Source organism: Mesorhizobium sp. M00.F.Ca.ET.216.01.1.1, assembly GCF_004010325.2.
Classification (GTDB): domain Bacteria; phylum Pseudomonadota; class Alphaproteobacteria; order Rhizobiales; family Rhizobiaceae; genus Mesorhizobium.
Genome location: NZ_SADR02000005.1, coordinates 242,851 through 292,624, shown reverse-complemented (window position 1 = coordinate 292,624; position 49,774 = coordinate 242,851). Strand labels below are relative to the sequence as shown.

54 protein-coding genes, 1 other RNA gene and 3 pseudogenes are annotated in these 49,774 nt (G+C 62.7%); 25 read left to right on the top strand and 33 right to left on the bottom strand.

Annotated features, from left to right (window positions below; genetic code table 11):
* Window positions 1-177 (top strand): annotated as a pseudogene (locus EN859_RS09895) (ISAs1 family transposase); the annotation flags it as partial.
* Between the two features lie 219 nt (window positions 178-396).
* Here EN859_RS09895 and EN859_RS09890 read toward each other — a convergent pair.
* From EN859_RS09890 to glmM, 3 genes are all read right to left on the bottom strand, one after another.
* Window positions 397-1,146: an outer membrane protein gene (locus EN859_RS09890; protein ID WP_127853163.1), complete on the bottom strand. Its 750-nt coding sequence runs from the start codon at window positions 1,144-1,146 to the stop codon at window positions 397-399.
* A 221-nt stretch (window positions 1,147-1,367) separates the two neighbouring features.
* Window positions 1,368-2,213, bottom strand: a complete 846-nt coding sequence (locus tag EN859_RS09885) for an outer membrane protein (protein ID WP_127853162.1) — start codon at window positions 2,211-2,213, stop codon at window positions 1,368-1,370.
* A gap of 239 nt (window positions 2,214-2,452) precedes the next feature.
* Entirely contained in the window at window positions 2,453-3,805 is a 1,353-nt protein-coding gene (glmM, locus tag EN859_RS09880) for a phosphoglucosamine mutase (RefSeq protein ID WP_127853161.1), read from the bottom strand.
* A gap of 372 nt (window positions 3,806-4,177) precedes the next feature.
* Here glmM and EN859_RS09875 point away from each other — a divergent pair, with 372 nt between their 5' ends.
* Window positions 4,178-5,176 carry a hypothetical protein gene (locus tag EN859_RS09875; RefSeq protein ID WP_127853160.1) on the top strand — a complete coding sequence of 333 codons (999 nt, stop codon included), beginning with the start codon at window positions 4,178-4,180 and terminating at the stop codon, window positions 5,174-5,176.
* Between the two features lie 478 nt (window positions 5,177-5,654).
* On the opposite strand, the gene ftsH is transcribed toward EN859_RS09875, so the two are convergent.
* The 16 genes and pseudogenes from ftsH to EN859_RS09795 form a co-directional block, all read right to left on the bottom strand.
* Complete coding sequence (ftsH, locus tag EN859_RS09870) at window positions 5,655-7,583, bottom strand: ATP-dependent zinc metalloprotease FtsH (protein ID WP_127853159.1); 1,929 nt, start codon at window positions 7,581-7,583, stop codon at window positions 5,655-5,657.
* Between the two features lie 123 nt (window positions 7,584-7,706).
* On the bottom strand, window positions 7,707-9,065 hold the full coding sequence (tilS, locus tag EN859_RS09865) for a tRNA lysidine(34) synthetase TilS (RefSeq protein ID WP_127853158.1): 1,359 nt from the start codon (window positions 9,063-9,065) through the stop codon (window positions 7,707-7,709).
* Entirely contained in the window at window positions 9,059-10,111 is a 1,053-nt protein-coding gene (ybgF, locus tag EN859_RS09860; RefSeq protein ID WP_127853157.1) for a tol-pal system protein YbgF, read from the bottom strand. The genes tilS and ybgF overlap by 7 nt, the downstream gene beginning before the upstream one ends.
* Before the next feature lie 189 nt (window positions 10,112-10,300).
* A complete protein-coding gene (gene pal / locus EN859_RS09855) occupies window positions 10,301-10,807 on the bottom strand; it encodes a peptidoglycan-associated lipoprotein Pal (protein ID WP_127853156.1) in 507 nt (168 codons plus the stop codon).
* A 225-nt stretch (window positions 10,808-11,032) separates the two neighbouring features.
* Window positions 11,033-12,343, bottom strand: coding sequence for a Tol-Pal system beta propeller repeat protein TolB (tolB, locus tag EN859_RS09850; protein ID WP_127853155.1), 1,311 nt, complete (start codon window positions 12,341-12,343; stop codon window positions 11,033-11,035).
* Window positions 12,344-12,375: 32 nt separating this feature from the next.
* Complete coding sequence (locus EN859_RS09845; protein WP_127853154.1) at window positions 12,376-13,533, bottom strand: hypothetical protein; 1,158 nt, start codon at window positions 13,531-13,533, stop codon at window positions 12,376-12,378.
* A 2-nt stretch (window positions 13,534-13,535) separates the two neighbouring features.
* Window positions 13,536-13,988 (bottom strand): protein TolR, encoded by a 453-nt coding sequence (tolR, locus tag EN859_RS09840; protein WP_127853153.1) that lies wholly within the window; start codon window positions 13,986-13,988, stop codon window positions 13,536-13,538.
* A gap of 10 nt (window positions 13,989-13,998) precedes the next feature.
* A complete protein-coding gene (tolQ, locus tag EN859_RS09835; protein WP_127853152.1) occupies window positions 13,999-14,709 on the bottom strand; it encodes a protein TolQ in 711 nt (236 codons plus the stop codon).
* A gap of 316 nt (window positions 14,710-15,025) precedes the next feature.
* Complete coding sequence (gene ybgC / locus EN859_RS09830) at window positions 15,026-15,499, bottom strand: tol-pal system-associated acyl-CoA thioesterase (RefSeq protein ID WP_127853151.1); 474 nt, start codon at window positions 15,497-15,499, stop codon at window positions 15,026-15,028.
* Window positions 15,500-15,702: 203 nt separating this feature from the next.
* Window positions 15,703-16,612 (bottom strand): annotated as a pseudogene (locus EN859_RS09825) (metallophosphoesterase).
* Window positions 16,613-16,739: 127 nt separating this feature from the next.
* Window positions 16,740-17,777, bottom strand: coding sequence for a Holliday junction branch migration DNA helicase RuvB (gene ruvB / locus EN859_RS09820; protein WP_127853149.1), 1,038 nt, complete (start codon window positions 17,775-17,777; stop codon window positions 16,740-16,742).
* Window positions 17,778-17,820: 43 nt separating this feature from the next.
* A complete protein-coding gene (ruvA, locus tag EN859_RS09815; protein ID WP_127853148.1) occupies window positions 17,821-18,441 on the bottom strand; it encodes a Holliday junction branch migration protein RuvA in 621 nt (206 codons plus the stop codon).
* Between the two features lie 10 nt (window positions 18,442-18,451).
* The gene (locus EN859_RS09810; RefSeq protein ID WP_127853147.1) at window positions 18,452-18,871 is read right to left on the bottom strand and encodes a type II toxin-antitoxin system VapC family toxin; all 420 of its coding nucleotides are present in this window, start codon (window positions 18,869-18,871) and stop codon (window positions 18,452-18,454) included.
* On the bottom strand, window positions 18,849-19,118 hold the full coding sequence (locus EN859_RS09805) for an AbrB/MazE/SpoVT family DNA-binding domain-containing protein (protein WP_127853146.1): 270 nt from the start codon (window positions 19,116-19,118) through the stop codon (window positions 18,849-18,851). The genes EN859_RS09810 and EN859_RS09805 overlap by 23 nt, the downstream gene beginning before the upstream one ends.
* Window positions 19,119-19,174: 56 nt before the next feature.
* On the bottom strand, window positions 19,175-19,684 hold the full coding sequence (ruvC, locus tag EN859_RS09800; RefSeq protein WP_127853145.1) for a crossover junction endodeoxyribonuclease RuvC: 510 nt from the start codon (window positions 19,682-19,684) through the stop codon (window positions 19,175-19,177).
* A 74-nt stretch (window positions 19,685-19,758) separates the two neighbouring features.
* Window positions 19,759-20,289, bottom strand: coding sequence for a DUF1465 family protein (locus EN859_RS09795; RefSeq protein ID WP_127853144.1), 531 nt, complete (start codon window positions 20,287-20,289; stop codon window positions 19,759-19,761).
* A 601-nt stretch (window positions 20,290-20,890) separates the two neighbouring features.
* On the opposite strand from EN859_RS09795, the gene EN859_RS09790 reads away from it, so the two are divergent.
* A complete protein-coding gene (locus EN859_RS09790; RefSeq protein ID WP_127853143.1) occupies window positions 20,891-21,442 on the top strand; it encodes a DUF2269 family protein in 552 nt (183 codons plus the stop codon).
* Between the two features lie 53 nt (window positions 21,443-21,495).
* Here the strand turns inward: EN859_RS09790 and EN859_RS09785 are convergent, their stop codons facing one another.
* Window positions 21,496-22,266, bottom strand: coding sequence for a sulfite exporter TauE/SafE family protein (locus EN859_RS09785; RefSeq protein WP_127853142.1), 771 nt, complete (start codon window positions 22,264-22,266; stop codon window positions 21,496-21,498).
* A gap of 156 nt (window positions 22,267-22,422) precedes the next feature.
* On the opposite strand from EN859_RS09785, the gene EN859_RS09780 reads away from it, so the two are divergent.
* Complete coding sequence (locus EN859_RS09780; RefSeq protein WP_127853141.1) at window positions 22,423-22,881, top strand: GNAT family N-acetyltransferase; 459 nt, start codon at window positions 22,423-22,425, stop codon at window positions 22,879-22,881.
* A gap of 3 nt (window positions 22,882-22,884) precedes the next feature.
* Here the strand turns inward: EN859_RS09780 and EN859_RS09775 are convergent, their stop codons facing one another.
* Complete coding sequence (locus tag EN859_RS09775; RefSeq protein ID WP_127853140.1) at window positions 22,885-23,319, bottom strand: Lrp/AsnC family transcriptional regulator; 435 nt, start codon at window positions 23,317-23,319, stop codon at window positions 22,885-22,887.
* A 134-nt stretch (window positions 23,320-23,453) separates the two neighbouring features.
* Here EN859_RS09775 and EN859_RS09770 point away from each other — a divergent pair, with 134 nt between their 5' ends.
* The 3 genes from EN859_RS09770 to EN859_RS09760 all read left to right on the top strand — a co-directional run bounded on the left by EN859_RS09770 (window position 23,454) and on the right by EN859_RS09760 (window position 26,174).
* Window positions 23,454-24,359, top strand: coding sequence for a DMT family transporter (locus EN859_RS09770; protein WP_127853139.1), 906 nt, complete (start codon window positions 23,454-23,456; stop codon window positions 24,357-24,359).
* Between the two features lie 134 nt (window positions 24,360-24,493).
* The gene (locus tag EN859_RS09765) at window positions 24,494-25,138 is read left to right on the top strand and encodes a thiamine phosphate synthase (protein ID WP_127853138.1); all 645 of its coding nucleotides are present in this window, start codon (window positions 24,494-24,496) and stop codon (window positions 25,136-25,138) included.
* A 1-nt stretch (window position 25,139) separates the two neighbouring features.
* Window positions 25,140-26,174 carry a tetratricopeptide repeat protein gene (locus tag EN859_RS09760; RefSeq protein ID WP_245525513.1) on the top strand — a complete coding sequence of 345 codons (1,035 nt, stop codon included), beginning with the start codon at window positions 25,140-25,142 and terminating at the stop codon, window positions 26,172-26,174.
* An 11-nt stretch (window positions 26,175-26,185) separates the two neighbouring features.
* Here EN859_RS09760 and EN859_RS09755 read toward each other — a convergent pair whose 3' ends face one another.
* On the bottom strand, window positions 26,186-27,202 hold the full coding sequence (locus EN859_RS09755; RefSeq protein WP_127853136.1) for an NAD(P)-dependent alcohol dehydrogenase: 1,017 nt from the start codon (window positions 27,200-27,202) through the stop codon (window positions 26,186-26,188).
* 101 nt (window positions 27,203-27,303) lie between these two features.
* Between EN859_RS09755 and EN859_RS09750 the strand changes: the two genes are divergently transcribed.
* The 8 genes from EN859_RS09750 (at window position 27,304) to EN859_RS09715 (ending at window position 34,261) form a co-directional block, all read left to right on the top strand.
* Window positions 27,304-28,164 carry a LysR family transcriptional regulator gene (locus tag EN859_RS09750; RefSeq protein WP_127853135.1) on the top strand — a complete coding sequence of 287 codons (861 nt, stop codon included), beginning with the start codon at window positions 27,304-27,306 and terminating at the stop codon, window positions 28,162-28,164.
* 147 nt (window positions 28,165-28,311) lie between these two features.
* The gene (efp, locus tag EN859_RS09745; RefSeq protein ID WP_127853134.1) at window positions 28,312-28,878 is read left to right on the top strand and encodes an elongation factor P; all 567 of its coding nucleotides are present in this window, start codon (window positions 28,312-28,314) and stop codon (window positions 28,876-28,878) included.
* Between the two features lie 99 nt (window positions 28,879-28,977).
* Window positions 28,978-29,778, top strand: coding sequence for an inositol monophosphatase family protein (locus EN859_RS09740; RefSeq protein WP_127853133.1), 801 nt, complete (start codon window positions 28,978-28,980; stop codon window positions 29,776-29,778).
* A gap of 97 nt (window positions 29,779-29,875) precedes the next feature.
* Entirely contained in the window at window positions 29,876-30,568 is a 693-nt protein-coding gene (locus tag EN859_RS09735) for a hemolysin III family protein (protein ID WP_127853132.1), read from the top strand.
* A gap of 104 nt (window positions 30,569-30,672) precedes the next feature.
* Window positions 30,673-31,698 (top strand): MotA/TolQ/ExbB proton channel family protein, encoded by a 1,026-nt coding sequence (locus tag EN859_RS09730; protein WP_127853131.1) that lies wholly within the window; start codon window positions 30,673-30,675, stop codon window positions 31,696-31,698.
* 1 nt (window position 31,699) lies between these two features.
* Window positions 31,700-32,728: a peptidoglycan -binding protein gene (locus EN859_RS09725; RefSeq protein ID WP_127853130.1), complete on the top strand. Its 1,029-nt coding sequence runs from the start codon at window positions 31,700-31,702 to the stop codon at window positions 32,726-32,728.
* A 212-nt stretch (window positions 32,729-32,940) separates the two neighbouring features.
* The gene (locus EN859_RS09720; RefSeq protein WP_348632919.1) at window positions 32,941-33,408 is read left to right on the top strand and encodes a hypothetical protein; all 468 of its coding nucleotides are present in this window, start codon (window positions 32,941-32,943) and stop codon (window positions 33,406-33,408) included.
* Between the two features lie 292 nt (window positions 33,409-33,700).
* On the top strand, window positions 33,701-34,261 hold the full coding sequence (locus EN859_RS09715; protein WP_348632918.1) for a hypothetical protein: 561 nt from the start codon (window positions 33,701-33,703) through the stop codon (window positions 34,259-34,261).
* Window positions 34,262-34,278: 17 nt separating this feature from the next.
* Here EN859_RS09715 and EN859_RS09710 read toward each other — a convergent pair.
* Window positions 34,279-34,631 (bottom strand): annotated as a pseudogene (locus tag EN859_RS09710) (DUF1304 domain-containing protein).
* Window positions 34,632-34,837: 206 nt separating this feature from the next.
* On the opposite strand from EN859_RS09710, the gene EN859_RS09705 reads away from it, so the two are divergent.
* Window positions 34,838-36,325 carry a carboxypeptidase M32 gene (locus EN859_RS09705; RefSeq protein ID WP_127853129.1) on the top strand — a complete coding sequence of 496 codons (1,488 nt, stop codon included), beginning with the start codon at window positions 34,838-34,840 and terminating at the stop codon, window positions 36,323-36,325.
* Between the two features lie 33 nt (window positions 36,326-36,358).
* Here EN859_RS09705 and EN859_RS09700 read toward each other — a convergent pair whose 3' ends face one another.
* Window positions 36,359-38,161 carry an ABC transporter transmembrane domain-containing protein gene (locus EN859_RS09700; RefSeq protein WP_127853128.1) on the bottom strand — a complete coding sequence of 601 codons (1,803 nt, stop codon included), beginning with the start codon at window positions 38,159-38,161 and terminating at the stop codon, window positions 36,359-36,361.
* Between the two features lie 202 nt (window positions 38,162-38,363).
* Between EN859_RS09700 and rpmE the strand changes: the two genes are divergently transcribed.
* Window positions 38,364-38,585, top strand: a complete 222-nt coding sequence (gene rpmE, locus EN859_RS09695) for a 50S ribosomal protein L31 (protein ID WP_077380693.1) — start codon at window positions 38,364-38,366, stop codon at window positions 38,583-38,585.
* 102 nt (window positions 38,586-38,687) lie between these two features.
* Here rpmE and EN859_RS09690 read toward each other — a convergent pair whose 3' ends face one another.
* Entirely contained in the window at window positions 38,688-39,329 is a 642-nt protein-coding gene (locus EN859_RS09690; protein WP_127853127.1) for a TetR/AcrR family transcriptional regulator, read from the bottom strand.
* A 151-nt stretch (window positions 39,330-39,480) separates the two neighbouring features.
* On the opposite strand from EN859_RS09690, the gene EN859_RS09685 reads away from it, so the two are divergent.
* A complete protein-coding gene (locus tag EN859_RS09685) occupies window positions 39,481-39,960 on the top strand; it encodes a DUF1772 domain-containing protein (RefSeq protein ID WP_127853126.1) in 480 nt (159 codons plus the stop codon).
* 84 nt (window positions 39,961-40,044) lie between these two features.
* Entirely contained in the window at window positions 40,045-40,488 is a 444-nt protein-coding gene (locus tag EN859_RS09680; protein WP_127853125.1) for a GNAT family N-acetyltransferase, read from the top strand.
* Here the strand turns inward: EN859_RS09680 and EN859_RS09675 are convergent, their stop codons facing one another.
* The 3 genes from EN859_RS09675 to EN859_RS09665 all read right to left on the bottom strand — a co-directional run bounded on the left by EN859_RS09675 (window position 40,489) and on the right by EN859_RS09665 (window position 42,129).
* Entirely contained in the window at window positions 40,489-40,800 is a 312-nt protein-coding gene (locus EN859_RS09675) for a SelT/SelW/SelH family protein (RefSeq protein WP_127853176.1), read from the bottom strand.
* Between the two features lie 17 nt (window positions 40,801-40,817).
* Window positions 40,818-41,567: a YebC/PmpR family DNA-binding transcriptional regulator gene (locus EN859_RS09670; RefSeq protein ID WP_127853124.1), complete on the bottom strand. Its 750-nt coding sequence runs from the start codon at window positions 41,565-41,567 to the stop codon at window positions 40,818-40,820.
* Between the two features lie 238 nt (window positions 41,568-41,805).
* The gene (locus EN859_RS09665; RefSeq protein ID WP_127853123.1) at window positions 41,806-42,129 is read right to left on the bottom strand and encodes a helix-turn-helix domain-containing protein; all 324 of its coding nucleotides are present in this window, start codon (window positions 42,127-42,129) and stop codon (window positions 41,806-41,808) included.
* A 51-nt stretch (window positions 42,130-42,180) separates the two neighbouring features.
* Here EN859_RS09665 and EN859_RS09660 point away from each other — a divergent pair, with 51 nt between their 5' ends.
* The gene (locus EN859_RS09660; protein WP_127853122.1) at window positions 42,181-42,663 is read left to right on the top strand and encodes an SRPBCC domain-containing protein; all 483 of its coding nucleotides are present in this window, start codon (window positions 42,181-42,183) and stop codon (window positions 42,661-42,663) included.
* Window positions 42,664-42,681: 18 nt separating this feature from the next.
* Window positions 42,682-43,149 (top strand): SRPBCC family protein, encoded by a 468-nt coding sequence (locus tag EN859_RS09655; RefSeq protein ID WP_127853121.1) that lies wholly within the window; start codon window positions 42,682-42,684, stop codon window positions 43,147-43,149.
* 33 nt (window positions 43,150-43,182) lie between these two features.
* Here EN859_RS09655 and EN859_RS09650 read toward each other — a convergent pair whose 3' ends face one another.
* From EN859_RS09650 to ssrS, 4 genes are all read right to left on the bottom strand, one after another.
* Window positions 43,183-43,950 carry a TerC family protein gene (locus EN859_RS09650; protein WP_127853120.1) on the bottom strand — a complete coding sequence of 256 codons (768 nt, stop codon included), beginning with the start codon at window positions 43,948-43,950 and terminating at the stop codon, window positions 43,183-43,185.
* A gap of 179 nt (window positions 43,951-44,129) precedes the next feature.
* On the bottom strand, window positions 44,130-44,954 hold the full coding sequence (locus tag EN859_RS09645; protein WP_127853119.1) for a YmdB family metallophosphoesterase: 825 nt from the start codon (window positions 44,952-44,954) through the stop codon (window positions 44,130-44,132).
* An 81-nt stretch (window positions 44,955-45,035) separates the two neighbouring features.
* Window positions 45,036-45,623, bottom strand: coding sequence for a 5-formyltetrahydrofolate cyclo-ligase (locus EN859_RS09640; RefSeq protein ID WP_127853118.1), 588 nt, complete (start codon window positions 45,621-45,623; stop codon window positions 45,036-45,038).
* A gap of 153 nt (window positions 45,624-45,776) precedes the next feature.
* A non-coding RNA gene (gene ssrS, locus EN859_RS09635) (6S RNA) lies at window positions 45,777-45,933 on the bottom strand.
* 171 nt (window positions 45,934-46,104) lie between these two features.
* Between ssrS and EN859_RS09630 the strand changes: the two genes are divergently transcribed.
* The 4 genes from EN859_RS09630 to msrB all read left to right on the top strand — a co-directional run bounded on the left by EN859_RS09630 (window position 46,105) and on the right by msrB (window position 49,166).
* On the top strand, window positions 46,105-46,944 hold the full coding sequence (locus EN859_RS09630) for a MoxR family ATPase (RefSeq protein ID WP_127853117.1): 840 nt from the start codon (window positions 46,105-46,107) through the stop codon (window positions 46,942-46,944).
* A 78-nt stretch (window positions 46,945-47,022) separates the two neighbouring features.
* Window positions 47,023-47,469 (top strand): GNAT family N-acetyltransferase, encoded by a 447-nt coding sequence (locus EN859_RS09625; RefSeq protein ID WP_127853116.1) that lies wholly within the window; start codon window positions 47,023-47,025, stop codon window positions 47,467-47,469.
* A gap of 7 nt (window positions 47,470-47,476) precedes the next feature.
* The gene (locus EN859_RS09620) at window positions 47,477-48,667 is read left to right on the top strand and encodes a VWA domain-containing protein (RefSeq protein WP_127853115.1); all 1,191 of its coding nucleotides are present in this window, start codon (window positions 47,477-47,479) and stop codon (window positions 48,665-48,667) included.
* Between the two features lie 94 nt (window positions 48,668-48,761).
* The gene (gene msrB / locus EN859_RS09615) at window positions 48,762-49,166 is read left to right on the top strand and encodes a peptide-methionine (R)-S-oxide reductase MsrB (RefSeq protein WP_127853114.1); all 405 of its coding nucleotides are present in this window, start codon (window positions 48,762-48,764) and stop codon (window positions 49,164-49,166) included.
* 108 nt (window positions 49,167-49,274) lie between these two features.
* Here msrB and EN859_RS09610 read toward each other — a convergent pair whose 3' ends face one another.
* A complete protein-coding gene (locus EN859_RS09610; RefSeq protein WP_127853113.1) occupies window positions 49,275-49,619 on the bottom strand; it encodes a hypothetical protein in 345 nt (114 codons plus the stop codon).
* Window positions 49,620-49,774 lie beyond the last annotated feature (155 nt).

The window sequence follows — 49,774 nt, the reverse complement described above, 5'->3', positions numbered from 1 at the left end:
GACGACCAATCGCGGCTCAGAAAAGGCCACGGCGCCCTCAACATGGCCATCGTGCGCCATTTCGCCATCAACCTGGTCCGTACCGTCAGCGATAAGCACTCCATCAAACTCAGACGCAAAAAGGCCGGGTGGAGCGCCGACTACCTCGCCGCAATCCTCGGCGAGCTCCGCCGTTAACCTGGATTCGGAGCCCTGTTTTTGTCGCTGGCAGGATACTGCAGCGCCGCGCGTCCTCCTTGGATGCATAAAGGCACTGCGTGACTTTGATTTTGCGCATTCCGAACCGAAGGCTCAGGGCCATGCGCTAGCCGGCTGCGGCCAAAAGGCCAAGGGGCGCATAAAACGCAAACGGCGGATCCGGAATCCGCCGTTTCGATTCTTCTGCTTTCGCCCTGCCTACCAGAGGTCGTAGCGCAGCCCGAGCTTAACTTGATGATTGCTGATCCCTTTGCGGATCGGAAAGTCATCCAGGTCAGCGATGGTTTGATATTCGGCGTCCGGCGCAGACAGGTACTGGTAGCCGAGATCAACCAGAACGTTCTTGGACACCTGGTAAGCAAGGCCGGCATTCAGCGAATATGCAAAGGAGTATTGGGTCTTGTTGTCATGCAGGACAAAATCGTTTGTGTCGTCGCCGTCATCGCTGAAATAGCTGGCCGAAAGGCTGCGTTTGCTTCGAAAGAAGCCGACACCGGCGCCGACATAGGGCGTGAAGCCGACATAGGTTCCCAGGTCGACATATCCATTTACCATTCCGGTCCAGGCGTAGTTTTTCAAGCTTGAGGAAGCAGCGATAGTGCCATCGTCGAAGCCAACAGAAATCTTGTTGCCTGGCAGGTAACCGAGATTCACTTCGGCCCGAAGGTAATCGTTCAGATGATAGCCGAAGCCGATACTGGCAAAGACCGGGTCCTCGTTTTCATCATAACTCGCAGGATTGAAAGCGAAGTCCACATTCTTGAAGCTCTTTTCCGGCAAGTAAGCGACATCGCCGCGCAGGTACCATCCCGAGCCGACCTCGACCGGCACGTAATCCGGCGCCTGGTCGACGTAGATCGGCGGCTCGTAGTCAGCCGCCAGCGCCTGCGTTGCTGGCATCAGAACGATTGCGGCAAGTGCCAGCGCTGTACGCGATTTGAGTATCATGGTCCCCGGCTCCCGAACTTGGCGCCAGTCGCAAATCGCGAGCAGAGCTGCCGTTTCAGAGAGCATTGTTAACCATAGTGGTTAAGTGCCGGTTAAGGATAACAGAGCGTTAGCAAAATTGATTTCTAATAGGTTTCACCCAGCGCAATCCAAGGAAAATTCAAAAGAAAAACCGCCCGGCAAGGGCCGGGCGGTTCGCGCATTCTTGGATTTCGAAGCGGTTACTTCGTGTAGATCGGCTCCGGCTCCGGCACATAGGGCTCCGGCTCGACGCAGTCCGATTTGCCGAACTGGTAGCGCAGGCCGCCGCGCACTTCATGGATGTTGATGCCTCGATCGTAGCCCGGACCGACATTGCTGATAGAGTCGTAGTCGAACATCTTGCCACCGTTGATGTGGCTATAGCGGTAGCCGACATCGAGCTTGACCCGGTCGGTCAGGCAGTAGGAAGCGCCGACCATGGCGGCATAGGCGAAGCGCCAGCCCTTGCCGCCGCGGTGGAAGAAATCCCCGTCGGCGTCGCTGTTGTGCAGCGTGTCCCACTTGACCCAGGCGCCGCCTATGCCGGCGCCGACATAAGGCGTGACGCCGTGCCAGGTGCCGATGTCGACATAGGCGTTGGCCAGCAGCAGAAGTGCCGTGTAGGACGAGGTGTCGACCGAAACGCAAGGCGTCTGCGCGATGCCGCAGAAGCCGCTGGTCGAGCCGCGAAATTTGGACTTGCTCATCCAGTCCGCAGTGAGATCCGCGCGGAAATGCTGGTTGATCTGGTAGCCGACACCGGCGCCGGCCGAGAAGGCGCTCTTCAGCTTGCCGCTGTCGAACGAGCCTGGAAACTGGGGCGGTGTTGCACTGTAGGTGGTGTAGTCGGCGCCACGGAACTTCGACCAGTGATAGTCGATGTCGCCGCGAATGTACCAGCCGCCAAAGGCGGCCGGTTCCTCATAGACGGCCGGCGGCGGCGCCTGCTCGATGACGGGCGGCTCCACGAGATCGGCAGCGAAACCCGGCCCAGCCATTCCTGCAAGCAGCGCGGCAAAGAGAGCCTTTCTTGCTGTTTTGAACATGCTTGTCACCCCTGAGAACCCTCGGAACGTCCAATCCGCCCGAATGTGATTGACCTCAGTTGTGGATAATGAATTGCAAAGGTTAAAACGCGTTTAACCGTATTGATTAACCACGAATCTATAGAATTTTAGAATTGGGCCTGTCTGCCTGAAGCACCGGTTGCTTTGTGACCAGACAAAAAGCCCGCCTTCCGGCGGGCTTTGCAATTGTCGAAACGATAGGGTCGGAAGCCGAGGAGTCAGGCGGCGCTACGGGTTTCCGAAATGATCTCGACGATGTTGTTGACCACGGCCTCGACCAGTTGCGGGTCATCACCCTCGGCCATGACGCGGATCAGCGGCTCGGTGCCGGAGGGCCGGATAACCAGGCGTCCGGCCTTGCCGAGCCGATTGCGGGCATCTTCGATCGCCGCCTTGACCTGTGCCTCCTCGAGCGGCTTGCCACCGGCGATGTGGACATTCTTCAACAGCTGCGGCACCGGCTCGAACTTCTTCGACAGTTCGCTGACCGGCCGGTTCTGCCGCTTGATGCAGGCCAGCACCTGAAGCGCCGAGACCAGGCCGTCGCCTGTCGTCGAGAAATCGGACAGCACAATGTGTCCCGACTGCTCGCCGCCGACATTCAGCCCGTGCGCGCGCATATGCTCGACGACGTAGCGATCGCCGACCCTGGTGCGGTGCAACAGCAGGTTCATGTCGCCGAGGAAGCGTTCGAGGCCGAGATTGGACATCACGGTCGAGACGACGCCGCCACCGGCCAGCCGCCCGCTCTGGTGCCAGGATTCAGCGATCAGCGCCATGATCTGGTCGCCATCGACGATCGCACCGTTCTCGTCAACGATGACGACACGGTCGGCGTCGCCGTCGAGCGCGATGCCGATGTCGGCGCGCACCTCGTGCACCTTCTTCTGCAGGCCGGCCGGATGGGTAGAACCGCATTCCTTGTTGATGTTGAAGCCGTTGGGTTCGACGTTGATTGCCACAACCTCAGCACCGAGTTCCCACAGCGCCTCGGGCGCCACCTTGTAGGAGGCGCCGTTGGCGCAGTCGACGACGATCCTGAGGCCCGAAAGCGACATCGACCGCGGCAAGGTGCGCTTGGCGAATTCGATATAGCGGTCATGGACGCCATCGACGCGCTTGGCGCGGCCAAGCCCGTCCGAATCGGCGAGCGCCAGGTCGATATCCTTGTCGAGCATGCCCTCGATGCGCTCCTCGATCTCATCTGAGAGCTTGTAGCCGTCGGGGCCGAACAATTTGATGCCGTTGTCGTAATACGGATTGTGCGAGGCCGAGATCATCACGCCGATGTCGGCGCGCAGCGAGCGCACCAGCATGGCGACCGCCGGTGTCGGGATCGGGCCAAGCAGGAACACGTCCATGCCGGCGGCGCACAGGCCCGACACCATCGCGTTCTCGATCATGTAGCCGGAAAGTCTGGTATCCTTGCCAAGTACGACGCGGTGGCGATGGTTGCCGCGCTGGAACGACAGGCCCGCGGCCATGCCGACCCTCATGGCGATCTCCGCCGTCATCGGGAACTTGTTGGCGCGCCCGCGAATGCCGTCCGTGCCGAAATAATGCCCTGCCATGCTTGCCAGAATCCCCGTCGGTTTTTCAGCGGCCCGTAATGCCACAAATTCGGCTGCTTCCAATCATCACAATGTATGATCTTATGTTACCAATCCTTAGAAAATCATTGTTGCAGGCAACCCTGCTGATTCGACGGTCCGTCATCCCGTCCCGTCTTGTGGCAAACATGCCAGTTACGGCGGCCCGCCCGGCGCAGGTTGCTCCGGCAAATCTTGCTTCAGGGGCAGTAGACCGCAACGATTTCATCACCTTGTCAGCAGGAAAGCATTTTCCGACGGTATACACGTCAGTTAGTGTCTGGTGCAACCGCTCGTTGAGAGCTATTAATCTGCAAAAAGCCATCCTGTGGTCGGCAGCAACGGAGAAACGCCATGCTCATCAATCGAATAGCCACTTTGACGGGCCTTGCCGTCATGACCTTGTTTCTGGTAGCGCCAGCCAACGCACTGACCATGGCCGAATGTAGTACCAAATACAACGCGGCCAAAGATGCCGGGACGCTGGCGGGACAGACCTGGAACCAGTTCCGCAAGGCTGAATGCGGCACCGCTGCGGCCGCGACCACCACGGACGATACAAAGCCAGCCAAGAAGGCGGCAAAGGCGACCGACGCCGCCACGGCCGACACCACCAAGGCTGCTGCCGACGATACGGCGCCGGGTCTGACGGCGAAGGAATGCAGCACCAAATACCAGGCTGCCAAGGCCGCCGGCACCCTCAACGGCATGAAATGGAACGACTTCCGCAAGACCCAATGCGCCGCGGGCGCTGCGGCCGCGGCGCAACCCGCCGCGACGACCAACGCGGCAGCGGCCACCGCCGACGGCACGGGCCTGACGGCGAAAGAATGCAGCACCAAGTACCAGGCTGCCAAGGCCGCAGGCACCCTCAACGGCATGAAATGGAACGACTTCCGCAAGACCCAATGCGCCGCGGGCGCTGCGGCCGCGGCGCAACCCGCCACGGCGACGACCAAAGCACCCGATGCCGGCAAGGGCCTGAGCATGGCTGATTGCAGCGCCAAGTATCAGGCCGCCAAGACCGCTAACACGCTGAACGGCATGAAGTGGAACGACTTCCGCAAGAGCGAATGTGGCGCCGCCGCATCCGATGACGACACCGTGCCGGCTCCCGATGAGGCAAAATACACCGGCGATCCCGCAGCACCGACCGTTGCCGCGCCCAAGGGCGTGACATTCCCGACGGCGATCTCCAAGAAGTTTGCCACCGAGACCCCGGCCAAGGGCCGCATGCACACCTGCCTCGAACAATACTATGCCAACAAGGACGCCAACGCGCTGGGCGGCCTCAAGTGGATCCAGAAAGGCGGCGGCTTCTACAGCCTCTGCAATGCCAAGCTGAAGAGCTGATCGGCGCCAATATCAGAAAACGCCAATCGCTGGACAATATCTGAAGGCAGGAGGCCCGCGAGCCGCAAGGTTCGCGGGCTTTTTCGTCGCCGGCATCACGGCAGTCCTCGCCTTCTTCAACAGGGCTATCGAATATACAGTTCCCCCCTGGGCCGCTCCGAGGCTGGAGCCAGCGTCGCGGCCAGCCCTCTTCTCCCGGTGAAAAACGGTGTCACTATACGGGGAGGTGAGAAGCCCGCCGAGGGCGAGCCATAGACAATGATTTGTCGATTGAAGTGACGAACCCCCGAAGCCATAGCGCAGGCCTGCCCGGCAGGTCGATGAGAGGCGGCGCCGAGATCGGCGATTTGCTTCGCGCCATCGAGATGGGTCAGGCTACAACAAAAACGCCGCCGCTCAAACCGCGGCGTCTTCATGTTTCATCCTGTTCGGCCGGTTCCCGGACGGATGGGTACCCGGTGCTTCGCGGACCGCTCCTTCACCCCAGCGGCTGGGGCTCCATGCCGCCTTCGGGCTCCGGGCCCTTCTTGCGGCGGCCGCCGGACTTCGGCACGGCCGATCCACGGCTCGGCGGCGTGTCGTCGCCGAGGTCGCGGGCAGGTTTGTGGCCGGCGATCAGCTGCTTGATCTCTTCGCCAGACAACGTCTCGTATTCGAGCAACCCTTGCGCCAGCGCGATCCATTCCTTCTTCTTCTTGGTCAGGACGGACTTCGCCGTCGAATAGGCATCGTCGATCAGCCGGCGCACTTCGGCGTCGATGATCTGCGCCGTCTCTTCCGAGATGTTCTGCGTGCGCGCCACCGAATGGCCGAGGAACACTTCTTCCTGGTTGTCGCCATAGGCGACATGGCCGAGCTTGTCGGAGAAGCCCCAGCGCGTGACCATGGCGCGCGCCAGCTTGGTCGCCTGCTCGATGTCCGAGGAGGCGCCCGAAGTGATGTTCTCCTTGCCGAACTTGAACTCCTCGGCAACACGGCCGCCCATCATGATGGCGAGACGCGAAATCATGTGTTTGTAGCTCATCGAGTAGCGGTCGCCTTCCGGCAACTGCATGACCATGCCAAGCGCCCGGCCGCGCGGGATGATCGTCGCCTTGTGCAGCGGATCGGCCGCCGGCACGTTCAGCGCCAGGATGGCGTGGCCGGCCTCGTGATAGGCCGTCAGCTCCTTCTCGGCCTGCGTCATCGCCGACGAGCGGCGCTCGGCGCCCATCATGATCTTGTCCTTGGCGTCCTCGAATTCGGCCATGGTGACGAGGCGCTTGTTGCGCCGCGCCGCCATCAGGGCGGACTCGTTGACGAGGTTCATCAGGTCGGCGCCGGAGAAGCCCGGCGTGCCGCGCGCGATCACCCTGAGGTCGACATTGGGCGCCAGCGGCACGTTGCGCACGTGCACCTTCAGGATCTTCTCGCGGCCGACGATATCAGGGTTCGGCACCACCACCTGGCGGTCGAAACGGCCCGGCCTCAGCAACGCCGGATCGAGCACGTCGGGCCGGTTGGTAGCGGCGATCAGGATGATGCTCTCGTTGGACTCGAAACCGTCCATCTCGACCAGCAGCTGGTTCAGCGTCTGCTCGCGCTCGTCATTGCCGCCGCCGAGGCCGGCGCCGCGATGGCGGCCGACTGCGTCGATTTCGTCGATGAAGATGATACAGGGCGCATTCTTCTTGGCCTGGTCGAACATGTCGCGGACACGGCTCGCGCCGACGCCGACGAACATCTCGACGAAGTCCGAACCGGAGATGGTAAAGAACGGCACATTGGCCTCGCCGGCGACCGAGCGGGCGAGCAGCGTCTTGCCGGTTCCCGGAGGGCCGACGAGCAGCACGCCGCGCGGGATCTTGCCGCCCAGCCGCTGGAATTTCTGCGGATCGCGCAGGAATTCGACGATCTCTTCCAGGTCCTGCTTGGCCTCATCGACGCCAGCAACGTCCTGGAAGGTGACGCGGCCATGCGCCTCGGTCAAAAGCTTTGCCTTCGACTTGCCGAAGCCCATGGCGCGACCGGAGCCGGACTGCATCTGACGCATGAAGAATATCCAGACGCCGAGGATCAGGATCATCGGCAGCCAGGAGATGAGATAGCCGAACAACGAGTTGGAACCGTCGGATTCTGGACGGGCATTGATGGTGACGTTCTTGTCCTGCAGCCTCGAGACCAGCGATGGATCGCCTGGCGAATAGGTCTGGAAGCCGGTGGAACTGTCCGTGTAGGTGCCGGAAATGCGGGCACCGGCGATCGTTACCGTCTTGACCCGCCCCGCCGCGACATCCTGCAGGAACTGCGAATAGGCGACCTCGCTCGAGGCGCCGCGCGTCTGTGGCGTCTGGAACAGGTTGAAGAGGGCGATAAGCAGGACCGCTATGATCGCCCAGAGCGCGAGGTTGCGATAATTCGGATTCATCTGTTGTCCCGTTAGCGCCCGCACGCGGACACGCATGATGAGAAGAAGCTTAGGCCTAACATAGGGAGGGCGCCTCCCCTTGCCAAGCATAACAGCACGTCTCGGTTAAGCTTTCGACCACCATTAGCCAGCACTGTGGCCGCCGAAAGGCAGGGCTGGTGCAGGCAGTGCGCCGACCAGCCTGGCGACAGCATCGGCCGGCGCCAGGTCGAAGGACGGCAGGAAGCGGGCGAAGGGTGCAACGACCGGGCAGGCGGCGAGCGCCGCCGACGCCTGGGTCTCCTGCGGCAAACCGAGGCATTCGTCCCCGCGCCATAGCGCCGGTTCAGCCGCCAAAGCGGCACGGACAAGGCTTGGCGGCGTGCCGTCTTCGGCAATTGCTCGCTTGGCGGCCGCAGCCGAACCGAGTGGCGCGATCAACAATGCACGGGATTTGTCGCCCAATGTGATCCGCCGGCGGCCGTCCCAGAGGGCGGTGCCTGCCGCCGGCTGAGCGGGGGGCAGGTTGCGAAATTCGCGGCGCAGGAAGATGCCGGCGCGCCGCGCGTCGATTACCGTCCGCGACAATGTAGCGCAAAGTGGCCCACCCTTCAGACGGACGAACAGCGCTTCGCTGCACGCCTCGTCGGGCAAGAAGGAAATGCCGCCAGTGGCCGCCAGCAGGATGCGCAGTGCGTAGACCGCAGCCCGGTCGTCGCCCGATGTCGCAAACTCGCGATCGAGGCGAACGAGACCAGTGGCTGGCCTGCTGGCGAAGCTGCGCACCAATGCAGCCGCGCGGTGTCCCAGCAGTTCGCGCTCCTTAGCAGCCCGCCCGGCCAAGGTAATTGCCTCGGCAAAACGCGGCACGCCGCCTTCGCCGGCAAGCATCGCACGGATGCGCGGCCGCTCGAAATGCTCATCGACATTGGTCGGGTCCTCGGCCCAGCCGACGTTTTCGCGCTGCAGGAAATTGCGCAGCGCCGCACGCCGCATGCCGAGCAGCGGTCTGACGATCCAGGTCCGCCATTCGTAAAGGGTGGCCAGCGCCATGCCGGCAAGGCCTCGGCCCTCATCGCGGGCCTGCCGCATCAGCACCGTTTCCGCCTGATCGTCGGCAGTATGGCCGGTCAGGATCAGGCCAATGCCTTCGGCTCGCGCAGCCTTGGCCAGCAGCCCGTAGCGCGCCTCGCGTGCGGCGGCGGGCAGGCCGGTCGACGGCTTTGGGCCGGACCAGGCAAGGATGCGGTGCGTAATGCCGCGTCCCGCGCAAAGCCCGGCAACGGCTCGCGCTTCCGCAGCCGAGCTCGGTCGCAAACCGTGATCGACCGTCACCGCCAATAGCTTCGCAGCAGGTGCGGTACGATCGAGATGGTCTTTGAGGAGAAGGAGAAGGGCGGTCGAGTCGCTGCCGCCGGACACGGCTGCAACAGCGCCGTTGGTAAAGTCGATCTGCGAAAAAAGGCGTTCCGGAAGGTCAGGCTTGGTGTCGAGCGTCAGCACGCCGCGAGCGCCCTTTCCTGCTTGACGCGTTCCTTGAGCGCGCCGGAAATGTCGGGATAGCGCTTGCCGATCTCGCTGAAGGTGGCACAGGCTACATCGCGCTGCTTCAATCCGACCAGCGACACGCCGAGCTTCAGCAGCATGTCGGGGGCCTTCTTGGCCTTCGGGTAGTCCTTGCTGGCAGCGAGGAAGGTCTCGGCCGCGTCGCGGTATTTCTGCTGGCCAAGCAGCGACTCACCCAGCCAGTAATGCGCGTCCGCCGCCTTGGCATCCTTGGGGAAGCGGGCGATGTGGTCGCGAAAGCCCTGTTCGGCGGTGCTGTAGTCGCCCGACAGGATGAACTGGTAGGAATTGCGGTAAAGCTCTTCCGGATCGTTGGTGGCGGGCAGTGCCGCGACCACCGTGCCATCGGATTTGCTGGTCTTGGCGGTGGCCGGCGCCGTGTCTTGTGCCGGTGCCGTCGCCTGGGTGTTGCCGTCGGCCTCAACCACATTGCCGTTCTTATCTACGGTGATGGTGCCGAATGTCTTGGGCGGCGTGCCAGGCACCACCCTGCCGGGATCGCCCGTTGGCGATTCGACGATGACCTCCTGGCCGCTGGCCGGCGGCGTGCCCGCGTTGGCCGGCGCTTGCCTCGCCGGCACCTCGGCAACGCTGCTGTCGGTATTTGTGCTGGCGTCCGACTTCTTCTGTTCGGCCGGCTGCTGTCCGCCCTGCGAACCGCCTTCCAGTTGCTGGAAGCGGAACTCGTTATCTTCCTGCTGCTTGCGGATCTGCTCCTGCATCTGCAGAACCTGGAAGTTGAGCTCCTCGATCTTGCCGTTCATCTGCCGAAGCTGTTCCTCCAGCCCGGTGGCGGTGGTGCCGTCCGACTGCTGCGCGACCCGCACCTGCTCTGGCTTCTTCTTCTCGCCGAAAATGCCGAGCGTCGGCAGATGGAAGGAAAAGCCGCTTTCTGCTGGTTGCCCGGTACCGCCTGCCAGGACGGCGCCGCTTGATAGGAGCAGCAACGCAAGCGTGCCGCTCAAGACTGATCTGAAATGCATGTGCCTCTCGCCGTGAAATCGTTAGCCTGTTACGCCCTTCCTGCCGGAGTGGGATCAAGCGCCCTCGGCTTTTAGCAGGACGCGAGACTTCGGCCAAATTTTGTTTCGAAGGACAGCACTCAAAGGACAGCATATGAAAAAGGCGGCCATGAGGCCGCCTTTCGCGTCGAAGTGTTGTATTTCTGCCGATCAGGAACCGGCACCGCCGAGCGTGGTGACGGCGCGGCGATTCTGCGACCAGCAGGAGATATCGTCGCAGACCGCGACCGGACGCTCCTTGCCGTAGGAAATGGTCTTCAGGCGCTGGGCGGAAACACCTTTTGCGATAAGGAAGTCGCGGGTGGCGGCGGCGCGGCGGGCACCGAGCGCAAGATTGTATTCGCGCGTGCCGCGCTCGTCGGCATGGCCCTCGACGACGATCGCATATTGCTTGTACTGGTTAAGCCACTGCGCCTGGCGCGAAAGCGTCGTCTGCGCGTCGGCGCGGATCGCGGATGAGTCCGTGTCGAAGAAGATGCGGTCGCCGATGTTGACGGTGAAGTCCTGTGCCGACCCGGGCGTTGCCGCTCCGGCACCGCTAAGGCCGAGATCGGCGGCGCTGTTCGGGGTCTTTTTCGAAGCGCAACCGGCGATGGCGAGCGACGCCACCAGCGCGATCATCACCGGGTTTCTGGTAAGTGCTGCGATACGACCCATGCCGCCTCTCCTTCGCATTTCGAGTGATTTCGTTGATCACCCAGTAACCACGTTTGCGTTAACCGGCATTCAAGAAACATGGTTAAAATTTGGTTTCAGCTGCCGTCCGCAGCCGTTTACCCGAGGTTCACAATGTGTGCGGACCGTAGGCGAAAATGCGGCCAAAACGCGACCAAGGCGCGAAAAGCCGGCCGAAAAAGCGCATTTTCCGGCATCGTTGCCACGCTACTCGAGCAGCGGCGACCAGGCCGGGTCCGAAGCGAAGTTCGCCGTTGGAATCGGCTGTTCGTTGCGGCCGGTAAGATCGACCGATACGAGTTTAGGTCCGCCGTTGGAATCACGAAAGAACATCAGCACGCGGCCGTTCGGCGCCCAGGTCGGCCCCTCCTGCTGGAAGCCTGTCGAAAGGATGCGCTCGCCCGAACCGTCGGTGCGCATGACGCCGATCTGGAACTCGCCGCCGGTCTGCTTGGTGAAGGCGATGAGGTCGCCGCGCGGAGACCACACCGGCGTCGAATAGACGCCGTCGCCGAAGGAGATGCGGGTCTGGCCCGAGCCGTCGGCGCCCATCACATAGATCTGCGCACGGCCGCCGCGGTCGGAGGTGAACACCACCTTGCTGCCGTCCGGCGAATAGGACGGCGAGGTGTCGATTGCGGCCGAATTGGTCAGCCTGGTCGTTGCGCGGCTTCGCAGATGCATGGCGAAGATGTTGGAATTGCCGTCGTCGCGCAGCAGGCTCATGATCACCTTCTGGCCGTCGGGCGAAAAGCGCGGCGCAAAGGTCATGCCGGGAAAGTTGCCGACCAGTTCGCGCTGGCCGGTTTCGATCTGCAGGAGATAGACCTTCGGCTGGCCGCTCTCGTAGGACATGTAGGTGATTTCCTGGCGGTTCGGCGAGAAACGCGGCGTCAGCACGATCGCCCGGCCGTCCGAGAGGTAGCGGACGTTGGCGCCGTCCTGGTCCATGATGGCCAGGCGCTTCTTGCGCGCGTTCTTGGCGCCCGATTCGTCGATGAAGACGACGCGCGTGTCGAAATAGCCTTTCTCGCCGGTCAGCCGCTCATAGATGGCGTCGGCGATGATATGGGCGACGCGCCTTGTGTTGGCGTCATTGGCGAAGAACTGCTCGCCGGAAAGCTGCTGGCCGGCAAAAGTGTCCCACAGCCGGTATTGGGCACGAATGCGGCCGTCGGCTTCCTTGCCGACGCTGCCGGTCACCAATGCCTGCGCATTGATCACCTTCCAGTCGTCGAAGCGTGGTGAGGCGTCCGGATTGGAGATCTTTTCGATGAAGGCGCTCTTGTCGATTGGCGCGAACAGGCCCGAGCGTTTCAGGTCGGCACTGACGATGCCGGAGATCTCCGCGCCCAGCGCATCGCCGCCCTGGAAATCGGTGATGGCGATCGGCAGCGGCTCAATATTGCCCTTGTTCACGTCGATCTCGACCAGCGCCTTTGCCGGCAGCGTGGCGAGCCCGCTCAAGCCGATGGCAACCGTGCCGATCATCAGCAGCGTCGCGAAAAATCTCTTCATTAGGTATCCTCTTGGTCGTGCGCGACAGTTCCTCAGAACATCTCGCTCGGATCGAAATTGACGATGACGTCCGCCCAGGCGTCATACTTGTCGGCAGGAAGGGTGTAGGGCGAGCAGCGCGCAACGGCGCGACGAGCGGACTCGGCAGCAGCGCGCTGGACACCGTCTGAACCGCCGCCCGAAATGATGTCGACCGGGCCTACGAGAGCACCGGATTGGTCAAGCTTGAACTTGACCGAGACCTTGAGATTTCCTGCGTCTGCGGCGCCGGCTGGAATGTTCCAGCAACGCTGCACCTGGCCGCGTAGTGAGTCCGTTTCGCTCTGGCTGAGCTTGCTTCCGGTCGTTTTGTCACCGCCCAGCGACGCCTGCTGGGTCGAGCGCTTGGCGCCGCCGCCGGACGGCTTCTGCTTGTCGAGCAGGGCGGAAATCTCGTCGGCATTGAACTGCTTGTCTTCAGACTTCGGCCTCGACGAGGCTTCCTTGACCGGCTTGTCGGCGTCCTTGCGCTCCGGCGCCTTGGCGCTTTCGGCCTGGGCCGGCTGCGGCTTTGGCCGGGCTTCCGGCGTGGGCGCCGAATCCGGAAGCTGCGCCGCATCGGTGGGCTGCTCTTTTTCTATTGCTTCGGCGACCGCATCGGGCTTGATCTCGGGCTGCGGCTGGATAGCGGCGGTCTTGTCCTGCGGCGGCGCAGGCGTCGGCTCCTTGGCCGGCGTCGGCTTGGGGTTCGCCTGCTTGACCGGCTCGGGTTTCACCTCTTCCTTCGGCTGCGGCGTCGGCGCCACTTCCGTCGCCGGGATTGGTTTCGGCTCCTCCTTCGGCTTCGGCACGTCCTCGGTCTTCGGCTTCTCGATGGGCGTCGGTGCGGGCGGCGGCGCCGCGGCCAGATCGACCGGCTTCGGCTTGGCTTCCGGCGTCACCGGCTTGTCGGTATCGACGCTGTTCTCACCGATCTTCTGCGCATCGGGGACGATATCCGGGCGCTGGGTCGGAACCGGCGCCGGCTTCTCGTGGAGCACCGCCTTCTTGTCGCCTTGCTGGATCTGCGTCATGGCTTCCATCGGCACGATGGCGATCGGCAGCGCCTCGACATCGGATGCGGGCAGCGCGGCCGGCGATGACAGCGTGAACAGCCCGAAGGATATCACCGCCGCATGCAGAATCACCGATGTGGTGAGGCCGGTTCTCAACTCTATTGATCCTGTTCCTGCAGCGAGACGAGGCCGATATTCTTGTAACCGGCGGCCGAGATACGGGCCATCACCTTCATCGCCGTGCCATAGTCGGTGGCCTTGTCACCGCGTATGAAAATGCGCTCGTCGTAACCGGTCTTCGAAATTGCCTGCAGTTTCGCCACCAGCTCCTCGACCGGGATTTCGGTCTCCTGGAGATAGATCTGGCCGGCGGCGTTGATGGAGACGGTGATCGGCTGCGTGTCGGCGTTCATCGCCTTGGCCTGCGTATCCGGCAGGTCGATCGGCACGCCGACCGTCAACAGCGGCGCCGCGACCATGAAGATGATCAAAAGCACCAGCATCACGTCGACCATCGGCGTGACGTTGATCTCCGACATCAGGCCGTGATGGCGGCCGCGCCGCCTGTGGCCGCGCCCGCCGCGCCCCGCTATGCCTACGGACATACCCATGCGTTACTCCTCAGGCCTTCTGTGCGACTTTTTCATCGATTTGGCGCGAGAGTATGGCGGAGAACTCGTCGGCGAACCCCTCCATCCGCACGCCGATCTTGTTCGCATCGGATGACAGCTTGTTGTAGGCGATGACGGCGGGAATGGCGGCGAGCAGGCCGATGGCCGTCGCCAGTAGCGCCTCGGCGATGCCGGGTGCGACCACCGACAGGCTGGTGTTCTTCGAGGCGGCGATCGCCTGGAACGAGGTCATGATGCCGATCACGGTGCCGAACAGGCCGATGAACGGCGCCGCTGACCCGGTGGTGGCCAGAAAGCCGAGGCGCCCTTCCAGCCGCTCCATCTCGCGGGTCAGCGCCAGGTCCATCGCCTTGTCGATGCGGGTCTGCAGGCCGAGCGGCGATTTCGCGCCCTTCTCGAAGCTCTTCTTCCATTCGCGCATGGCGGCAACGAAGATCGCCCCCATGCCGGTGGTCTTGCGGTCGGCGAGCGTGCGGTAGAGCTCTTCCAGCGACTGTCCCGACCAGAACACCTGTTCGAAGCGGTTGAGCGCCAGCCGCATGCGGGCATAGGCGACGAGCTTGTCGACGATGATCGCCCATGTCCAGATCGAGGCGCAGAGCAGCCCGATCATGACCAGCTTGACCACCCAGCTGGCTTGTATGAACAGTGCCCAAATCGACAAGTGCGCGCCCGGTTCGGCGAGTGCGATATTTTCCATGGTAACGTCCTTAAGATTTTCCGGGCATGGCTGGCGGCTGGCCCATGGGCATCCCTCGTGGTCCGTTCGCTCAAAGCTTCCGGAATAACCCCAAAAATGCGCCGTTCGCGGCCTTTTCAGGGCAAATATTGGTGAAAGGAAGGCGCTGGATTCCTCCAATCTTCACCAATCTCTTCATGAACCGTTATGGTTAAGGATGGGTTAGGATAGATGGCGCGGCGCATTGCCGCGCCCCCACCCTGCCACCGGGCACACGTCATTTCGCCGGCATGGCAGAGCGAGCCACGGGGTCCGCGATCGCCGGCGTCAGGAAATTTCAGGCGCGCGCCTTGGGCATGAAGGCTGCCACCCACTCCTTCGGGAAGCGTCTTGGCCGGCCATTACCGCCGATGATAGCCGCCTCGACCCGCGCCTCGACCAGCACCTCGCTGCCGCGCTTCAACTGCTGCGCCATGAAGATGCGGGCGCCGGAGATATCCTCCGTGCGCGTGTCGATGGTCAGGATGTCATCCATGCGGGCGGGCGCGCGGAAGTCGATCTCCATGCGTCGCACCACCCAGACTATTCTTTCGCCATGCGCGCCGTCGGCAAGCTCAGTGTGGTGGACGCCGGCAAGTCGCAGGTAATCGGAACGGCCGCGCTCGAAGAATTCGAGATAGCGCGCGTGGTAGACGACGCCGGAGAAATCGGTGTCGGCATAGTAGACACGCGCCATCAGCCGGTGGCCGAAATCCGTCAGCGCGCCAGAAAGCCCTGCGGACAGCGTCGCCGATTCACCGTGATCGTCCATTGCGCTTTCCTTTTCGGGCCTGCCCGGGGACCTGTTTTTTCCTGAACCACCAGCGCATGAACCCGATGGCACTGTTGACGGCGATGATCAAGACCTTGATGGCAGCACTGCCTGTGCTGGCCGCTCTGGCGCTGACCGGCCAAGCCTTCGGCATCGTCGCGCTTTCGACGGCGACGAGGCCGAGCCTGATGTCAAGCACGGGATCAGGTCACTTCATTGAGGCCAAGATCGATCGACAGGATTTCCGGGCGAACGCCGAAGCGCACCGGCACGATGCTGAAACCGAGCCCGCCGGAAATGATCAGGTTGCGGTCGTGCTCGACGACGTGGCCATAAGCAAAACGGTTGCCGAACCGGGACGGCACGACCGGTGAATAGCCGAACAGCCGCGCCTGTCCGCCATGGGTGTGGCCGGACAGGGTCAGCGAAACCCGCCACGGTACCTCAGGGAATATGTCCGGCTCATGCGCGAGCAGGATGACAGGCGAATGGTCGCTCACCTTCGTCAGCGTGCCGTTGAGATCATCCAGTCCCCTGAACCCGGTGCGGCCCCAGGCTTTGCCAGGTCGCAATGCCAACTGGTCGGCAAGTCCGGCGAGCCAGAAGCCGTGCCCGTCTTTTTCCAGGCGCACGACATCATTCTCCCACACCGGGATGCCGACACTCTCGAGCGCTGTTCGCGCCACCGTCGGCCCGCCCTCGGCCTGCTGCGCGGCAAGATCCTCCCACCAGTCATGATTGCCGAGGATCGACCACACGCCGAGCGGCGCCTTCAGCCCGGACAGGGCTGACGCCCAGTCCGACGCATTCACCCAGTCTGACACCAGGCGTGTCCCGGCGGTATAATCGCCAAGCAGGACGGTCAGATCCGGCTGCAATGCGTTCGCCTGCTCGACAAGCGCACCGATCCGCTCCGGCGTCATCCATGGCCGGCAGGCATGGATGTCGGCAAGCGCGACAATGCGCAGCCGCAACCCGGCCGCCCAATGTGGCGGTGTCAATGAATAGTGCTTCACATGCGTCAACGCCATTGGCTCGACGCCAACCGCATAGGCGCTGAATGAGACGGCCGACAGCAATGAGCCGCCGATCAAGCGCACGTCTGGTTATCATCGGCCGGCCCCAGCAAGTTGGTGGGGATCGACCGCCCCACAGCGCAAAGCGTTAAAATCCGCAAATGCGCTGGCAAGTCGACCAGGATGAGGAGATTTTGCGCAGGAGCGGAGGCCTGCAGCGAAAACTACTCTTCCTGGAACAGGCTGATCTGCTGCTGCGCCAGGTCCTTCGGCGCGTCGAGGCCGAGATGGCGCCAGGCATTGGCGCTCAGCACGCGGCCGCGCGGTGTGCGCTGGATGAACCCCTGCTGGATCAGATACGGCTCGATGATGTCCTCGATGGCGTCGCGCGGCTCCGAAAGCCCGGCCGCGATGGTCTCGATGCCGACCGGCCCGCCGCCGAAATTCCGGGCGATCATCGACAGATAGCGGCGGTCGAGCGCATCGAGGCCGAGCGCGTCGACCTCGAGCCGTGTCAGCGCCTCGTCGGCGATCAGGCGATCGACATGCCCATTACCGGCCACGGATGCAAAATCGCGCACGCGGCGCAACAGCCGGCCGGCGATGCGTGGCGTGCCGCGGGCGCGGCGCGCGATCTCCAGCGCGCCGTCATCGCCGAGCGGCGTTGCAAGGATGCGGGCGCCGCGGCGCACGATCTGCTCCAGTTCCTCGACCGAGTAGAAATTGAGCCGTACCGGAATGCCGAAGCGGTCGCGCAGCGGGTTGGTCAAGAGGCCGAGCCGCGTGGTGGCGGCGACGAGGGTGAAGCGGGCAAGGTCGATCTTGACCGAACGCGCCGCCGGCCCTTCGCCGATGATCAGGTCGAGCTGGAAATCCTCCATCGCCGGATAGAGGATTTCCTCCACCGCCGGGTTGAGCCGATGGATCTCGTCGATGAACAGCACATCGCGGTCTTCGAGATTGGTGAGCAGCGCCGCAAGGTCGCCGGCCTTGGCGATCACCGGACCGGAGGTCGAACGGAAATTGACGCCAAGCTCGCGCGCCATGATCTGCGCCAGGGTCGTCTTGCCGAGGCCGGGCGGTCCGACAAACAGCACATGGTCGAGCGCCTCGCTGCGTCCCTTGGCGGCCTCGACGAAGACCTTGAGATTGGCCCGCACCGCCGCTTGGCCGACAAAGTCGTCGAGCGTTTGCGGCCGCAGCGTCTGCTCGGCGTCCTCGCCGCGCTTGTCGGGAGCAATCAGGCGGGGCGAAAGGCTCATGTCGCCTTCCTTGCACAGGGCGGCGAACGGGACAAGCGATGTCTCACCGCGCCAACTCCTTCAGCCCGAAGCGGATCAGCTTGGAGGCATCCGCGCCCTCGCCGGCCGTCTTCAGCGCCGCCGCCACCGCATTGGCGGCGATGTCGCGCGAATAGCCGAGATTGACCAGCGCCGAGACGGCATCAGTGATCGGCGCCGGCGCTACGCCTTCGCCGAGTTCCTGCTTCAGGCCGATGGTGCCGGAGGCAGCGCCCGCATAGGCTGGCGCCTTGTTCCTCAATTCGGTGACGATGCGCTCGGCCACCTTCTTGCCGACGCCGGGCGCACGCGAAACCATGGCGATGTCGCGCAGCGCGATGGCATTGGCGAGGTCGGCCGGCGCCAGCGTCGACAGGATCGCCAGCGCCACCTTGGCGCCGACGCCCTGCACATTGTTCATCAGCAGCCGGAACCACTCGCGCTCCAGCACCGACTGGAATCCGTAGAGCCGCAGCATGTCCTCGCGCACATAGGTCTCAATGAACAGCACCACCGCCTCGCCCGGCGCCGGCAACGCCGCCAGCGTGCGCGCCGAGCAATGGGCGACATAGCCGACGCCGTGCACGTCGACGAGACAGAAATCCTCGTCGATCTCGTCCAGCGTGCCCTTGAGTTTGCCGATCATGCCCGAGCCTTCAGGGATGGGTTTCAGGAGAAATGATATCGAGATCCGGAAAGTAGTTGCGGTAGCGCGCGGCATCGCGCGTCAGCAGACGATGTCCGGCAACGACTGCGTGGGCTCCAATGAAGAAATCGGGCAGGGTCCGTTCGCGAAGTCCCCCGGCGCGACGATATCGGGAATGGACAACACCGGCCAGGAATGCCGCTTCCCATGGCAGGAATTGGCGATCGATCTTGAGCGTATCAACCGCTCTGCGAAGTGCCGCCTCGGTCGTTATCAGCGGTGCCAGTTCGGACCAGACGATTGTATTGATGACCAACGCGCCATCGCGATGGCATGCGACGAGCGCTGATGCCGACCACTTCGTCTCCCGTCCGGCAGGACCCCAGACGTCGATCAGCACATTTGTGTCAATCAATGTCGAGATCTTCACGGGTGCCCCTCAGCCACTCGATATATTCGTCCGTGGTCATGCCTCCCAAATCCAGCGTGCCGGCCATGCGATCGAGCACTTGGCTGAACCTGCGCGAAGCCTCAGCTTCGGTAATGTTCTCGTTGACCGGGATGACGCGAGCGCCTTCATCGGTAGCGACAAATTCAACTTCGGAACCCGGGCCAATACCCAGATGGTCCCGTATTTCCTTCGGGATGGTCACCTGTCCTTTGGTTGTCACGCGCATGGTAATACCTCGTCGGTATTACTTATGCCCCAGGAGAGAACAAGTCAAGAACATATCTAACCGGCAACCGCCATCCTGTAGGCGACACTCTGCCGGTGATGCGCGTGGCAGATGGCGATGGCCAGCGCATCGGCGGCGTCGTCGGTGTCGAACGTCGCCTTCGGCATCAGTACCTTGACCATCATGTGGATCTGCTTCTTGTCGCCATGGCCGACGCCGATCACTGCCTTCTTGACGGCATTGGGCGCATATTCGGCAACGACCAGCCCGGCACGTGCCGGCACCAGCATGGCGATGCCGCGCGCCTGGCCGAGCTTCAGCGTTGCCGCCGCGTCCTTGTTGACGAAGGTCTGTTCGACCGCGGCCTCGCGCGGCATGGCGGCATGCAGGATTTCTGCAAGCCCGTCATGCAACTGGCACAGACGCACCGCCAACGCCGCCTCGTCGTCGGAACGCACGGTGCCGGAGGCAACGAAGCGCAGCGAATTTCCATGGCTCTCGACGATGCCCCAGCCGGTGCGCCTGAGTCCCGGATCAATGCCGATGATGCGAATCGTTTCCCCCATTCGCCAAGTCTACCCTTGGCGAATGGCGATGCCAGCGAAATGTGAACAAATCAGAAACGAGTTGCAGCACGGCCTCAGCCGCGGGCGAAAGCCGTGTTGAGCAGGCTGATCTGGTCGGAAACCGGATTGGCGCGACGGCCTGCGAGCGCCGTGTCGACCATGCCGCTGCCGTAGATTTCCTCGTCCATACGACGCACCAGCGCCTGCAGGCGCAACGAGCGGGTGACGAGGTCGATGAAATCCTTGGGCAGTTCGTTCCAGCCAGCCGCTTCGTCATGGGCGGACGCGGTGTCGAGACGCACCTTGGATTTTTCGGAAGCGACCTGGTCGCGCGTCATCTCGCCGGAATTCGCCGCCCGCTGCAAAAGCAGCCAGGACGCGACCTGCATCAGCCTTGTGGTCAGCCGCATCGACTCGGCCGCGTAAAGCGTCGCCGCCAATCTGGACAGTTTCTTGGCCTCGGCCCGGCCCTTGCCGTCGAGATATTCGGCTGCCTGCTCGACCAGCCCCATACCTTCCTGGTAAAGCGGCTTGAAGGACTGGGAGAAAACCCGGCGTTCCGCCAGCTTGATGGTTTTCGCGCTTCCCCTCGAAGGCTCGTTCATCGCTACGCCCCTGCACTGCCGCCGGCCGATTCGGCATATCGCCGTCACGCCCGGCACCCTAAACAACTGAAGCTTGAAAATGCGCTTCGTCGCTGGCGAAGGCAAGCACATGTTTAACGAACGGTTAACGTCGGCAGCGGTGCTGAACGAGCCCGCAGCGAACAAAAAAAGAGCCGCGGATAAGGCGGCTCTCAGGAGTTTAACAGGGAGGCGTCAAACAAAGTGGCTCCAACCACTCGGTAAGAATCCAGATCAACTGGATGCACATAGTAAACGCCCGTAAAGCTTAATGAAGCCTTAACGGCGCAGATATTTTTTGATCGAGCGCCGCCCCTCTGTGCCGTAACAGCACAGCTGATCCGGGCTTTCAGAGGAATAGGGCTCGATAAACAAGCCCATCCCACTGATCGTCGTCGGCCGGAAACGGCACGCTTGCACCGTCGCTGAACCGCCCTCCCGACAGCGATCGGGCAGTTCGAAACAAACCGGTTTCCACGCGACATCGTTCCGAAACAGGCGCCACGTTAAAGGCCCGCTCCTCGAAACGAGGCGAAGCATCCCGGCGCCGCCCGCAATCATCAAGATACCCAAGGAGAAAACCATGGACTGGTACTCGACCGTCAAGTTTCTGCACATCGTTTCGGCCACCGTCTGGGTTGGTGGCGGCTTCACGCTGATGTTGCTCGGCGTACTCGCAGACCGCGCCGACGACCGTGAAAACGTCATGTTCATCATGCGGACCGTGGCCCAGCTGGGCAACAAGCTGTTCGCGCCGATGTCGATCCTGACACTGCTTTTCGGCCTGGTGATGGCCTGGTTCTGGGTCGGCTTTTCCAACCTGTGGATCGTCATCGGCCTCTGCGGCTTTGCGGCGGCCTTTCTGACCGGCACATTCGTGTTCAAGCCAACCGCCGACAAGATGCTCGCTCTCATCGAGAAAGAGGGCGTCAGCCCGGCCGCCATGCATCTTGCGCGGCGCATGCTCGCCTTCGGCAAGATCGACTATGCGGTGATGCTGGTCGTGGTCGCGGACATGGCGCTGAAGCCGACGCTGAACGACACCGCCATTCTTGGCGGCATGGTGATGGTGCTGGCGGCCGGCGTCGCCATGGCGCTCGGCGGAGCGCGACGGCTGTCGCCGGCCCATGCATAAACGAGTAGATGAACGAGCATTGGCGGCGGCCGAAACAGAGCCGCCGCCACCGGCTACAGAAGGCCTGCGATGCCATCCCACAACAGCTTCACAGCGACAACCGCCACGGTCGCGTAGGTGAACGGGTAAAAGATCTCCGGCCGCATCCGCCGCACCAGCCAGGCGCCGGCGATCGTCGACAGCGGTGCCAGCGGTATTAGCACCGCCGACGCGACCAAATTGGTGGTGTCGAACTGCCCCAGGGCAAAATAGGGGATCAGCTTCAGCGCGTTGGTGGCGGCAAAGAAGATTGCTGCGGTGCCCGACAGCACCTTCGGATCGAGCCGGATCGGCAGCGCATAGACCTGGAAGGGCGGTCCGCCGACATGGGCGACGAAGCTGGTGAAGCCAGCGACCGTCCCCCAGATGGCGGCAGCCGCGCGGTTGGGTTCGGCCGAGTGGTTTGCCCCGTGCCGCATCTGCAGATAGACCCAGCGCAGCACGAAAATGATGGCGACGGCGCCGACGATCAGCCGCACCATCTCCTGCGTCACCAGCGCCGCCGTCAGCCAGCCGAGACCGATGCCGATCACCGCCCCCGGCATCATGTCGGCAAGCATCTTGCGGTCGTAGACGCCCCACCAGGTCCATACCGAGACGATGTCCATCAGGCACAGGATCGGTAGCAGGATGGCAGCGGCCTGCACCGGTGGCATGGTCAGCGCCATCAGCGGCACACCGACGAAGCCGACCGCACCGCCGAAGCCGCCCTTGGACAGACCGACCAGGATGACGGCTGGAATGGCGGCGGCATAGAACCACGGATCGAGGAGAAGGCCTGACATGGAAGGAAAGGAGGCTGGAGGGAAAGGCGTGGCGACTGGAATAGCCCAGAAATTTCTGCACCGCGATAAAAAAGAGCCAAAGCCGCCAGTCAATGTCCGCAAGCCAAATCTTTCCAGATTTGCAGTGGCGGAGCGGTCCATGCATAAGAGCCCCGGATGAGTGAAATCAAATTCCGACGCGCACAGGAAACCGATCTTCCGGCCATCATCGCGATGCTCGCGGACGATCCGTTAGGCCGCAACCGGGAGCACGCGAGGGCACCGATTGCCGAAAGCTATCGGGACGCATTCGCGGCTGTTGACGCCGATCCCAACCAGATTCTCGCGGTCATGACGGAGGACGGACGTGTCATAGGCACACTTCAGATCAGCTTTCTTGTCGGGCTCTCGAGACAGGGGGCCATGCGCGGCCAGATTGAAGCCGTTCGTGTCGCCGCAGATCGGCAAAGGGCGGGGTTTGGACAGCGCCTGCTGGCGTGGGCAATCGACGAGTGCCGCTTGCGCGGCTGCAAGGTCGTTCAGTTGACGACCGACAAGAGCCGTTTGGACGCGCATCGCTTCTATGACCGGCTCGGCTTCAAGGCCAGCCATATCGGCTATAAACTGGAGCTGTAAATTCTAGAGCGGCGGCGGGCGCCTTCGGATCGGCTGCGCCTTGATGATGGCGGTGCTCGTTTCCGCCTTGTCGGCGACGCGGTCGAGAATCTGGTCGAGCTCGCCGATCGAGCGCACGAACAGTCGGGCGACAAAGCAGTCATCGCCCGTCACCTTGTCGCATTCGCCAAACTCCGGGATCTCCTCGATCAGCTTCTGGACGATATGCAGCTTGCCCGGCAACGGCCGGATGCGAACGATGGCCTGCAGAGGGTAGCCGAGCGCCTGCGGGTCGATCTCGATGGTGAACGCCCGAATGACGCCACGATCCTCGAGACGCCGAAGCCGTTCCGAGACACTCGGCGACGACAGCCCGACCTGCTGAGCCAGGTCCTTCAATGAGGTACGCGAATCCCTGGTCAGGATTTCGAGAAGCCTTCGGTCCAAATCGTCCAGCATTTAACATTCCCAAGAGAAAAGCGGTGCAAGCCTCATTTAATTAGGCATTGACAGCATATCACCTTTAACAAATCATGGAAAGCGTTACTGCCGCATGTGATTATCCGCCCTCAGCGTTTCGAGAGGTAGAATCCATGGACAATACGGTACGCGGCACGATCGAAATGACGGCCGCAATGGCGATCCTGGGCACGATCGGCTGGTTCGTCGTCATGTCAGGACAGCCCGTCATGGACGTGGTGTTCTGGCGCTGCGCCTTCGGTGCGATAACGCTGCTAATCATCTGCGCGGCCATGGGGCTGCTGCGTGGCAGGCTATCGCTTCGCATCGTCGCGGTCGCTGCTCTTGGCGGCGCGGCCATCGTCATCAACTGGCTGTTGTTGTTCGGCGCATTTTCCCGTGCCTCGATCTCGATCGCCACAGCCGTCTACAACACGCAGCCATTCATGCTGGTCGGCTTCGGCGCACTCTTCTTCTCCGAGCGGCTGACCATGACCAAGCTGGCCTGGCTTGGCATCGCCTTCGCCGGCATGCTGCTGATCGTGCAGGCGGCGCCCGATGCAGGCACCATCGGCACCGACTATTTCACCGGCATCGCGATGGCGCTTGGCGCGGCTTTCTTCTGGGCCGTCGCGGCCATCATCACCAAGAAGCTCAAAGGCACGCCGCCGCACCTGATCGCCTTGATCCAGGTCTGCGTCGGGGTCGTCATGCTGGCGCCGTTCGCCAATCTTTCCCACCTTCCCACCGATGCGTGGAACTGGTGCATGCTGGCAACACTCGGCGTCGTCCACACCGGTCTGATGTACATCCTGATGTATGGTGCCATCCAGACGCTGCCGACGCATCTGCAGGGCTCTCTGTCCTTCATCTATCCCGTAGTCGCCATCCTGGTCGATGTGTTGGCCTTTGGCCATCGGCTGCATCCGGCGCAGATCGTCGGCGCCGCCGCCATCCTGGTTGCCGCTGCCGGCATGAACCTCGGTTGGACGCTGTGGAAGTCGAAGATGCCTGCCGAGAGCCCGCAAGCCATCAAGTGAGGAACAGCGCTCCCGCCCGATGATGATCGTGCACCAATGATCCTGCCCGCCCGCCTGTTCAAGGCGGGCGCTTTGCTCTATGCCGCAATGCAACCATCTTCGCCCGGCATAGGCGAAACCCGGGATCGAAACCAATGAACGAAGCACCGCTCAATCGCTGCCGTGTCGTGCTGATCGCGCCGCCAGATGTGCCGGCCGAGCGCATTGCGGCGGCATTCGAAGGCGGCGACGTCGCCTCGCTCATCCTGCCCGAAAACGGCATGGACGAGGCCTCCTTCCAGGCCTTTGCCGAACAGATCGTGCCGGCGGCGCAAGCGGCCGGCATCGCCGTCGTCATCGCCGGCGACACCCGCATTGCCGGCCGTGTCCAGGCCGACGGCATCCATGTCGAGGTCGGCAAGGACGAGCTCGCCGAGGCGATCGAACGCTTCCAGGCCAAAATGATGGTCGGCACCGGCGGCGCCAAGACCCGCGACGATGCGCTGGAACTCGGCGAGCTGCGGCCCGACTACATCTTCTTCGGCCGTTTCGGCTACGACAACAAGCCGGAGCCGCATCCCCGCAACCTGTCGCTCGGAAAATGGTGGGCGGATGTTATCCAGATTCCTTGCATCGTCATGGCCGGGTCCGACATCGCCTCTGTCGAAGCGGTGGCCGCCACCGGCGCCGAATTCGTGGCGCTGTCCAGCGCCGTCTTCGCCGACGGCGTTGATCCGAAGGCAGCGATCGCCAAAGCCAATGCGCTGCTCGACGAAACCGCACCGCGTTTCGAGGACTGACGTGCCCTCGCCGGTGTTTCCCCTCACGGCTTTCCTCACAGCCTTCGTCATTCAAGCCGCCGCTGCCGCGGAGACCGTTCCGCTGCCGCAGCCCAAACCGGATATCGGCATGCACACCGGCCAGCCGAACGACACGCCGCTGCCGCAACCCGCCACCACGGCGCCGCTGCCGTCCGCCGATGCGATCAATCCGGACCGCTTCGGCGCCAAGCCGTCGGACGCCGCCTATGGCGCCTTTCAGCGCGGGCTCTATAAGACGGCCTACAACCTCGCGCTGGTCCGTGCACAGAACGGCGATCCGGCGGCGCAGACACTGGTGGCCGAGATATTGTCGCGCGGTCTCGGCGTGCCACTCAACGCGGCGGAGGCGGCCAAATGGTACGCGCTTGCCGCAGAGCAGGGCATACCGGAATCGCAATTCCAGTATGCGCTGATGCTGCTCGACGGCCGCTACGTCAAGAAGGACGAGAAGGAGGCCTATGCGCTGATGCAGGCCGCCGCCGAGGCCGGCAACCGTCTGGCGCAGTTCAATTTCGCGCAGTTGCTGGTCCAGCAGGACCCGGGCAACACCGGCTTTGCAAAGGCCGTCTCCTACTATGATCGCGCCGCCGCGACTGGCCTTGCCGACGCGCAGTACGCAATGGCGCAGATCTATGCCAATGGCGCCGGCGGCAAGCCGCGCGACGACCCCCGGGCCCGCAGCCTGCTGGCACAGGCCGCAAGGCAGAATTACGACACCGCACAGATCGATCTTGCCACGTGGATGATCGAGGGGCGCGGCGGCACCCGCGACCTGAAATCCGGCTTTGGCTGGATGAAGCAGTCGGCCGAGGGCGGCAATATCGCCGCCCAGAATCGCCTCGCCAAGCTCTATATGGAAGGCATCGGCACCGAACCGGACCCGGTCCTCGCCGGCGCCTGGTACATCGTCGCCCGCCGTGCCGGACTCATCGATCAGCAGATGGATGATTTCCTGCAAGGCCTGACCGACGACCAGACGAAGCAGGCGCTGCAGAAAGCGAACCGCCTGCCGTAACGCGCCGGGACTCATAGAGTGTGGTCGAGAACGACTTTGCCGAAGGGCGAGCCATGATCGAGATACCGGAAAGCTTCGGCGGCCTGGCTCCACGGCAAGACCCGGTCGATCACCGGCCTCAACCGATTGACGGCAATGGCGCGGTTCATTGCCTCGAAGGATTCGCGTGAGCCTACCGGTATGCCTCGCGCCTTGACCTGACGGCGGAAAATATCGAGCGGATTGATGGCGCCATCGCTGCCGCCAAGATAGCCGATGACGTTGATCTGGGCGCCACGCGCCGCAGCCTTCAGCGACTGCGCGAAACTCTGCGGCCCTCCGACCTCGATGATATGGTCGGCGCCACGGCCATCGGTCAGCGCCAGCACGCCCGACGCCCAGTCGATATCGGTGCGATAATTCACGCCGTCATGCGCGCCAACTTGTTTTGCCATCGCAAGCTTCTCGTCGCTGCTCGATGTCACGATGACGCGCGCTCCTGCCGCGGCAGCGAACTGCACCGCAAACAGCGAAACGCTGCCCGTGCCGAGACAAAGCACGGTTTCGCCGGGTTTCAGACTGCCTTCCGTGAATAGCGCATGCCACGCCGTGACAGCGGCGCAGGGCAGTGTCGCCGCCTCGACATCGCTCAGAATGGCCGGCGCCAACACAGCCGCCTGTTCGTCGAGCCGGGTAAATTCGCTGAGCAGCCCGTCGATCGGGCCGCCGCGCTGGTAAGACGGCTCGGCCATGGCGAAACCGCCACCGACCCAGCGCTGCCAGAACGCACCGCAGACCCGGTCGCCGACCTTGAACCGGCTGACCTCCGCGCCGATGGCAACGACTTCGCCGACGCCGTCCGAAAGCGGCACCAGCGGCAGCGGGAACGCCGTGTGGTAGCTGCCACGGACGATCTCAACATCACGGTAGTTGAGCGCCGTGGCCTTGACCCTGACAATCATCTCCTGGCGCCCGGGTTCGGGCATTGGCCGCTCGACCATTCTAAGGTTGTCGACCCCGCCGGGAGTTTGCAATTCGATCGCTCTCATTGTCGTTCCTTTCCTGTCGAAAGGAAAATCGCTTGCCATGTCTCAGATTTCAAATTCATAATGTTCAGCATGATTATGCTTCTGAAACATGTTGGCTGCCCATGCTTGAGGAACTGAGAACGCTTGCCCTTTTCGCCGAGGAGGGATCGATCCAGAAGGTGGCGCGGCGCCTGCCATTGACGCAGCCCGCCGTCACCCGCCAGATCCAGCGGCTGGAAGAGATGCTCGCCACTGAACTACTCGACCGAAGGCTGAAGCCGCCCCGGCTGACCGGGGCCGGGCTCGAGGTGTTGGCGCGCGGCCGCGACATTCTCGCCGCGGTCGATGCGCTTAAATCCTTCGCAAGGCGCGCGGAACCGGAAGGCGTGCTTCGGCTTGGCCTGGCGCATGGCCTGTCCGACGAGTACATGGCAGGCGCCATTGCCAGGGCTGTCGCGCTTTTTCCCAGAGTTTCGCTGCGCCTGACGACCGGTTGGAGCGCCGAGCTTGTCGAACAGCACAATCGCGGGCAGCTCGACGTCGCCATGACCCTTCAGGCAGGCCGCATCGAAGGTACCGGCAATGTGATCGGAACTGAACGGCTTTGCGTCGTGGCAGGAAGCCAGGCCGGCCGGCTGCCGGACCTCGCGGCTGCGTCCTGGGTTCTCAGCCCGAAGCCTTGTGACGCACGCCTTCGGCTGGTCGCCGCCCTGGGCAACGGCCATCGGTTGGTGGTGGCGGCGGAAATCCAGGATGCCGCCATGCAGATGGAGTGGGTTCGCATGGGATACGGGCTCAGCCTGTTGCCAATGCGGCTGATCCATCAACGGATGCCGGACGGTATCGTGCCCGTTGAGGCAAACGGTTTTGATCTTTCGATGCAGGTCGTTTTTCTACGTTCGCCGCACCTTCATCGGTTGACGAAAGTCGCCGACGAGATCGCTGCGGCCGTCAGCGCGGTTTTTGCTGATGACCGAAATTAAACGGCGCCGCGCGGGCTCTGTCGAGACTGCACAGTGGTCGGATCCGGGCAGCTCCCTTGCCTCGCGCCTTGCCTCTCCTGGCGATTTGTGGTCTTGGAGGCGCCAAATCGCTTTCATGGCGAATATCTCATTCCGGATCCTATCATCATGGCCAAGATCAACGGCAACGAAATCCGTCCCGGCAACGTCATCGAACATGACGGCGGCCTTTGGGTGGCGGTCAGGACCAATACGGTCAAGCCCGGCAAGGGCGGCGCCTACAACCAGGTCGAATTGAAGAACCTGATCAACGGCACCAAGCTCAACGAGCGTTTCCGCTCGGCGGAAACTGTTGAGCAGATCAGGCTGGAGATGAAGGACTTTTCCTTCCTCTACGAACAGGGCGACGCGCTGGTGTTCATGGATACCGAGAGCTACGAGCAGCTCGAATTGAACAAGGATTTCGTCGGCGACCGCGCCGCCTTCCTGCAGGACGGCATGATGGTGACGGTGCAGCTCTATGACGAGAGGCCGATCGGCATTTCCCTGCCCGACCAGGTGACGCTGACCATCACCGAGGCCGACCCGGTGGTGAAGGGCCAGACGGCGGCCTCGTCCTACAAGCCGGCGATGCTGGAAAACGGCGTCCGCGTGCTGGTACCGCCCTTCATCGGCTCTGGCGAGCGCATCATCGTCGACACCAACGAAATCACCTACGTGCGTCGGGCCGACTAGGGCATGATCCCGAAAAGTCGCAGACTTTCGGATAAGATCATGCGCGAAAAGTAAACAGGCGAGGCGGATCCCGCTCAAGGTTTTCGGAGTTTCAGCACAATGGCGCGTTCTGCGATCCTCAATGTCATGGTTCAGGCCGCCATGAAGGCCGGCCGCTCGCTGTCGCGCGACTTCGGCGAAGTGCAGAACCTGCAGGTGTCGATCAAGGGGCCGGGCGACTACGTCAGCCAGGCCGATCGCAAGGCCGAGGACATCCTCTTTGCCGAACTGTCGAAGGCGCGGCCGGGTTACGCCTTCCTAATGGAAGAGCGCGGCGTGATCGAGGGCGACGACGGTCAGCACCGCTGGATCGTCGACCCGCTCGACGGCACCACCAATTTCTTGCACGGCATTCCGCTCTTTGCCATCTCCATTGCGCTGGAACGCCAGGGCCAGATCGTCGCCGGTGTCATCTACAATCCGGCGATGGACGAGCTCTACACGGCCGAGCGCGGCGGCGGCGCCTTCATGAACGACCGCCGGCTGCGGGTCGCCGGCCGCACCAAGCTGATCGACGCCGTGATCGGTTGCGGCGTGCCGCATCTCGGGCGCGGCCAGCACGGCAATTTCCTGGTCGAGCTGCGCAATGTGATGGCCGAGGTCTCGGGCGTGCGCCGCCTCGGCTCCGCTTCGCTCGATCTTGCCTATGTCGCCGCTGGCCGCATGGACGGATTCTGGGAAACCGGTCTGTCGGCCTGGGACATCGCCGCTGGCATCCTTTTGATCCGCGAGGCGGGTGGCTTCGTCTCCGACATCGACGGCGGCCAGAGCATGCTGGACGGCGGTTCGGTCATCGCCGGCAACGAGATCATCCAGCGCGCACTGCTGAAGACCGTGAAAAGGCCCCTCTCAGCGCGCTGATTGGCACGCCGCGCTGAAGCGCCGCAGTCGCAAAATCGCAACCAAAGCTTGAAATACTGTCCGGTGTCCGCCCAGATAGAGCGACGCAGGACCATCCATGACCGACACTCGGCCCGAATCCCAGATTGAAATCCCGTTCATAGGTCGCTGGCACTATTCGCGCGCCGAGATGATTGCCGACGGCATCGTCCATGCTGTGGGCATCGTGCTGGCGATCGCCGCCGGCTCAGCTCTGCTGGCTCTGGCCGCCTTCCGTGCCGGTCCAGGCGAATATGTTGCCGCCGCCTTCTACGTGGTTTCGCTGCTCACCGTGCTGTCGGTATCGCTGGCCTACAATCTGTGGCCGGTATCGTCGCCGGCGAAGTGGATCCTGAGGCGTTTCGACCATGCTGCGATCTATCTGCTGATCGCCGCGACCTACACGCCCTTTCTCGCCCAGCTCCACGGCTCGCCCCTAGCCGTCTCGATGATCGTTCTTGTCTGGACTGCGGCGGCGATCGGCATCGCCATAAAGGTGCTTCTTCCCGGCCGCTTCGACCGGTTGGCGATCGTCTTCTACCTTGCCATCGGCTGGAGCGGCATCGTCCTCGTGAAACCACTCGTCCAGACATTGCCGACGACATCGATCGCACTGATCGTTGCCGGCGGCATCGTCTATTCCTGCGGCGTCATCTTCTTCGCCTGGAAGGGCCTGCGCTTCCACAACGCGGTGTGGCACGGTTTTGTCGTCACTGGCGCCGGCCTGCATCTGGCCGCGATGGTCGACTGTCTTGTCATAAACCGGCTCTGAGCGTTGGGTTCGTAATATTGCCAAGCGCCATTCAATTTCGTCACAATTCCGTTTAGAGTCGCCGTCAAACGTGATCGGCGGGTGGCATCAGAAACGGGGCACGGATGGCTTTTCTCAAATCCTTCGGCATGGGCAGGCGCTCTGACGTTCTGATTTACGATCCGCACAAATTGTCGAGCCCGCAGGTCTTTCTCCTGACCATGGTGATCTTCCTGGTGATCGTCGCCTTCATTGCCGCCATCCTGACCCGCCAGATCTCGACCGCCTTCGCCACCAACCCGGGCCTCAATGGCCTGATCATCGGCGTGCTGGCCGTCGGCATCCTGCTGGCCTTCGTCCAGGTTGGGCGCCTGTTTCGCGAAGTGCGCTGGGTCAACTCCTTCCGGGCCGGCTCCGAAACCACCGAGCCGGTGCTGCTGGCGCCGATGAAGGCGATGATCGGCCGCTCGTCGACGGTGGCCTTCTCGACAAGTTCAATGCGCACCATTCTCGATTCGATCGCCACCCGCCTCGACGAAAGCCGCGACACTTCGCGCTACCTCGTCGGCCTGCTGGTGTTCCTCGGCCTGCTCGGCACGTTCTGGGGCTTGCTCAACACGATCGGTTCGATCCGCGAAACCATCGAGGCGCTCGACCCTGGCACAGGCGATGCCGCCGCCGTGCTCGACTCGCTGAAGCAGGGACTTTCGGCACCGCTGGCCGGCATGGGCACGGCCTTCTCGTCCTCGCTGTTCGGCCTCTCCGGCTCGCTGGTGCTCGGCTTCCTCGACCTGCAGGCCGGCCGTGCCCAAACCCGCTTCTACACCGAACTCGAAAACTGGCTGTCCTCGGTCACCGACCTGTCGTCCGACATCGTCGTTTCCGATGCGGCAAGGGCCGAACCTTCCGATGAGATCCGTTTGCTGTCGGAAAGGCTGCGCAGCCTGCAGGAGAATGGCGGCGGCTCCAATCCGCGCGTCGCCACCGCCATGGCCAATCTCGCCGACGGCATTTCCGGCCTAGTCAAGAACATGCGCTCGGAACAGCAGATTATGCGCGACTGGGTCGAGGCCCAGTCCGACGAGCAGAAGGCGATGCGCAGCACGCTGGAAAAGATCGCCGACGCGCTGAAGAAGCCTGAGGTGCACTGAGGTGGCGCTGGCAAGGCGGCGCGCCGATCGCCGAATCGACTACTGGCCGGGCTTCGTCGACGCACTGTCGACGCTGCTCCTGGCGATCATGTTCCTGCTTACGGTCTTCGTGCTGGCGCAGTTCCTGCTCGGCCGCGAAATCTCCGGCAAGGACACGGTGCTCAATCGTCTCAATTCGCAAATCAACGAATTGACCCAACTTCTGGCGCTGGAACGCTCGACGACACAGGACAAGGAGGATTCGCTCGCCAACCTGCAGGCATCGCTGTCGGCGGCGGAGGCGGAAAAGAGCCGGCTCGAACAATTGCTGGCCAAGGGCGCCGGCGCAGGCGATGCGGCCAACCAGCGCGCCGCGGCACTCTCCGGCGAACTTGACAACCAGCGCCAGATCAGCCAGCAGGCGCTGAGCCAGGTCGAAATCCTCAACCAGCAGATCGCGGCGCTACGCAAGCAGATCGGAGCGCTCGAGGACGCGCTCAACGTATCCGAAGCGCGCGACCGCGAATCCAACACCAAGATCGCCGATCTCGGCCGCCGCCTCAACGTTGCGCTGGCGCAACGCGTGCAGGAGCTGAACCGCTACCGGTCGGACTTCTTCGGCCGGCTGCGCGAGATTCTTGCCGACCGCGAGAACATCCGCATCGTCGGCGACCGTTTCGTCTTCCAGTCGGAAGTGCTTTTCCCGACCGGCTCTGAAGTGATCAACGATGCCGGCAAGGTCGAGATGAAGAAGCTTGCCGACGCCATCATCGAATTGCAGAGGGAAATCCCGCCAGAGATCAATTGGGTGCTGCGCGTCGACGGCCATACCGACAACAAGCCGCTGTCCGGCACCGGCCGCTACCGTGACAATTGGGAACTGTCGACGGCGCGCTCGACTTCGGTGGTGAAGTTCCTGATCGAAAACGGCGTGCCGGCCAACCGGCTGGTTGCCGCCGGCTTCGGCGAATTCCAGCCGCTCGATGCCGCCGACACTGAAGAGGCGCGTAACAAGAACCGCCGCATCGAGCTGAAGCTGACCGAGCGCTGATCCAGACCGGGCTGGCCCGAGGGCGAACAACGAGGCAAAGCGGCCGGATTTAGGGCGCCAATTCGAGCCGGCAAGGCCCGAAAAGATTACCTTTTTTTAATTACACTTTGCCGCGATGCACTCTTAAATTTGCTACCAGGGCCGAGAACCGCCGGCGGTGGAGCGGTCCATCGCGACGCGACGGAACCGGACGGCCCGCGGCCGGAGGGCCGGTGATCCAGCCGCTGCCTTCCCCGGTAAAACCAGTAAAAGGAGACGCAGCCATGCGCTCTTTCACTCCCAAGACACTCAGGACTGCAACACTCGCCGCACTTCTCGTCATCGTTCCGTTTGCTGGCGCCTATGCCGCATCGACCTCCTTCTACGGCCCGCGTGAGACAGGTTTGATCGACCAGATACAGAGCGTTGATATGGGCATCCGGGCCGCGATGCAGGCGAACAAGATCAAGCCCGACGAGGCGCGTGACTTGCGCACGCAGGTCGCTCAACTCAATCGGGACGCCCAGAGGGCCGCGCGAGATGGAACGATGCCGGCCACGCAATATCAGCAGTTGATGCAGCAGCTCGATGATGTGAGCCAGAAGCTGCGGGCTGCCACCGGCAGCACCTTCCTAATCGGCAGCGGCGGCGATGGCGGATATTATCCAAACGGCTACGGCCCAAGTCATCCAAACGGCTGAAGTCACACCACAGCGCCAAACTTTGATCTTGCGCATGATCCTTTCCGCACCGCGCGGACCTTCGGTGTGGAAAGGGTCACGCGCTCGAAACGGCGCCAGCTAGGGCGCCGGCGTGACCGGCAAGGCCCGAAAAAGATTATCTTTTTTAATTACACTTTGCCGCGGCCCGCTCCTAGCTTCCGTTGCAAGGCCGAGAACCGCCGGCGATGCCTCCCTCATCGCGACGCGACGGAACCGGACCGCCCGCGGCCGGAAGGGCGGAGTCGCCTTCCCCAGTAAAGGAGACGCCGGCGTGCGCTCTTTCAAGACTCTCAGCATTGCAACCCTCACCGCATTTCTCATCGCCGTTCCGTTCGCTGGCGCCTATGCCGCCGGACATCACAAAGGCGCCCTCGACGAGGCGACGCCGACCGTTTTCTCCGGTCCGCGCGTGACAGGCTTGATCGATCAGATTCAGGGCGTGGACGAGGGCATCGCGGACGCAAGGCAGGAGAACACGATCACGCCGGCCGAGGCGCAAAGGTTGCACATGCGGGCAGCCCATATCAGCCAGCCCGCCGAAAGAGTGGCTACCACCGATCATGGCAGGATACCGGCCGCGCAATACCAGTTGTTGCGCCGCTCGATAATCTCGACCAAGCGCTGCTGTTCGACACCGGCAACGGCTTCAACATCGGCGACTACACCGATGGCGGAAATCCAAACGGCTGATCATATCGAGAAGGGACTGCCTGGCGCCTCGGGGCTTTTGCCCCGCGGGCGTCTTTTTCACGACAGCGCCGCGCGTCCTTTTGTGACGCGCAACGGAGGCTGTAGCACCTTTGAGTCCGCGCATGAGCCTTTCCGAAGGTAGACCCCGATTTTCGGGGGTCATGCGCCCAGCCAAAGTCCGATCAGAGCAACTGCCGCCGGTACGGTCTGGATGTAGAGGATTTTCCTGCTGACGGTCACTGCGCCGTAGAGGCCGGTGATGGCGACGCAGAGCAGGAAAAACACTTTGACCTGGAATCCAGCCTCCCCGAGATAGAGGCCCCAGATCAATCCCGCGGCGAGAAAGCCGTTGTAAAGCCCTGGTTGGCGGCAAGCACCTTCGAGGCGCCGGCAAATTCCGGCGTCAGGTTGAACGCCTTGTGGCCGCGCGGCGTATCCCACAGCACCATCTCCAGATAAACGATATAGAGGTGGATCAGGGCCACCAGCCCGACCAGCACGTTGGCGATCATGTTCGTCTCCCCCTTGCGGTCTTTCGCCGCCTGCCAGCATGATCACGCACGCGCCGCTTCCGCAAGATGTCCCTCGCTTTCGCAAGACGTATTGTGTCGGGTATCGTTGTCGGCGATCGAAGCGCCCACTGCCGAGCCGCCGTCTTCAGGGTTGCCATTGCCGGCGCATTGGTATCTTTTCCCGCCGTCCAAATTCGGAACCCGCCATGTCCTTTCAAAAACTCGACGACCTCGGCCACAAGCTCGAAGCGCTGGAACATGCGCTCGCCATCCTCGGCGCCGACGAGGCGACCCATATGGCCGTCGGCGGCGGCGAGAAGCGCGCCGAGGCCATGTCGGCCCTTGCCGGCATGCATCACGCCCGAGCGACTGCGCCGGAGATCGCCGACTGGATCGCGGCGGCGGAACAGGAGACGCTGAACGAGGAGCAGCAGGCGGCGGTCAGGGAATTCCGCCGGCAGTACACCAACCTGACCTGCCTGCCGGTCGAATTCGTCGAGCGCCAGACGACCGCGCGCATGCGCTCCGAGCAGCTCTGGCGCGACCTGCGCGCCAAGAATGACTGGGCCGGTTTCCTGCCGGCGCTCGAAGGCGTCGTGGCGCTGGTGCGCGAGGAGGCAGCACTGCGCGCCGAGGTGCTTGGCCTCGCTCCCTACGACGCGCTGATGGAGCAATACGATCCCGGCAACCGCGCCGCCGACATCACGCCGGTGTTTACCGAACTGAAGGCTTTCCTGAAGGGTTTCGTGCCGGAGGCACTGGCCGTGCAGGAGCAGCGGCTGGCGAAGCACCCGCTGAAGCCGCTTTCGGGAAGCTACCCGATCGACAAGCAGCGTGAGCTCGGCCTCGCCATGATGGCGGCGGTCGGCTTCGACCTTACCCATGGCTCGTTGTCGGTGTCGCATCATCCATTCTGCGGCGGCGTGCCGAGCGACGTGCGCATCACCACCCGTTACAAGACCTCCGATTTCCTGTCAGCGCTGATGGGCGTGCTGCACGAGACCGGCCATGCGCTCTATGAGCAGAACCTGCCGAAGGCGTGGGCGCACTGGCCGCTCGGCAAGGCGCGCGGCATGGCCGTGCACGAAAGCCAGAGCCTGTTCGTCGAAAAGCAGATCGGCCGCAACCCTGCCTTCTGGCGCTGGGCGCTGCCGGTGGTCGAGAAGCACCTCGGCGAAAGCTGGGCGATCGACGACATCCTGCCGCATGTGCACCGGGTCGCGCGCGGCCTGATCCGCGTCGATGCCGACGAGGTCACCTACCCGCTGCACGTCATCCTGCGCTACGAGCTGGAGCAGGAGCTTGTCTCGGGACGGCTGGAAGCCGCCGACCTGCCCGAGGCCTGGGACGCAAGGATGCGCGACTACCTCGGCCTGTCGACCATCGACAATCCGGCCGACGGGCCGATGCAGGACGTGCACTGGCCGGGTGCCGCATTCGGCTACTTCCCGTCTTACACGCTGGGCGCCATGATGGCGGCGCAGCAATGGGCGGCGCTGACAAGAGAGCATCCCGGCGCCGACGACGACCTCGCCAAAGGCGATTTCACGGCGATCAACGACTGGCGGCGCGAAAAGATCTGGTCGCAAGGCTCGTGCTGGTCGACGCCGGACCTGCTCGAACGCGCCACCGGCGAGAAACTCAACGCCGCGCATTTTACCAGCCATTTGCGCAAGCGGTATGGGGCTGCATAGGCCGTTGGTACATCGCGGCGAAGGTGCGCCCTGTTATTCCGCGGCGCCCTTGAAAGCGCTCGCTCCGGTTTCGAACTGCAGCTTGGCCAGCCGCGCATAGATGCCGCCCTTGGTGACGAGGCTCTGGTGGGTGCCTTCCTCGACGATGTGGCCGCCATCCATGACCAGGATCCGGTCTGCCTTCAGCACCGTCGCCAGCCGATGGGCGATGACGATCGTGGTGCGGCCTTGCATCAGCCGTTCGAGCGCCGTCTGCACCAGCGTCTCGCTTTCAGCGTCAAGCGCTGAGGTTGCTTCGTCGAGCAGAAGGATCGGCGCGTCGCGTAAGATGGCGCGGGCAATCGCCACGCGCTGGCGCTGGCCGCCCGACAGCGTCACGCCGCGCTCGCCGACCTGGCTGTCATAGCCTTTTTCGAGTTTCAGGATGAACTCGTCGGCAAGCGCATCCTTGGCCGCCGCCTCGATATCGGCCTCGCTGGCGCCTGGCCGCCCGAAACCGATATTGTCGCGCGCGCTGGCCGCGAAGATGGTGACGTCCTGCGGCACGATGGCGATGCGCTGCCTGACAGCGACGGGATCGGCCTCGCGCACGTCGACGCCGTCGATTACGATCCTGCCCGTCTCGGGATCATAGAAGCGCAGGATCAGTGAAAAGATGGTGCTCTTGCCGGCGCCGGAGGGGCCAACGATCGCCACCGTCTCGCCGGGCTTGACCTGGAAGCTCAGGCCGTGGACGGCGGCGCGGTCCGGCCTTGCCGGATAGGAGAAGGACACGTCGTCGAAATGGATCGCGCCTTTCGCCTTGGCCGGCAGCGGCCGCGGATCGGCGGGTGACCGGATCGCCGGCTGCTCGGCCAGGATCTCGGTCAGCCGTTCGGCGGCGCCCGCCGCCTGGGCAAGTTCGCCCCACACTTCCGACAGCGCGCCGAGCGCGCCGGCGGCGAACACCGAATAGAGCAGGAACTGGCCGAGCGTGCCCGGCGACAGCGTGCCGTCGAGCACGTCGCGCGAGCCGAACCACAGCACCGCCACCACCGATGAAAAGATCATGAAGATGGCAAAGAAGGTGAGGAAGGAGCGGGCAAAGATCGAGGCCCGCGCCGCATCGAACGCGGCCTCCACTGAGGCCGAAAACCGCCCGGTGACCAGTTTTTCGTTGGTGAAGGCCTGCAGCGTGCGCACCGCGCCGATCTGCTCGCCGGCATAGGCCGTGGCATTGGCCAGCGTGTCCTGCGCCAGCCGCGATTTCCGCCGCACCGAGCGGCCGAAGGCGACCAGCGGCAGCACGATTACGGGGATAGCAGCGATGACCAGGCCCGACAATTTCGGGCTGGTGAAGACCATCATCGCCACGGCGCCGAGGCCGAGGATGACATTGCGCAATGCCACCGAAGCGGTGGCGCCGATCGCCGACTTCACCTGCGTCGTGTCGGCGGTAAGCCGCGACACGATCTCGCCCGACTGGGCGGTATCGAAGAAGGAAGGCGACAGCGTCGTAACATGGCTGAATACATCGCGGCGGACGTCGGCGACGACGCGCTCGCCAAGCGTGATGACGAAATAGTAGCGGCTGGCCGACGCCGCCGCCAGCAAGGCGGCCATCACCACCAGCATGGCGAAGTATTCGGCGATGAAGCTGGAATCGGAAGCGGAAAAGCCGTGGTCGATCATGCGCCGCACGGCGAGCGGCAGGGCCAGCGTGGTCGCCGCCGCGACGACCAGCGAGACAACCGCGCCAATGACCATTTTCCGGTAGCGCGTGATATAGGGGAACAAGCGCCTGAGCGGCTTGAGCGAGCGCCGGCGCTCGTCTTCATAGCCGCTGATGTCCACCATGACCGTTTCCTCTGGCCGTTTTGGTATGCGCCTCAATATGCGCTTGCCACGGCCTTGTGATTCAATTCCGGCTGATGTATAGGCTCGCCGACCGTTTTAGAAGCCGTGGCTCCTCAATAGCTGCGGCTTCGAGTTTTAAAAAGGGGCGCATCGACGCAGGCTCTATGCCCGTCAGCAGCGCCGGCAAGCCAGGAACGAAACCATGAAGACCGACATCCATCCCGACTACCACGCCATCAAGGTCGTCATGACCGACGGCACCGAATATATGACCCGTTCGACCTGGGGCAAGGAAGGCGATACGATGAACCTCGATATCGACCCGACCACCCACCCGGCCTGGACCGGCGGCCAGCAGACCTTGCTCGACCGCGGTGGCCGCCTGTCGAAGTTCAAGAAGCGTTTCGAAGGTTTCGGCCTCTAAGCCGAGCAGCCTTTAGACGATCCGAAAAAACCCGCCCTCCAGGCGGGTTTTTTGTTGCCGCTCAGTTTTGCGATACGAACTCTCATTGCGAGAAATGCACCTCTACTCGTCAAGCAGTTCCCGAAGCGCCATGCGCTTGTAGGCAGCGACCAGCCTGTCGCCTTCCTGTCGTTCGACCGAGATCGCCAGCCGCATCGCCGCCTCGCCCATCTGCCAGATGAGAAGCGCCGTCGTTTCCAGCGCCGCCGGATTGGCGTCAGGCCGTAGCCGTTTCAGCACGGCGGTGAGGAATTCGGCATTGGCCCGACTGTCGGCGAGTTCGAGTTCGCGTAGCGCCTTGTCGGCCTGCGTCCCCGACCAGATGTCGCGCATCACCGGCTCGGCCAGGAACAGGCCGTAATAGGTGTCCACCAGCTCCGAAAATGCACGCCGCAGGCTGTCGGCATCGCTGACTTCCGCAAGCGCTGCCGCGATGCAGGCCTGGCTTTGAGTGGTGTAGCGTTCGGCCAGCGCCCGGATGATCGCCCGCTTGTCCGGGAAGAACTGGTAGAGCGAACCGATCGACACACCGGCCCTTTCCGCCACTTCGCCCATGCGCATGGCATCGCTGCCTTGCCCGGCGATCAACGCCGAGGCGGCGGTAAGCATCCGCTCGACCCGCTCGCGGCTGCGTTGCTGGCTCGGCGCCCGGCGCGGCGATGCGATCTGTCCGTCACTTGGAACCGATACGGCGGTGCCTTCCATGACTGTCTCCAAACCGGCCCGACAAATGGCCAAGAAAATGACTTGACTTGAAAAATACGAGGGTTTATCACATTTTGCAAATGTGAGGATTACTCATATTTTGGCAAAGGACAATCACGGTGGGACGCCCAACAAATCTGGAGCACCTGACATGATCGCGATACTTCTTCCCACTCTCACCTTCATCGCCGCCCTCGGCTCAGGCGTCGTCGGCGGCGTTTTCTTCGCATTCTCCAATTTTGTCATGCCGGCGCTCGCCCGCCTGCCTGTCGCCGGCGGCATCGCCGCGATGAATTCGATCAACGTCACCGTCATTACGCCGATGTTCATGACAGCGCTTTTCGGCACCGGGCTGATCTGCCTTGTGCTTGCCGCCGGCGCCATCATCGGCTGGAGCCAGCCGGGTTCGTTCTGGCTTCTCGCCGGCGCGCTGATCTATGTCGTCGGCAACCCGATCGTCACCATGGTCTTCAACGTGCCGCTCAACGATGCGTTGGCTGCCGTCGATCCGGCCAGCGCCAACGGCGCCACTGTGTGGACCACCTATCTCAGGGAGTGGGTGACGTGGAACCACGTCCGCACCATCACCGGCATCGTGGCGCTGGGCTGCTTCATCGTGGCGCTGCGGTGAAGTAGCTTCCGACGAATCCCGGAGGAGCAAGCACCTTCGGGATCGATTGCTTCTCCCATGGGTCGCCAGGAAGGATGATAAAAAATGACCGAGTTCGAAATAGAGGCGGTATCGACCCTGACGCCATGGCTGGCGCATTCCATGATTGCATTGATCCATCAGCTGTCGTCGTCCGCTTCGGGGCCACGCAACGAGGATTTGGAGAGTATCATCAAGTCGCCGGCGACAACCCTGCTCATCGCAAGAACGGACCAAACACTGCAAGGAATGCTCACGCTGGCCATTTTCCGCGTGCCAACAGGGGTACGCTCGATCATCGAGGATGTAATAGTCGATGAGCGCCACAGAGGCCTGGGCATTGCATCAGCCCTGGTCCGTGAAGCGCTTGCACAGGCGAAAACGGCCGGTGCCAGAACGGTCGACCTCACCTCGCGCCCGTCAAGGGAGGCAGCGAACCGCCTGTACCTGAAGCTGGGATTCGAGAAACGGCAGACTAATGTCTACCGCTTCGCTTTCGAAGCAACCTGATCATGTGGGAGTCTTCGACATGTGGCCCTTCCGGTCGGCATGGCCAAGATCGCGGCCCGGATCGATCACATCGCGGACCAGCTGCTTGAGCTTGGCCGCATCCGGAAAACCGCCGTCGCGCTTGCGGTCCCAGACCAGCACGTCATTGCAGGAAATGGTGAAGATGCCGCCGGTGCCGGGCACGAGCGTGACTTCGCCCAGATCCGTTCCGAAGGTCGAGAGCAGCTCCTGCGCCATCCAACCGGCACGCAGCAGCCAGTGGCACTGCGTGCAATAGGTGATACGGATGGTGGGCAGCGCCTGTTCGTTCATGCCGGGCTGAGCTGTGCTCATGCCGCGCTGAGCTTCGCCATGGTCTCGTCGTCGACCTCGAAATTGGCGTAGACGCTCTGCACGTCGTCGTCGTCCTCGAGTGTGGCGACCAGCTTCATCAGCGACTGTGCCCGCTCCTCGTCGACCGCAATGCTGGTCTGCGGCTTCCAGATCGGCTTTACCGATTCTGCCTCGCCGAGCGCGCCCTCCAGCGCCTTCGACACGTCGCCGAGATTCTCGAACGCGCAGTAGATCGTGTGGCCTTCCTCGTCCGACTGCACGTCGTCGGCGCCGGCCTCGATCGCTGCATCCATGACTTTCTCGGCGCTGCCCGCCGAGGTCGGATAGTAGATCTCGCCGACGCGGTCCCACATGAACGACACCGAACCGGTTTCGCCCATCGCCCCGCCGGCCTTGGTGAAGGCGGCGCGGACATTCGATGCCGAACGGTTGCGGTTGTCGGTCAGCGCCTCGACGATCAGCGCCACGCCGCCCGGCCCATAGCCTTCGTAGCGCACCGCTTCGTAATTCTCGGCATCACCCATCGACGCCTTGTTGATGGCGCGCTGGATGTTGTCCTTCGGCATCGACACCGCCTTGGCGTTCTGCACGGCAAGGCGCAGGCGCGGGTTCATCGATGGATCTGGCGTACCGGTCTTGGCGGCGACGGTGATCTCGCGCGCCAGCTTGGAAAATATTTTCGACCGCACCGCGTCCTGACGGCCCTTGCGGTGCATGATGTTCTTGAACTGTGAATGGCCAGCCATGGCACCCCTGTCGTCTTCTCGGCTAGAGCATCGTGTGGCCGGACGAAACGCCCGGCGTATTACAAAATGCTCGAATTCAAAAATTTCCGAATGCCCCCGGTGCGTCCGGACGGACGTACGGCGCTCTATGTCGGAATGGCCGGCTTATAGATAAATCGGCTCAATTCGTCCAGCCGCGCGGTGGCATAGCGCGCACGAGTGTCTGCGACGCGGAATTCCGGTGGATTGTCGCGGCGATTCACCCCTCCAGGTCGGACTTCAGCCGGTCGAGAATGCTGATCGCATGCGTGGCGTACTGGCTGATCCAGCGGTCGTGGATCTGCTTGATCGGCAGCGCATTGAGGTGGTTCCAGCGCTCGCGCCCTTCGCGCCGCGCCACCACCAGATCGGCCTCCTGCAGCACCTTCAGATGCAGCATGACGGTGCAGCGGTCCATGTCGGGAAAGGCGTCGCACAATGCTCCCGTCGTCTTCGGCCCTTCCTTCAATTCGTCGAGCATCAGCCGCCGGCGCGGATGCGCCAGTGCCTTGAAAACATTGTCGTCTTGCGATCGGCTTGACATGTTATGTTTCTATAACATATCTTCGCCCCGATCAAGGAAGGAGCTGTGGATATGTCTCTTGGATTCAGGATTTCCGGGCGCATCGGCAGGCCGGTCGCCGAAGTCTTCGACGCAGTCGTCAATCCGAACAAGCTCAGCGGCTATTTCACCACGATCGGCGGCGCCAGCGCGCCGCTGGTGGAGGGTGCCGGCGTCGTCTGGTGGGGCAAGGTTCCGGTCGAGGTCGATGAGGTGAAGAAGGACAGCCGCATCGTGCTGCGCTGGGACGCTAAGGACGCCGACGGCAAGCCGGCCTACAAGACGCGCATCGAGATGAATTTCGAGCCACTGGACGATGGCGGAACCTTCGTCACCATCGCCGAGAGTGGCTGGCACGAGGACGCGGTCGGGTTGAAAAAATCCTACCTCAATTGCGAGGGCTGGTCGCAGATGCTGGCCTGCATGAAGGCCTATGTCGAATACGGCATCAACCTGCGCGACGGCTATTACCGCAGCGAGATGAAGGGGGAACCCGCTAGCGAAGACAACATCTGAGCGCGCTTGGAGAAGCAGATGGAAGTTCACGAAACACCAACGGCCGAAGCTGGCATGCTGATCCGGCGGCCGGTCGCAGACGTGTTCGAAGCCATTGTCGATCCGGCGATCACGACGAAATTCTGGTTCACCCATGGCAGCGACAGGCTGGACAGCGGCAAAAAGGTTCGCTGGGAGTGGCGCATGTATGGCGTCTCGACGACGGTCAGCGTGGACGAGATCGTCAAGGACGAAAAGATCGTCATGCAGTGGAGCGACCCGACGACGACGGTAGTCTGGACCTTCACCGCAATGCCTGAGAATACGACCTTCGTCGAGGTCCGCAATTTCGGCTTTGCCGGCAGCGCCGATGAGCAGGTCAAGCAAGCCATCGGTTCGACCAGCGGCTTCTCGCTCGTGCTCGCCGGCGCCAAGGCATGGCTGGAACAGGGGCTGACGCTCGGCTTGATCGGCGACCGTCACCCGAAGGGTTTGCCAGCAAACTAAGACGCAAGGCTTCTCAAGCGATGCGTGCCGGGCTCAATGCCTGCCGCCGGACTTCGCCTTTTTCCGGCGCCGCGCCAGCATGTTGAGGCCTTCGACCATCGCCGAGAATCCCATCGCCGCGTAGATGTAGCCCTTCGGCACATGGTAGCCCATGCCGTCGGCAATCAGCGTCATGCCGATCATCAGCAGGAAGCCCAGCGCCAGCATGATGATGCTCGGGTTCCTGGCGATGAAATCGGCGAGCGGCCCGGCCGCCAGCATCATCACGCTGACCGCCACGATGACCGCGATGTACATGATGGCGATCTCGTCGGTCATGCCGACCGCGGTGATGATCGAATCGATCGAGAACACGAGGTCGAGCAGCAGGATCTGGAAGATGGCGCCGGCGAGCGAAAACTGCAGCGTCTCGCCCATCATCGTGTCCTGGTGATCGTCAGGATCGACCGTGTGGTGGATTTCCTTGGTCGCCTTCCAGACAAGGAACAGGCCGCCGGCGATCAGGATCAGGTCGCGCCAGGAAAAGCCATGGCCGAGAGCCGCGAAGACAGGCGTGGTCAACTGGACGATGATGGAGATGGTGGCAAGCAGGATGAGTCGCATGATCAGCGCCGCCGAGATGCCGAGCCGACGCGCGCGGGCTCTTTGTGTCTCCGGAAGCTTGTTGGTCAGGATCGAGATGAAGATCAGATTGTCGATGCCGAGCACGATCTCCAGCACTACCAGCGTCAGCAGCGCGATCCATGCCGTGGGGTCGGATATGAAAGCGAAATGCGGCGCCAGGAACTCTATTAGCTGCATTACGTCGTCCCCCGGTGGCGTATCAATCCGCTTCAACACATGACCCCGAAAATCGGAATCGATTTTCGGAAAGGATCATGCGCAAAATCTAAGTGCTACAGCGTCCCTTGCGCGTCCAATAGGACGCGCGGCGCTGTGGTGTCGCCGGCAGGTAGGTATGGGACCTGCCGAGATCAATGTCACAACCAGAAGGCCGGCGCCGTTTCCTCCAGCCGCGGCCCGCGGCGAAACGGCGCGATCCGTTCGGTCAGCCCGGTGCGGTCGGAAATCTCAACGCCGATGCCGCACAATGTCGCCGGTCCGGTCGCTGCCTCGAAGCGTCCTTTCGGCACCTTTGACAGAAACCTGTTAAGCGGCTCCTCCTTGTCCATGCCGAGCGAGGAATCATAGTCGCCGCACATGCCGGCGTCGGAAATATAGCCGGTGCCGCCATTGAGGATCTGGTGGTCGCCGGTTGGCTGATGGGTATGGGTGCCGACGACCAGGCTGGCGCGGCCGTCGACAAAATGCGCGAAGCACATTTTTTCCGAGGTCGCCTCGGCATGGAAGTCGATGACCGCCGCATCGGCCTGCTCGCCCAACGGGCAGGCCGTCAGCTCGCGCTCGCCGGCCTGGAACGGATCGTCGAGCTCGGGATGCATGAACACCCGGCCCATGATGTTGGCGACCAGCACGCGCGCGCCGTTCCTGGCGATGTAGACGCCGGAGCCCCGACCGGGCGTGCCCTTTGGGAAATTCGACGGGCGCAGGAAGCGCTCCTCGCGCGGCGCGAAAACCAGCGCGTCGCGCTGATCCCAGACATGATTGCCGGTGGTGACGACATCGGCGCCGGCTGAGATCGTCTCGCGAAAGATCTCCTCGGTGATGCCGAAGCCGCCAGCGGCGTTCTCGCCATTGACGATGACGAAGTCGAGTTTGAAATCCGCAATCAGGCCGGGCAGTTGTTCCCACACCGCAGTGCGTCCTGTTTTACCGACCATGTCGCCGAGGAAAAGAAGTCTCATATGATCAATATCCCGAACCAAAGGTCAGCGAAGCAAAAAGCTGCATGACTTTCGGAAAAGATCATGCGTCTATCATCTTATCTACAATTCTGGCGTGAACCGGCGCAACCCGCTCTCGGTGAGTATTTCCGGGATGATCACGTCATGCGGCTCGTCCGGCACCAGCGCGACCTCCTGGCAGTCGAAGGCAATGCCGATTAGCCGCGGCAGTTTTCCCTTGTCCAGCAGCCGCGCGATCGCCCGGTCGTAATAGCCGGCGCCGTAACCGATGCGGTGGCCACGCCGGTCGAAGGCGGCGAGCGGCACAAGCATCACCTGGGGATCAAGCACCTTCGCCTTCTCGTGCGGCCCGACCGTGCCGAACCCCATGTCGACCATCGGCGCGCCGCGCGTCAGTTCGCGAAAGACGATGGTGGTCTTGTCGAGAATGGCCGGCAGGCAGAGCCTCGCCCCCCTCTCGCGCAAGGCGAACATTAGCGGCCGGACGTCGACTTCAGAGCGCATCGGCCAGAAGCCCGAGACGATCTGGCCCGGCTCGATCGCAATCTGGTCTCGCGCCGTCTCAGCCATTTCCAGCGCTGCTTCCTCGCGCCAGAACGGATCCAGCGCATCGCGGCGGCCGAGCGCTTCCTTGCGGAGGTGTCTTTTCACGTCTTTGGGGGAGATCATAGGAGGCCTATTTGCAGAGCCGGAGAAAAATCCCAAGTTCGGATGCAGGTCAAGGAAAACCGATTTCGACGATCGGAGTTGACTTCTCAGTCAATGAGGACCGCAAAAAGCGGTTTGACGCGGATGCGCCGAAATCGGGATTTCTCGGGAAAGTGACGATCCACACAACCGGTGGAGAGAGCGATCCCGGGAACCTACAAAGTAGGTGGGCGCCGTGTGAGAAAACCCACGGGTCTTCCCAGGGACAGCTCCCTAAGGATCGTTAAGGCCCCCGGGGAAAATGTTCTCCTGCCGGGAAGCGCAGACCGTCCTCGTTAATATAGGCCGATGGTCGATCAAGCGCCAGAGAGACCGGCATGCTCGACGGCTTTATTCGTGACACTTGCCTTCTGCCGGGCCGGCGCCGATGCGCGGATCGCCGCAGCGCCTTGCACTGGCCAGGCCGCCTGCTTACGGTTGCCATGACAACCGAGGAGCAGGAATGCGTTTCGAAGGCACGGCGGCCTATGTCGCCGACAAGGATCTGATGGTGGCCGTCAACGCGGCAATCGCGCTGGAGCGGCCATTGCTGGTCAAGGGAGAGCCCGGCACCGGCAAGACCGAGCTTGCCCGGCAGGTGGCGGCAGCGCTTGGCCTCGAGCTAATCGAATGGCATGTCAAGTCGACGACGAGGGCGCAGCAGGGCCTTTACGAATATGACGCCGTTTCACGGCTGCGCGACAGCCAGCTCGGCGACGAGCGCTTCAACGACATCCGCAACTACATCAAGCGCGGCAAGCTGTGGGATGCCTTCGCTGCCGGTAAAAAGGTCGTGCTTCTGATCGACGAGATCGACAAGGCCGACATCGAGTTTCCCAACGACCTGCTGCAGGAACTCGATAGAATGGAGTTCTTCGTCTACGAGACCGGCGAGACGATCCGCGCCGCCGTCAGGCCGATCGTCATCATCACCTCCAACAACGAGAAGGAGCTGCCGGACGCCTTCCTGCGCCGCTGCTTCTTCCACTACATCCGCTTTCCCGACGTCGAGACGCTGCACAGAATAGTCGACGTGCACTATCCCGACATCAAGCAGAACCTGGTGCGGGCCGCTCTCACCCAGTTCTATGAGATCCGCGATGTGCCGGGCCTGAAGAAGAAGCCCTCGACCTCAGAGGCGCTCGACTGGATCCGGCTGCTGGTCGCCGACGACATCGCGCCCGAGGATCTGCGCGCCGACCCAAGGAACGCGCTGCCCAAGCTGCATGGTGCTCTGCTGAAGAACGAACACGACGTGCATCTTTTCGAGCGGCTGGCCTTCATGGCGAGACGGCAGCAGTAGCGGTTTTCCCGGCTGTGGACTGTTGCGAACACCCGAACAGGGAGGCAGCTTCGACCCGAACCTTCGGAGGGAAATGAAATGACCGAAATCACCGCCCGCCCACTGGCGCAGTCCGACCATGCCGACTGGCAGCGGCTGTGGACGGCCTACCTGACCTTCTACGAAACCAGGCTGCCGGAAGAGGTCTACGTCATCACCTGGAAGCGGCTGTTCACGGTGGGTGAGTTCGAGCCGAAAGGCTTCATCGCTATCTTCGACGGCAAGGCTGTCGGCTTGACGCATTACCTCTACCACCGCTCCTGCTGGTCGGAGAAAAACAACTGTTACCTGCAGGATCTGTTCGCCGACCCGGAGGTGCGCGGCAAGGGCGTCGGTGCTGCCCTCATCGAGGCGGTGAAGCAGGAAGCCGGCAAGATCGGCGTCAAGAACGTCTACTGGATGACCCACGAAACCAACACCACCGCACGCAAGCTCTACGACCACGTGGCGCGCAGAACCGGCTTTATCGAGTATGATCTGCTGTAGATAGTCGATGTTCATCCCCTTCTTCCTAGAACTGAAAGCAGCACGCGTTCCCGTCTCTCTCCGGGAATACCTGTCGCTGCTGAAAGGGTTGGAAGCCGGGCTGGTCGACTATGACGTCGAGGGTTTTTACTACCTCGCCCGCGCCGCATTGGTGAAGGACGAGCGCCACATCGACCGCTTCGACCAGGTCTTTTCGCACATCTTCAGGGGTGTCGAGGCACTGGCCGGTACAGGTGCGGTCGATGCCGAAAATATCCCGGAAGAATGGCTGCGCCGGCTTGCCGAAAAGCACCTGACCGACGAGGAGAAAAAGCTGATCACAGCACTCGGCGGTTTCGAAAAGCTGATGGAAACGCTGAAGCAGCGGCTGGAGGAGCAGAAGGGCCGCCACCAGGGTGGCTCGAAATGGATCGGCACCGGCGGCACCTCGCCTTTCGGCGCCTATGGCTACAATCCCGAAGGCGTGCGCATCGGCCAGCACGAAAGCCGCAACCGCCGCGCGGTAAAAGTCTGGGACAGGCGCGAGTTCAAAAACTTCGACGATTCCGTCGAGCTCGGCACCCGCAACATCAAGATCGCGCTGAAGCGCCTGCGCCGCTGGGTGCGCGAAGGCGCCGAGGAAGAGTTCGACCTGCCCGGCACCATCCACGCCACCGCCGAGCACGGCTATCTCGATGTGCAGACAAGGCCCGAACGCCGCAATGCGGTGAAACTGCTGATGTTCTTCGATGTCGGCGGCTCGATGGACGATCACGTCAGGAGCGTCGAGGAATTGTTTTCGGCTGCCCGCGCCGAATTCCGCCAGCTCGAATATTTCTACTTCCACAATTGCCTCTACGAAGGCGTGTGGAAGGACAATCGCCGCCGCCATGCCGAGACGGTCCCAACTTTCGACCTCCTCCACAAATACGGGCCGGACTACAAGGTGATCGTCGTCGGCGACGCCTCGATGAGCCCTTACGAGATCGCGCATCCCGGCGGCTCGGTCGAGCACTGGAACCCGGAGGCCGGCGCCGTCTGGCTCAGCCGGCTCCTGCAGCAGTGGCCGAATGCGGTATGGCTCAACCCGGAAAGCGAAAAGAACTGGGGCTACACCCATTCGATCGCCATGATCCGCGACATCTTCGACGGCCGCATGTTCCCGCTGACCCTGGCCGGGCTCGAAGCCGCGACAAGGCAGCTTTCGCGCAAGCACTGACATTCTCGCGCTGGGCGTGCCTGTAACAAATGCCTATGTTGGGGCGAAGATAGACTGCAACCAATAACGAGCCGCCAAGGCTGAGGAGATATTCATGGACACCCATGCCTACCCCGTCACCCGCACCGATGCCGAATGGCGCGCCCGGCTGACGCCCGAGCAACATGCAGTCATGCGTAACCATGGCACCGAGCGTCCGGGAAGCTGCGCTTTGCTCTACGAGAAGCGCGCCGGTACCTTTTCCTGCGTCGGCTGCGACCAGCCTTTGTTCGAATCCAAGCTAAAGTTCGAGAGCGGCACCGGCTGGCCGAGCTTCAACGACCCGGTGCCGGGTTCGGTCGAGACCACCGTCGACCGCAGCTACGGAATGGTGCGCACCGAATGCCATTGTGCCCGCTGCGGCAGTCATCTCGGCCACATCTTCGACGACGGCCCGCCGCCGACCGGCCTGCGCTATTGCATCAACGGCGTAGCGCTGAAATTCGAGCCGGCGGCCTAAGCGGCAGTTAAATCGCCGAACTATCGAACTATAAAAAGGGCGACTTCAGCCGCCCCTTTTATTTGCAGATCGCAGAGCAGATATCCGGCGCAATGAGGCTCGCGCTTGTCAGACGACCACCACCAGGATCAGCCACAATGTGGCGCCGAGAGTCATCATCCAAGCCTTGGCGCCGCCGGTTTTTTCCGTCGTTCGCCAGACGGCAAAGGTCAGAAAGATGTTGTAGGGCACCGGCGCGAAATGCACCGCCAGAACCAGCGCAAGCGACAGCTTCAGCCCGAGCAGGATGAGCGCCGCGACCGACGATGCGAGGTTGATCGCACTGCCGACAACGACCAGGTCGCGCCAGAACAGCCGGTCGAGCGGCACCATGCCTTGCCAGCGCGAGCGGAAGAAGCCCGCTGCACCGCCTGCCTTGCCGTCTTCGCCTTCCAACAGCTTTGGAGCATTCATCGACGCGGCCTTCTCTCTTCGACAGCAGACTTCGAACGCGGCATACCTCAGCGCAAAGCGCTCATCGAGCCCACGCGAGCACATCACTTGACAGATTGTCATCAAACAGTCGCGAAACCTTTCTACTTCGCCTCTCGTTAGCGGCAAAGCAACCG

Bases quoted from the DNA above. Each gene is read 5' to 3' on its own strand.
- EN859_RS09890 (WP_127853163.1), bottom strand. From the start codon at position 1,146: ATGATACTCAAATCGCGTACAGCGCTGGCACTTGCCGCAATCGTTCTG.
- EN859_RS09885 (WP_127853162.1), bottom strand. From the start codon at position 2,213: ATGTTCAAAACAGCAAGAAAGGCTCTCTTTGCCGCGCTGCTTGCAGGA.
- glmM (WP_127853161.1), bottom strand. From the start codon at position 3,805: ATGGCAGGGCATTATTTCGGCACGGACGGCATTCGCGGGCGCGCCAAC.
- EN859_RS09875 (WP_127853160.1), top strand. From the start codon at position 4,178: ATGCTCATCAATCGAATAGCCACTTTGACGGGCCTTGCCGTCATGACC.
- ftsH (WP_127853159.1), bottom strand. From the start codon at position 7,583: ATGAATCCGAATTATCGCAACCTCGCGCTCTGGGCGATCATAGCGGTC.
- ybgF (WP_127853157.1), bottom strand. From the start codon at position 10,111: ATGCATTTCAGATCAGTCTTGAGCGGCACGCTTGCGTTGCTGCTCCTA.
- pal (WP_127853156.1), bottom strand. From the start codon at position 10,807: ATGGGTCGTATCGCAGCACTTACCAGAAACCCGGTGATGATCGCGCTG.
- tolB (WP_127853155.1), bottom strand. From the start codon at position 12,343: ATGAAGAGATTTTTCGCGACGCTGCTGATGATCGGCACGGTTGCCATC.
- tolR (WP_127853153.1), bottom strand. From the start codon at position 13,988: ATGGGTATGTCCGTAGGCATAGCGGGGCGCGGCGGGCGCGGCCACAGG.
- tolQ (WP_127853152.1), bottom strand. From the start codon at position 14,709: ATGGAAAATATCGCACTCGCCGAACCGGGCGCGCACTTGTCGATTTGG.
- ybgC (WP_127853151.1), bottom strand. From the start codon at position 15,499: ATGGACGATCACGGTGAATCGGCGACGCTGTCCGCAGGGCTTTCTGGC.
- ruvB (WP_127853149.1), bottom strand. From the start codon at position 17,777: ATGAGCCTTTCGCCCCGCCTGATTGCTCCCGACAAGCGCGGCGAGGAC.
- ruvA (WP_127853148.1), bottom strand. From the start codon at position 18,441: ATGATCGGCAAACTCAAGGGCACGCTGGACGAGATCGACGAGGATTTC.
- EN859_RS09805 (WP_127853146.1), bottom strand. From the start codon at position 19,118: ATGCGCGTGACAACCAAAGGACAGGTGACCATCCCGAAGGAAATACGG.
- ruvC (WP_127853145.1), bottom strand. From the start codon at position 19,684: ATGGGGGAAACGATTCGCATCATCGGCATTGATCCGGGACTCAGGCGC.
- EN859_RS09795 (WP_127853144.1), bottom strand. From the start codon at position 20,289: ATGAACGAGCCTTCGAGGGGAAGCGCGAAAACCATCAAGCTGGCGGAA.
- EN859_RS09790 (WP_127853143.1), top strand. From the start codon at position 20,891: ATGGACTGGTACTCGACCGTCAAGTTTCTGCACATCGTTTCGGCCACC.
- EN859_RS09785 (WP_127853142.1), bottom strand. From the start codon at position 22,266: ATGTCAGGCCTTCTCCTCGATCCGTGGTTCTATGCCGCCGCCATTCCA.
- EN859_RS09780 (WP_127853141.1), top strand. From the start codon at position 22,423: ATGAGTGAAATCAAATTCCGACGCGCACAGGAAACCGATCTTCCGGCC.
- EN859_RS09775 (WP_127853140.1), bottom strand. From the start codon at position 23,319: ATGCTGGACGATTTGGACCGAAGGCTTCTCGAAATCCTGACCAGGGAT.
- EN859_RS09770 (WP_127853139.1), top strand. From the start codon at position 23,454: ATGGACAATACGGTACGCGGCACGATCGAAATGACGGCCGCAATGGCG.
- EN859_RS09765 (WP_127853138.1), top strand. From the start codon at position 24,494: ATGAACGAAGCACCGCTCAATCGCTGCCGTGTCGTGCTGATCGCGCCG.
- EN859_RS09755 (WP_127853136.1), bottom strand. From the start codon at position 27,202: ATGAGAGCGATCGAATTGCAAACTCCCGGCGGGGTCGACAACCTTAGA.
- EN859_RS09750 (WP_127853135.1), top strand. From the start codon at position 27,304: ATGCTTGAGGAACTGAGAACGCTTGCCCTTTTCGCCGAGGAGGGATCG.
- efp (WP_127853134.1), top strand. From the start codon at position 28,312: ATGGCCAAGATCAACGGCAACGAAATCCGTCCCGGCAACGTCATCGAA.
- EN859_RS09740 (WP_127853133.1), top strand. From the start codon at position 28,978: ATGGCGCGTTCTGCGATCCTCAATGTCATGGTTCAGGCCGCCATGAAG.
- EN859_RS09735 (WP_127853132.1), top strand. From the start codon at position 29,876: ATGACCGACACTCGGCCCGAATCCCAGATTGAAATCCCGTTCATAGGT.
- EN859_RS09730 (WP_127853131.1), top strand. From the start codon at position 30,673: ATGGCTTTTCTCAAATCCTTCGGCATGGGCAGGCGCTCTGACGTTCTG.
- EN859_RS09705 (WP_127853129.1), top strand. From the start codon at position 34,838: ATGTCCTTTCAAAAACTCGACGACCTCGGCCACAAGCTCGAAGCGCTG.
- EN859_RS09700 (WP_127853128.1), bottom strand. From the start codon at position 38,161: ATGGTGGACATCAGCGGCTATGAAGACGAGCGCCGGCGCTCGCTCAAG.
- rpmE (WP_077380693.1), top strand. From the start codon at position 38,364: ATGAAGACCGACATCCATCCCGACTACCACGCCATCAAGGTCGTCATG.
- EN859_RS09690 (WP_127853127.1), bottom strand. From the start codon at position 39,329: ATGGAAGGCACCGCCGTATCGGTTCCAAGTGACGGACAGATCGCATCG.
- EN859_RS09685 (WP_127853126.1), top strand. From the start codon at position 39,481: ATGATCGCGATACTTCTTCCCACTCTCACCTTCATCGCCGCCCTCGGC.
- EN859_RS09680 (WP_127853125.1), top strand. From the start codon at position 40,045: ATGACCGAGTTCGAAATAGAGGCGGTATCGACCCTGACGCCATGGCTG.
- EN859_RS09675 (WP_127853176.1), bottom strand. From the start codon at position 40,800: ATGAACGAACAGGCGCTGCCCACCATCCGTATCACCTATTGCACGCAG.
- EN859_RS09670 (WP_127853124.1), bottom strand. From the start codon at position 41,567: ATGGCTGGCCATTCACAGTTCAAGAACATCATGCACCGCAAGGGCCGT.
- EN859_RS09665 (WP_127853123.1), bottom strand. From the start codon at position 42,129: ATGTCAAGCCGATCGCAAGACGACAATGTTTTCAAGGCACTGGCGCAT.
- EN859_RS09660 (WP_127853122.1), top strand. From the start codon at position 42,181: ATGTCTCTTGGATTCAGGATTTCCGGGCGCATCGGCAGGCCGGTCGCC.
- EN859_RS09655 (WP_127853121.1), top strand. From the start codon at position 42,682: ATGGAAGTTCACGAAACACCAACGGCCGAAGCTGGCATGCTGATCCGG.
- EN859_RS09650 (WP_127853120.1), bottom strand. From the start codon at position 43,950: ATGCAGCTAATAGAGTTCCTGGCGCCGCATTTCGCTTTCATATCCGAC.
- EN859_RS09645 (WP_127853119.1), bottom strand. From the start codon at position 44,954: ATGAGACTTCTTTTCCTCGGCGACATGGTCGGTAAAACAGGACGCACT.
- EN859_RS09640 (WP_127853118.1), bottom strand. From the start codon at position 45,623: ATGATCTCCCCCAAAGACGTGAAAAGACACCTCCGCAAGGAAGCGCTC.
- EN859_RS09630 (WP_127853117.1), top strand. From the start codon at position 46,105: ATGCGTTTCGAAGGCACGGCGGCCTATGTCGCCGACAAGGATCTGATG.
- EN859_RS09625 (WP_127853116.1), top strand. From the start codon at position 47,023: ATGACCGAAATCACCGCCCGCCCACTGGCGCAGTCCGACCATGCCGAC.
- EN859_RS09620 (WP_127853115.1), top strand. From the start codon at position 47,477: ATGTTCATCCCCTTCTTCCTAGAACTGAAAGCAGCACGCGTTCCCGTC.
- msrB (WP_127853114.1), top strand. From the start codon at position 48,762: ATGGACACCCATGCCTACCCCGTCACCCGCACCGATGCCGAATGGCGC.
- EN859_RS09610 (WP_127853113.1), bottom strand. From the start codon at position 49,619: ATGAATGCTCCAAAGCTGTTGGAAGGCGAAGACGGCAAGGCAGGCGGT.